This is a genomic window from Flavobacterium omnivorum (genome assembly GCF_900099915.1).
GTDB lineage: Bacteria > Bacteroidota > Bacteroidia > Flavobacteriales > Flavobacteriaceae > Flavobacterium > Flavobacterium omnivorum.
This window is the reverse complement of sequence record NZ_FNDB01000001.1, coordinates 173,014-230,684: the sequence shown is the minus strand read 5'-3', so window position 1 is coordinate 230,684 and position 57,671 is coordinate 173,014. Positions and strand designations below refer to the sequence as shown.

Genomic DNA, 57,671 nt, shown 5'->3' with positions numbered 1-57,671 from the left:
GTAATGCAAAGCAAAATTCGTACTCCAGTTTTCAGATATTTTTTCATTCCAAAGCAATTGCGAGTGATCTTGCTGGTAATTATCGGTTTCATTGTCATAGAATCGAACATTTCCTTGTTCGTCTGTGAAAGCACCCGCTGAATTAAAGGTTCGGTCATTTTGTAACGTTTCGCCGTCTATTCCGTTCCAAGACTGGTACGTTTTCTCAGTACCGCCAAAAACCAATGCTTTTATCAAAGTCGTTTTGCCCACATACGTTCCCTGCAGAAAATACGATTTCAAATCAGAGGCTCCACGATCCACAAAGCCGTCCGACTTGATCGTTGATAAACGTCCCGCAATTTCAAAATGATTGTTCATCAAACCCGTACTGAATTTCACGGTGTGTTTTCTGGTATTGAAACTTCCAAAAGAGTTGGAGATTTCACCCGAGCTCTCTTTGGCAAAATTATCGGTAAGCATATTTAAACTGGCGCCAAAAGCCCCTGCTCCATTAGTAGAAGTTCCTACACCGCGTTGTAATTGCAAACTCTCCACTGAAGACGCAAAATCTGGCATATTCACCCAAAAAGTTCCATGACTTTCAGAATCATTATACGGAATTCCGTTGATGGTAACATTTACTCGCGTTGCATCGCTACCACGAACCCGAATACCGGTATAACCTACACCATTTCCCGCATCCGATGTAGTTACAACTGACGGCAAATAATTCATTAAAATAGGGATATCTTGTCCTAAGTTTCGGAATTTGATTTCCTTTTTACTCAAATTGCTAAAACTAACCGGTGTTTTTGTGGTTACACGAACGGCTGAAACCAAAACTTCATCAAGTGGATTAACTTGTGTAGTATCTTTGACTTGTGAAAAGGAGACTAAAGAAAATAGAGAAAAGAAAATAGAAGTACAAGGAGTTAGAACCTTGTATTTTGCAACTTTGCAACTTTGCGACTTTGCGACTTTGCGACTAATAATAATAGTATTCATCCGTAAAAAGATTACGAATAAAAGGGGGAATTATTCTTTTTGTTAAATTAAAAAATGATTGTTTCCTATAACAAAAGAAAGTAGCGTGCACACTATTTATTTGTCATTTTTTCCCTTAACAGCATTACCTGTTCAGGTTCGTTGGGTATAATCTCAGCTCGTTATTTAGAGCACCCCTTTGAGACAGCGCAAAACTAATTATAAATTATGAATTATAAATTATGAATTGGAATAAATTTTAAAAATCAGGTTTTCTACGTGTTTTTTTAATTTCAGAAATAGTTTTTTTATCCTTTATTCGCTTTCTAATAGCGGATTTAGGAATTCTTGTGGGCTTTCTTTCCTTTGGAACAAACAATGCATTTTTTATCAATTCCAAAAATCGTTTAATTACAATTTCTTTATTTCTAAATTGACTTCGGTCTTCATCACAATTCAAGATTAAAACGAAATCAGAAGTTAATCTGGAAGACAATTTGGTTTCAACCAAAAGTTTCTCTTCATGCGTTAGAGCCTGAGAATGTGACAAGTCAAAACTCAATACCACTTTCGAGGAGACTTTGTTCACGTTTTGACCACCGGCTCCACTGCTGCGGACGGCTTTAAAACTTAATTCGGATATGATTTTTTCTATCTCCATTTATGCGGTCCCAACACTTTGGGATTGTATCAGTAAATCTATTTCTGTTGATGTGGCGGTTTCAATAAATCATTCACTGTTTTTACCGGATTAAAAGTAATCAACGGCACCTGAACAAACACAGTCAACCAGTTCGCCATTGCGCCATTCCATAAACCTGGCAACTCATATCCTTTGATACTTTTGCCTGCTACATTTTTCTCTACAATAAAACCACTATTATTATCAACAAATTGAGTCAGATCAAATTTCTCTTTTTTATAATTTTTAATGCCACAAACTAAATCAACCGGATTAAAATGGGTAGCAGCATTCAGAATTGCCTTTTGATTGTCATTGTCCAAATCAATTTGAGAACTCTCTACGATTTGTAACGAAACCGCACCTTGATCATTGCGCACCCAAAACGGCCCTCCGCCAGGCTCCCCTTCATTTTTTACCATTCCGCAAACGCGAATAGGGCTGTTTATAAGAGTTTGCAGTTCAATGACTTTGCTTTCCAAGTTTTGGGAATGAAAATCATCATTCATTGTTATATTCAATTTTTCCTTTGAAAAAAGAATGATTTCATCTATCAACTCTGGTTCAACTTTGACAGAATCTAAATCGTTTAAATATCTAAAAACCTGTTGCTGAGTTGCCAATAAAATCCCAGCTAATCCTTTTTTGTACAAAGAAATTTTCTCAACATTATTTTGAATTACATTGTCAATATTTTTGATAAAAACAAGATCAGCCTCTAAATTATTCAAATTCTCAATCAAAGCGCCGTGACCTCCGGGCCTAAAAACTAATTGTCCCTTTTCATCTCGGAACGGCTTGTTTTTCATACTAACCGCAATCGTATCAGTTCGTTTGTTTTGATAAGAGTAACTAACATTTATTACCACATCTGATTCCTTTTCAATTTTGGATCTAACAGAATCAATAATGTTTTCAAAATGTTTTTGGTGCGATTCTGAAACTGTAAAATGTAAATTAGAAGCATTTTTTGCACTCGAGTAATGAGCACATTCCCACAAATGCTCTTCTACCGGAGTTGCAATATAAGTTTTGTATTTGTGAAAAGGAAGAATCCCTTTTGGTTTATTAGCAAAATCAAAATGGTCCGATGACAGCAATAATTTTATGAAATAATAATTTTTCAAACTTCGATCCAAAGTATCAAAATCTGAGAATTCAGCTCTAAGCTTACTATCAATGGCGTCAAAAAAAGGAAATTTTTCCATTCCTACGATAAAAACAGCAAGTTTATTTGCTTTTTTTTGATTGATATAGGCATTAATTGATTCATTTTCGAGGTCAAACTCATTGAGAAATTCATTCAAAAACTTAAACATTCTGCTTGCAGCGCCTGATGCTGGAACAAATTTATTTAATTTTAGACCTGATTTATTAGCGTCAAAAAAACTGGCTTTCTCCAGAAAATCCTTCTCGGATAATTTTAAAATACCATTTGACAACGTTGCTGGACTCACTAAATCTGCTTTTGGTATTCCTTCTTTAAAGAAATTAAGTTGCTTTTGAATAGTTACAATTGGAATTCCATACTCCTGAATATAAATAAAATCACTTGACGAAAGCCCTAATTCTCTGGCCAAACTTAAATCTTCAATAATTGAGACTGCTTTTTTTAGTCTCAAATCCTTATCTCCGGAAAGGGTTATAAATGGCTTATTGTTATCGATTAAAGATTGCTTAAAAACCGCAAAAACAGATTCTCTTCCCTCCGCTTTATCTCTTAGGTCGTCTCTTTCCCAAGGCACATCAATATCCGTAAGGAAGAATAAATCGTATTCATGTTCGCAAGCCGCTTCATCCAACAAAGGATCACAATAGTTATAATATACCTCTGAAAAAACCTTAGTCACCATTAAATTCGTATCACAAAAAAGATATTTATTGGCAATGAGCGTTCGCTCATTTTCTAATTTAGTTTGACCATAAGCAATAGGAAGCATGTCGTCAACTGTGCATATTTGCTGACTTGAATCCCACTTTTCCTGCAGATAATCGCGTGCAAATTCAGGAACCCATTCGGTTTTATAGTAGTCCGCAAGCTGTCTTGCCAATGTAGTCTTGCCAGTACTTTCGGGACCAAATAAGGCTATTTTAATTATTTTTGTGGCTCCATTACTGAGCTGTTTGATATTTTCTTCCATTCTAAATAGCCAAAAATGGCGACTACGGTAAATACTATATATTGAAAACTGGTAAAAGTATAGCCTTTTGCAAAATACAACGGAATGGAAATTACATCTCCAATAATCCAAAATATCCAATTCTCTACTTTTCTTTTGGCCATGAGCCACATTCCTACAAAGAAAATTCCTGTAATAAATGTATCTACATACGCGTACCAAGTGGTGAATTTATCAAAATAGTGATATACAGAAACCACAAAGGCGACGGTAAATATAAAAAGAATTATCGCAATTCGTTTTTCAGAACTCGATATTTTTGAAATTGGGAATTCTTCTGAATCTCCTTTTTTCCGAGTCCAATGGTACCAACCGTAAATACTCATCACAAAATAATAGCCGTTGATCATCATATCGCCCCATAAAGTCCATTTCCAAAGCAAATACACAAACATTGAGGTACTTACTAAACCGGTTGGAAAAACCAAAATATTATCTTTTTTAGCATACCACACGCTCAATAATCCGAAAATGACCGCAACAATTTCCAAAATAATATCTAATGTTGGGTATTCGCTGTACTGAGAAAAAAAATAATCAATCATTCACTATTCTTTAAAAAAGTTATTATTGTATTCATAAGCAGTTCCTATTACCACTAAATCGGCTCCTGCATTATAAGCGTTTTCAATTCCCTGCAAATCTACAATTCCGCCACCAACAAGTAACGGAATCTCAATATTATAAGAAATTTTTTTAATCATTTCTAAAGGAACTGCTTGTTTTGCTCCACTTCCCGCTTCCAGATAAATCAACTTATTACCTAACATCTCGCCAGCTTGTGCCGTTGCCATTGCTAAATCAAGATTATTTCTATCTAAAGGTTTGGTTTTACTAACGCGTTCCACGGCAGTTTCATTGCCACTTTCAATTAAAATATAACCGGTAGAAATAATTTCGAGTTGCGTTTTCTTTAAAATGGGCGCTGCTTTTACTTGGTGTTCGATTAGAAAATCCGGATTGCGACCAGAGATAAGAGACAAAAACAAAATCGCATCGGCTTTATCTGAAATCTGGGAAGGATTTCCGGGGAATAAAATTATTGGTAAAGTACAATTTTGTTTGATTTGTATAATCAGTTCGTCTAAAATATTTGTTGTAACCTGACTTCCTCCGATGAAAATGTGGGTAGCTGGCGATTGATGTATTTTTGAAACTAGTACTGCAATAGTGTGCAAATCAATTTTATCAGGATCCAGTAAAACGGCGAGTAATTTTGTATTCTCGCTTTTTGCTTTTAAAATATCTTTATAGATGTTCGTCATACGTTTTACAGCATATTTGCGAATTTGAGGTTGGTTTTAATTTTCGAAAGCGTAAACTAATGTAAAATCTTCTATTTCTTCAAAATGAATGTTGAAATCCTTAACCCAATCATTAAAATAAAGTTTGGCTAGAGTCTGTTCAGTATCAATTTGAAACGCTTCAACGCAAATGTGCTCTTTGAAACTGATTCCTTTTTCATTTCTAATTTTAAATATGGATTCTTTGGCGCCCCATATTGCGGTTAGTTTTCGAATATACTCATCACTTTGCGGATCCAAAAACTGAAATTCCGATTCGCAGAATTTATCAGCAATTCGGATGATTTTATCTCTCTGCATTTCGATGTCTATTCCTACGGTTTCATCACTGATGATTATAGCCGAAAAATTGTGGGAATGGGTAATCGAAATGTGTTTCTCCCCATGAAGATGTGGTTTCCCGAATTCATCATAATACAAATCTAAATCGGTGTATCCTGTTTCCTGCAATAACTTGCGCACACTAAGGAAAGCACGTTGATGTATTTCGGATTTCATACCATTTAGGCGAATGCGGTTGCTGTCGTTTAAAACCACTTGCTTTATTAATTCCGCATAGGTTTCTGTAACTTTCCAAACGAGGATTTGGGTAGTGGCCTCAAGGCTTCGGGATATAACTTTGGTTTTATAAAGTGGCATCGTTTTATGATCTTGATTTTTATCCCCGATTATTTCACTTGATTTTCATTTTCATCGGAGTTCACTGAACCTCGTTTGAAGTGGAAATCCTTTTTATTTCTCCTTTAAAAATAAAAAGATGGCAACAAAAAGCGGGAAATAGCTCCAAAAATTAAAAAATATTGGGCTTAAAAAAAATTATTTTACTGATTTTTAAAACATTACAAAATTAAACAATTCATAAATATTTGTGATTCCTTTTAAAATCACAACTTATTATGTAATTTTGCAAAAAATTTACACTTACAAATATACTATAAATGAGTACTACAACTATGCCTTTTGTGGCTTTCAAAGTTAAAGACATTTCTCTAGCGGCTTGGGGAAGAAAAGAAATTGAATTAGCTGAAGCTGAAATGCCAGGTTTAATGGCGCTTCGTGCTGAATATAAAAACGAACAACCACTTGCTGGTTCTCGTATTGCAGGATGTTTGCACATGACAATTCAGACTGCGGTTTTGATTGAAACTTTAATCGCGCTTGGAGCTGAGGTGACTTGGTCTTCATGCAACATTTTCTCTACGCAAGATCAAGCTGCTGCTGCAATTGCTGCTGCTGGTATTCAAGTGTATGCTTGGAAAGGGTTAAATGAAGAAGATTTTGACTGGTGTATTGAGCAAACCTTATTCTTTGGTGAAGATAGAAAACCATTGAATATGATTCTTGATGACGGTGGAGATTTGACCAACATGGTGATTGACCGTTACCCGGAATTAGTTGCAGGAATCAAAGGATTGTCTGAAGAAACTACTACTGGAGTTCACAGATTGTACGAAAGAGTAAAAGCAGGAACATTGCCTATGCCAGCAATCAACGTGAATGACTCGGTTACTAAATCAAAATTTGATAACAAATACGGTTGTAAAGAATCTGCAGTTGATGCGGTTCGTCGTGCAACTGATATTATGCTTGCTGCAAAAAGAGTAATTGTTTGTGGTTACGGTGATGTAGGAAAAGGAACAGCGGCTTCGTTTAGAGGTGCTGGTTCTATTGTTACCGTTACTGAAATTGATCCAATTTGTGCACTTCAAGCGGCCATGGACGGTTTTGAAGTTAAAAAATTAGATACTGTTATTGCAACTGCTGATATTATCATTACTACAACTGGAAATAAAGATATCGTTTTAGGATCTCATTTCGAAAAAATGAAAGACAAAACTATCGTTTGTAACATTGGACATTTTGATAACGAAATTGATATGGCTTGGTTGAACGCCAACCACGGCGCATCAAAAGTAGAAATTAAACCACAAGTAGATAAATACACTATCGCCGGAAATGATATCATCCTTTTGGCCGAAGGTCGTTTAGTAAACCTTGGTTGTGCTACAGGTCACCCAAGTTTTGTAATGAGTAACTCATTTACTAACCAAACGCTAGCTCAAATCGAATTGTGGAAAAACAGCGCAGCATATAACAATGATGTGTACATGTTACCAAAACATTTAGATGAGAAAGTAGCCATGTTACACTTAGCTAAATTAGGTGTTGAATTAGAGACTTTACGTAGTGATCAAGCGGATTATATTGGTGTTCCTGTTGAAGGCCCATTCAAACCAGAATATTACAGATACTAGTCCTATTTGTCATTCTGACCTTAGGAAGAATCTAAACCCTTACAGCAATGTGAGGGTTTTTTGTTTTTGGGCGTGACCCTGCGTAAAAACTTCGGGTCGGGCTTTTCATTTCAATCTTTATTCCACTGCGTTCCATAAAGGATTTCCACTGCAATCCCTCACGCTTCTGGACGTGTGTCGACATCGAAACACCTAGCTACTATTTTTAAAATCAAAAAACCAACTTAAAAAAACGCTATTTTTATCATTTTATACCCTCTTCCTGCTATTAAATAAAAATTTACTTCACCTAAACCACAAATAGAAAATCTATTTAGCACCACAAATCAACGCATAAAAGTCTCAAATTAACAACGGTCAAACCACTTTTTCAAAACAACAAAAAGGTTGTAATAGCAAAATTGTCAAGAGAAGTACAGAAAGCAATAAAAATAGCTTCAAAAGAATAGGGAAAATAAGGTATTATAGAAACAAAACAAGAAAAATTAAAAAGTCTTCTAAAAAACAATCAGAATTCTAAATCTCTAAAGAACTCGACAACACTAAATCCTTCAGCCTTAAGCGAAACGGGTTTTTAAGACACTGTTTTTACATTAGGCTTCAAAAAAACCAGCATAGACAACGAATTATTACTCGGAACATTAAGGAAAGCTGTTAGTTCACTTTCGTTTTTCTATAAAAAAACGCTTCATTAAATCAGCCGCTTCATCAGCTAAAACGCCACTAACTACTTTAGTTTTAGGATGCAATTGCGTTCCCATTTTTATAAAACCACGATTTTCATCTGTGGCACCATATACGATTCTCGAAATCTGACTCCAATACAAAGCGCCTGCACACATCTGACAAGGTTCCAATGTGACATAAAGCGTGCAACCAATCAAATATTTCCCGCCAAGATAATTGGCAGCAGCAGTAATAGATTGCATCTCCGCATGAGCTGTAACGTCATGAAGTAATTCGGTTAAATTATGACTGCTGGCAATCACTTTATTATCAATGACAATAACGGCGCCTACAGGAATTTCCTCTTTCTCAAAAGCCACGACAGCTTCCTGCAACGCTTTTTTCATGAAATATTCGTCAGTGAAGGGATTTATCATGGTATTGAAGGCAAATTTTGCAAATTTAAATTCTTTGTAGAACAAGTTTTTTTATCGAATGTAAAAATACAATTCCAAATCGTATATTTGCTTTATGTCAGCTAATTTACTTTCAAACTTAAACAACCCCGCCGATTTACGCAAGCTAGAGGAAACGCAACTACCTCAAGTAGCTCAAGAGTTGCGCAACTTCATTATCGATATTGTCGCCGTCAAAGAGGGGCATTTAGGAGCCAGTTTAGGTGTTGTAGAACTTACAATCGCCTTGCATTATGTATTTGACACTCCAAATGATTTATTGGTTTGGGATGTTGGTCATCAGGCTTACGGACACAAAATACTAACAGAAAGAAGAGATAATTTTCACACCAACAGGCAGTTGGGTGGCATTTCCGGCTTCCCAAAAAGAAGTGAAAGTATTTATGATGCCTTTGGCGTAGGCCACTCCTCTACTTCTATTTCGGCAGCATTGGGAATGGCAATAGCTTCTAATTTAAAAGGAGATTACAACAAACACCATATTGCAATCATTGGCGATGCATCGATAGCCTCTGGAATGGCTTTTGAAGGCTTAAATCACGCCGGAGTTACTGATGCTAATTTATTAGTCATTCTAAATGATAATGCTATTGGTATTGATCCCAGCGTAGGCGCGTTGAAACAATATTTGACTGCAGTAAAAGCGGGAAAAAATCCGAGACAGAATAACATGATTAAATCATTGAATTTTGATTATTCGGGACCTATTGACGGTCATGATATTTTTGCCGTAATTAAAGAATTGAAACGTTTACAAAAAATAAAAGGACCCAAGTTCCTTCACATCATCACAACGAAGGGTAAAGGATTACAACAAGCCGAAGAAAACCAGGTAATTTATCATGCTCCTGGAAAATTTGATGCTACAACTGGAGCGCTTCAGCCCAAATCCGAAGAAAATTTACCTCCTAAATATCAAGATGTTTTTGGCTTGACTATTTTAGATTTAGCTAGAAAAAACGAAAAAATTATAGGGATTACACCTGCGATGCCTTCTGGCTCCTCCTTAAAATTTATGATGGATGAATTCCCTAAACGGGCGTTTGATGTTGGAATTGCAGAACAACATGCGGTAACTTTAGCCGCAGGAATGGCAACCCAAGGAATGATCGTTTATTGCAATATTTATTCTACCTTTTTACAAAGAGCATACGACCAAGTGATTCATGATGTGGCTTTACAAAATCTTCCAGTAATTTTTTGTTTGGATAGAGCGGGTTTAGTGGGAGAAGACGGAGCAACACATCACGGTGTTTTTGATATAGCCTACTTGCGTTGTATTCCCAATATAATTGTGTATGCCCCTAGCAACGAAATTGCGTTACAAAATATTTTATATACAGCCCAATTAGGATTAAATAATCCAATCGCGATTCGGTATCCACGAGGACGTGGTGTAGTTACTAATTGGCAAGCTACAAATTTAGGAAAGTATCAAGAAATAGAAATCGGTAGAAGCATTTGCAAGAAGAAAGGCTCAAGAATTGCTGTCTTATCAAATGGGAGCATCGGTAACAATGTTACTTTGGCTATAGCCAAAATGCAACATCCAGAAACTATTGCACATTATGATTTTCCCTTTGTGAAGCCACTAGATGAAAAGGAATTACATACCCTATTCAATAGCTTCAATACAATAGTAACGATTGAAGACGGGACTGTAAAAGGAGGTTTTGGGAGTGCGATTCTTGAATTTGCATCTGAAAATAATTATACCTCAAAAATAACCGTTCTTGGTATTCCAGATGAATTTATAGAACAGGGAACTGTAGCTGAATTACAACAATACTGCAAAATTGACGTTAAAAGTCTTGAAATCCTTTTTTCAAACTATTAAAATAATTATTTTGCCCTCTTAAACAAAATCGGTGATGAATTCAATATATCCCAGTATATAGTGACCTGTTTTCATTGCACATCGGTATTGTAGAAGCAAATTATTGACTGAAAAACAACTATAATCCGTATAACTACCCAGAAATGAAATTGTTAACCTACACACTACTATTCCTTACCTGCTCCATCTCTTTTAATTGTTTGTCTCAAGAAGTAACAAAAATATTTTTATACGATACGATTAGACCTGCCATTACAGTATTTGGCGCAAAAAAATCGCTAAATGTACCACTCAAAATACAAACTAAAACGCATTACCTTCCCTTAACCTATTGGAGTAAAAAAAACAGCTTAGGGTTTGATATTTCTGAAGTCGCATTTATCAATTGGAGTGCCGGAGGAACTAGTTCGATTTCAGGATTATTTAAAGGTAAATTCCACAGAGTTTATAACCGAAGTAATTACAATTGGTCAAACGAACTAATTTTTAAATATGGTTTGAATAAACAAGACGGAATAGACTTACGAAAAACAGAAGATGCGATTCAGTTTAACTCTACTTTTGGCTATCGAAAAGACACGCTATCTAATTGGTTCCATTCGGCTAAATTTAATTTCAATACGCAATTCACTAATGGTTATGCCTATCCAAATACGGAAAAAGCCATCTCAAAACCTTTTGCACCCGCATACATTTTTATGGGAATAGGTGCTGAAAACATAGATAAAGAAAAGAGAAGAACATTTTATATCTCGCCATTTACCTTTAAAACTACCCTAGTTTTAGATCAAAGACTTGCTGACCAAGGAGCCTTTGGCGTTCCTAAAGCCACTTATGATTTAGATGGAAATCTACTTACAGAAGGAGAAAAATCAAAAATTGAACTTGGTTTTTTAATTACTAATAAATACAAAAAAGAGATTTTCAAAAATATCATTTTAGAAAATCGGTTGAGTTTATATTCTGATTATGTAAATCGCTTTGGAAATGTAGATATCGATTGTGATTTACAAGTAGAACTCGTGGTAAATCAATATGTTAAAGCTAATATTGGAGCACACGTAATTTACGATGACGACATCAAATCAAAAAGAGAAATCGCAGGAGTACAAGTAACTGAGGGACCAAAAATGCAAATAAGACAAGCTATTGGGGTTGGAATAGAATATATATTTTAAATAAAAAAGTCCTGAAAGTTATTGAACACGCCCCAAAAAGTTAGACACTTATTAGGGCATTTTCATTTCAGGACTTTTTTATTAAAATTACTTTATGATGATTTTCTCTGTGTAGTTCAATCCTTCTCCTTTAATGTCCATTATATAAATACCTGGAGTGAGTTGGTTTAAATTAAACATTTTTTCGTTGTTAAAATCTTCTTTAGTGATAGAATAAACTTCTCTTCCTAAAATATCAACTACTTTAATATCGACCGTACCACTGTAGTTGTTAATTCGCACTGTAATATTTCCGTTAGATGGATTTGGAAAAACACTCATGACATTAGTATTATCAACATCAACAACAGCTAACGAACAGTTTGGTCCGGCAGATGGTCTCGTAAAATCTTCAATTTGATCATTACCTACATTTGTACTACCTGCTGATGCATTCACCCCTAAACCTCGAGCTGCGAAAACTTCCCAAATCATACAATAATCTTTTCCTCCTGTTATGGCTTGATCAGCTGCTAAAATTGCATTTCTGGCATCTACAAAGGTTGGACTACAAGGCTGTAATTTAAGACCATCTAAAACAATTCGCATTAGTTTGTTATTTCCACCGACACCACTATATTTATTATTATCATACCCATATTTATTGATATAGGCCCACGTTAAATCCCAAAGCATAGTGGCCCAAACAGATCCTACTCCGTGAACAGAAGTTTCTTCAACACCATTAGTGTCGAATGATTGAAAATTATTGGTAAATGCGTAAGTCATCGGATTATTAGCTCTATCCGTTGAGTACACGTAATTTCTAATTCCCAATCCATCCGGAGCTTGAGAAGAAACAAACGTACCGATTCCTCTTTTTGCACCACCAAAATCTCCCGGTTTCAACTGCATCATTAATGCAAACCAATCAGACCAACCTTCGCCCATTTGGTCCTTATTATTTAAACAACTAGAATTATTACTTCCACCAGCTAAACGGATCGAGATTCCATGTCCGTACTCATGCGCAATTATACCATTATCAAAATCCCCATCCGCATTAACAAATGGTGTAGATTGTGTTTGTATTTTTACATTTACAGGGGCTGTCGTCATTTGGTTAATTATATCTTCCCCAATAATGTTATCAACGCTAATTGCGGGTATCGTAATTGCTGCATCGGCACCTGACATCGAAAAATTTCCCTCCACATTATTCACTACAATAACAGCAATCGCTCCAGCATTTTGGGCTGATTTTACTTTGATCACAAAATTACAGCTCCCTCTTCTAAGTATGACAATTTTACCATTTAAAGCCGCTCTATTGGAAGGAGTTACACATGCTTCCGATGTGCCACCAGAACTGTCTAAATATAAAACCAAATCAGATTGTAAAAATTGAGGTGCGATAGGCAAATCAATGCGTCCTGGACTGAAAGCGTTTTGAGTTGCCACATAATTTCCTGCCAAACTTGATGGTGAATTAATGATTAAAGGCTTTATTTCAGGACCTCTATTCCACAAAAACATTTGCATTCTACCTCTACTACCATCTACAGGAGAAGAAAAATTTGCATTGTTCAAACTAGGAGGTGTCGCTGCCGAACCATCTTGAGCTTCCGCATTTACATAATCTCCCGCCTTTCCACCACGCTCATAATTGTTTTCTTGAAAATTACCACTAGCTTCATCAAAACCATACTGATACCAGACATCATGCATTACGTTATTCATGTAAAAAAGATTGGTATTAGCTGCATCAATATACGTGGATGCGGCTATACTTGTTCCTCCATAAGGAAAATCAAACACTAAGTCTACACCGCCATCCGGGCTCGCTCCATCATCAATATTAGCTGCTTTAAAATCATCTTTGGCCCACACATTATTACCTCGGGTTATCGTATAATCTGGACCAACTTGACCGTTAATGTCATGCCAGCCATAAGGAGATGCCTTAGCATCTGAAGGATTCGAAATTAATTGGAAAGGACCATGGCTTGGACTTTCAAAATTAAATGGAATTACACGATAAGCACCTCCAGGTACAAAAGAAGATGGCCCTGTATAAATTTGTTTAGGAGTTGCACCTAAATTTTCAATTTGCGATTTTTTTGTCACCGAAAAGGCTTGACCTTGATGGAAACTGCACGAAACAACTAAATCGTTTTTCTCCAACATTTTACCATTTAACGCATCAATTCTAACGCTCCACAGATGATCATGCTTTGGCGTGTGAATGGTGAAATCCCATGCCAAGACCAATTTATTGTCTTTAGCCTGATGATAAACTAAAGTAGCAATTACCGGTTCATTAGTAGTCGTACCATCACTTATCTTAAACTTATTCGACTCTACTTTATTTAAAACGGCAAAAGTAGTATTGGTGCTTATCCCCAAATGAAAATAGGCTTTCAATAGAGCATCCGTTGCTAGTAAAGTTGGATTTGTTGCATTTACTTTCTGCGAGACATTATCAACTATTCGTTTTTGAACATCAATTACTTTTGTATTTTTTAAAGAAAAGTTAGAAACTGCCCTAAAAATTTCAATTCCTTGGTAACGCTGAATAACATAACAATTTTGGATTCCAGAAGTCGTAGTTCCGCCTTCACTCTGAATTACCCAATCGTTAAAATCACGATTTGAAATAATACTTTTCGCACTCGGAGTAGTTAGATATTGCTGAATAATTTCTCTATTCGATTGCGATAAAGCAAATAATGGTATTAAAAAAAGTAAAAAAAGTATATTTTTTTTCATAAAAAATTATTAATTAGTCAATAAATTAATCTAAAAACAAAACTAATTTTTTATATCTACATTAACAAATTAATATGGAACGCACAATTGTTAATTTTTTACAGCCGTAATGGTTTTATAAAACAACAACGCATTACCATCCGTAAGCAAGGAAATAAAGTGGCAGATATGAAGTAATCGACCATATAAATTTTCTTTCTCAAGGTGATGTTTCTCTGGTAATAGTTTTAAAATTAATGCATCATAATTAGACGCATTTCCATTAAATTTATTGTTGTAAGCGGTAATAAATTTATCCAATAAGGTTTGAATAATCTGATATCCCACAATTTCTTTTTCGATTACTTCGCGGCTTTGATAGATATTATCGACACTAATCTTAATTATATCGTCCATCTGCGCCTTGTATTTACTTTTATCCATTACTGCAAAAGGAAATTTTCCATCTAAAATCAACGTTTCATTTTCAACAAATACTTTTACAGCGTCATTTATTAAGCTTCCTATTGCTAAAGCACGCAGATAGCTAATTCTATCCTCTTTGGTTTCTAATGTTTTATATTTAGAGGTATCGATACTGTCTTTTACCAATTTTATCAGATATTCCAACGCAAAATCTTCGGAAACTAATCCAAGATTAATACCATCTTCAAAATCAATAATTGTGTAGCAAATATCATCCGCCGCTTCTACTAAATATGCCAAAGGATGCCTTTCAAAACCAATATCATCTCCGGATTTATTTGGAATTAAACCCATATCAGCAGCTACTTCCTGAAAAAAAGATTTGTCGGTTTGAAAGAAACCGTATTTTTTATCAGCAATATTTTTCGTTGGTTTCTTGGGTAAACTTTCTTTCGGATATTTCATAAAAGCACCTAAGGTCGCGTACGAGATTCGAAGTCCGCCTTCAATTCCTGGACGACTGGCTGTAAGCACTGAAAAACCATTGGCATTCCCTTCAAAATCTATTAAATCCTGCCATTCTTTATTAGAAAGCTGATCTTTGTATTGTTGTCCTTTCCCTATGGAGAAGTATTCACCAATCGCTTTTTCACCGGAATGACCAAAAGGAGGATTCCCAATATCATGCGCCAGAGATGCCGCAGCAACAATAGCACCAAAATCATTCATATGATAGCCATGAACTTCTTTCAGATAGGGATATTTTTCGATGATTTTTTTACCCACCAATCGTCCCAAAGAACGACCTACAACCGAAACCTCTAAACTATGCGTCAATCGGGTATGTACAAAATCTGTTTTTGACAAGGGAATAACCTGCGTTTTATCCTGTAAACTCCTAAAAGCGGCTGAGAAAATGATACGGTCATAATCAACCTCAAAACCCAAACGGGTATCGTCTTGTTCCACACGTAATCTTTTGCCTTTGTCGCCTTGTCGTCTTAATGATAAAAGTTGTTCCCAGTTCATCTTTGATAGTTGTAATTTCTGAATTTTTAATGAGCGAATATAAAGAAAAAGTAACGAGTTGACATAAAAAAAGCAGCCAAAAATGACCGCTTTCTAAATCGAAATGCTGAAATGAAAAGGATTACAACTTCATTTTTGCAATAAATTCATGCTTATTTACAACATAAGTAACTGATAAGGTATCATGCCACCCCCTTGAATTTCCGGACAAAAATGAAAAAGCTTCAATGGGAATCAGGCGAACTAATGTTCGTATAACAATACTTTTTACTTTTGGCTTGCTGCCATTGTGCTTTATCACTACTGTTTTAGTAAAATATTTACCAAAAGTTCTTGAAAAATAGAGCTCCATAATCGTGTAATAAAAAAATAGCACTACTAGTCCAAAAATTACATTTTCAACAATAGTTAATGAGGTGATCCATTCTGATAATTTAAAATTGCCTGTCAGTTCACCGATAATATTTATGGCTGCTCCAATACCAACTGTGAACATATAAACAATAAATAAGTCAATTATAAGGTTGAGGAATCTTTGTCCTTTAGAAGCTAATAAATCATCTGTAATAGTAAATTCTTTAGTTTCCATGTCATTTAGTATAAAAGGATTCTTTATAATGTGAATTAGTTCAAATATAGTGAATTATTTACAAATTCAAACTATTAACTCTTGATGTTTTAGCCCCGATAGAAGTGGAAATCCTTTTTATTCGCCTTTTTTCGGCGGATAAAAAGATTGCAACGGAAAGCGGGAGACAGCTCCAAAAAAAAAGGCAATTATCATTACAATAACTGCCTTTTTTGTTTTAAAAACCATTTTGTTGATGTCAACAAAATGGTTTTAAAACGAGTTTGCTTCGTTCCTCACAATGACCTACGACCCACACATTTCACATTCGTCTGGACCAGCATTTTTAGACAATTCAAGCATCGCTCTGTATTCATCGGCAGTCATTTCTACTGCTTCTGCAACTGCAGGAACAGCGATTGATTGCTCTTTAATTTCAATTGGCAATGCTTTTTTATCATTGTTCAATGTAAATTTGATTGCATCCACCGCAGCTTTTGTTCTCAAATAATACATTCCCGTTTTCAATCCAGATTGCCAAGCGTAGAAATGCATGGATGTCAATTTAGAATAATTGGCATTTTGCATGAATAAGTTCAACGATTGTGATTGATCCACAAAATAACCACGCTGACGTGACATATCGATAATGTCTTTCATGGACATTTCCCAAACGGTTTTGTACAGTTCTTTCAAGTCTTGCGGAATGTTAAGGTCTTGCACCGAACCGTTATTACGCATTAATTCTTGTTTCAAGTTTTCGTTCCACAAACCACGTTCTACTAAATCATGCAAAAGATGTTTGTTTACAACAATAAATTCCCCTGAAAGTACTCTTCTCGTATAGATATTAGAAGTATACGGTTCAAATGCTTCATTGTTACCCAAAATTTGAGATGTTGAAGCGGTTGGCATTGGCGCCACTAATAATGAGTTTCTCACGCCATGTTCCTTTACTTCTTTTCGCAAAGAAGCCCAATCCCAACGACCTGATAATTCCTCATCTTTCAATCCCCATAAATTGTATTGAAATTCTCCTTGAGATATAGGCGAACCTTTAAAACTAGAATAAGGACCTTCTTCTTTGGCCATTTCCATAGATGCGGTTACCGCTGCAAAATATAAGGTTTCAAAAATTTCTTGGTTCAGTTTTTTTGCTTCGTCGCTCGTAAAAGGCAAACGCAACATAATAAAAGCATCGGCTAAACCTTGTACACCTAGCCCAATAGGTCTGTGGCGTTTATTAGAATTTTCTCCTTCAATTACCGGATAATAATTTCTGTCAATTACCTTATTCAAATTTCTCGTTACGCGCTTGGTAACGGTATAAAACAAATCGTGATTGAATTTTTTATCTTCCACAAACATCGGCAAGGATAGTGAAGCCAGATTACAAACCGCGATTTCATCCTTAGAAGTAAATTCCATAATCTCTGTACACAAATTCGAAGAACGAATGGTACCTAGATTTTTTTGATTTGATTTTCTGTTGGCTGCATCTTTGTACAACATGTAAGGCGTTCCGGTTTCGATTTGCGATTCCAGAATTTTCTCCCACAATTCATGCGCTTTGATGGTTTTTCTACCTTTTCCACGTTTCTCATAATCAATGTACATCGCTTCAAATTCATCGCCATAAACGTCATACAATCCAGGACATTCATTTGGACACATCAAAGTCCAGTAACTATCTTCCTGCACACGTTTCATAAATAAATCCGAAGTCCACATGGCAAAGAATAAATCTCTAGCGCGCATTTCTTCTTTTCCGGTATTCTTTTTTAAGTCTAGGAATTCAAAAATATCAGCATGCCATGTCTCGATGTAAATCGCAAAACTTCCTTTGCGTTTTCCACCACCTTGATCCACATATCGTGCCGTATCATTGAATACTCGCAACATAGGAACAATTCCGTTTGAAGTTCCATTAGTACCACGAATGTAACTTCCTGTTGCACGAACATTGTGAATAGAAAGTCCAATTCCACCGGCTGATTGAGAAATTTTAGCCGTTTGTTTCAACGTATCATAAATACCGTCAATACTATCGTCTTGCATCGCCAAAAGGAAACAAGAAGACATTTGAGGTTTTGGTGTACCCGCGTTGAATAACGTTGGAGTGGCGTGGGTGAAGAATTTTTTCGACATTAAGTCGTACGTTTCAATCACAGACTTCAAATCGTCTAGGTGAATTCCAACTGAAACACGCATCAACATGTGCTGCGGACGCTCCACAATTTTACCGTTGATTTTTAGCAAATAGGAACGCTCTAATGTTTTAAAACCAAAATAATCATAGTTGAAATCTCTATTGTATATTACATGCGAATCTAAAAATTCCGCATTTTCCATGATCACTTTATGTACCTCTTCTGAAAGCAATGGAGCGTATTGTCCGTTTCTCGGATTTACATAATTGAACATATCATTCATCGTTTCTGAGAATGATTTTTTAGTATTGGAATGCAAATTCGAAATCGCAATTCTCGCTGCCAATTGTGCATAATCAGGATGCGCAATCGTCATGGATGCTGCTGTTTCGGCTGCTAAATTATCTAATTCTGACGTAGAAACTCCATCATAAAGCCCTTCAATTACTCGCATTGCTACTTTCACAGCATCTACTAAATCATTTAAACCATAGCATAGTTTTTTAATTCTATCCGTGATTTTGTCAAACATTACAGGCTCTTTGTGACCGTCTCTTTTTACTACGTACATACTTTTTTTGTTTTTAAAAACAGAAAATCCCTTCGCTGTTTTTCGTTATTTGTAATTTATACTGAATTTGTTTCAGCATCTTTTTTGGAGCTATTTCCAGCTATCCATTGCAATCTTTCTAGTCCTGAAATTGTTTCAGGATCCTGAAACAAGTTCAGGACTAGAAAGGATTTCCACTACTATCTGGGCTAGTGCAACAGTAGTAGGAAGAAATTCAGTAAAGTATTAAGACTTCAAAATGTTTTTTTTAAAACATTAAGATATTTAGAAAAATTAAGCCAAAACTTAACAAACCTTAATTCCTTACTAATTTAAAAAAAAATTAAAAATCTGCGTCAAAAGATATTTTTTGAGCCTGAGTATCCGTATTCATTACTCCTGACTTTTGATATTCAGCCACCTTCTTTTCAAAGAAGTTTGTTTTCCCTTGAAGCGAAATCATATCCATAAAATCAAATGGATTCGTCGTGTTGTATTCTCTGTCACAACCTAATTCAACTAATAATCTATCAGCAACAAATTCTAAATACTGTGTCATCAACACCGCATTCATTCCAATCAAACTAACCGGAAGTGATTCTGTGATAAATTCTCTTTCAATATGCAAAGCATCCACAATAATACTTCTTATTCTTTCTTTTGGCACTTTATTCACTAAGTGATGATTGTGTAAATGCACGGCAAAATCGCAGTGAACGCCTTCATCACGAGAAATCAATTCGTTAGAAAACGTCAATCCTGGCATTAATCCGCGTTTTTTCAACCAGTAAATAGAACAAAATGCTCCTGAAAAGAAAATTCCTTCTACCGCAGCAAATGCAATCAATCTTTCGGCAAACGAATCCGATTCAATCCATTTCAAAGCCCAGTCCGCTTTTTTCTTAATTGCAGGAAAAACTTCTAAGGCATTGAACAATTCATCTTTCTCTGCTTCATCTTTTACATAAGTGTCAATTAATAGCGAATAGGTTTCGCTATGAATATTTTCCATCATGATTTGAAAACCATAGAAGAATTTTGCTTCGGCGTATTGTACTTCGTTTACGAAATTCTCCGCTAAATTTTCATTTACAATTCCATCTGAAGCAGCAAAAAATGCCAAAATGTGCTTCACAAAATAACGCTCTTCATCAGAAAGTTTGTTATTCCAATCATTTAAATCTTGAGACAAATCTATTTCTTCTGCAGTCCAGAAACTGGCTTCCATTTTCTTATACCATTCCCAGATATCATGATGTTTAATTGGAAAAATCACAAAACGATTTTTATTTTCTTGTAAAATTGGTTCAACTTGCGTCATAATATAATAGTTTATTTTTTGAAATTTTAACGAAATTTTAAGTTTTTCGTGAGTTACAAAGATTGTGAAATATTGCCGAAATTAAAAGCCAAACTTATTCACAATCCTGTTTAGTTTTTAACAAATAGAAAAAGCAGGATAGTTTTCATACAAATTTTAAAGCACTCAAAATGAGTGATTTAAAAAATTAAAACACCTAGGAAGTACCGTAAAATATAGGATTTTTAAAATGCAATACTAAGGAAAAGAGTTTTTTTGAAAATTATTTTTTCAGGTCTGCAGCTACCTTTTCAAGCTCAGCATACCAGTCTTCACCAAACCTTCTAACCAAGGCTTCTTTGACAAATTTATACACTGGTACTTCGAGTTCTTGACCTAAAGAACACGCTGGATCACAAATATCCCATTTGTCATAGTTAACAGCAGCAAACTCGGTAAAATCTTTTACACGAATGGGATACAAATGACAAGAAACTGGTTTTTTCCAATCAATAATACCTTGATTGTGCGCTTGCTCAATACCACACAATGCGGTTTTACCATCAAAAATCACATAGGCGCAATCTTTGTTATCAATTAAGGGCGTCTCAAGCTCTCCGTCGGTGCCTTTTACCCAAGTGCCCTGCGCTTCAATAGCAGCAATTCCTTGTTTTCGTAAAAACGGTTTGATCTTTGGATATATGGATTCGAGGATTTGAGTTTCCTCCAGACTTAAAGGCGCTCCGGCGTCGCCGTCTACACAGCAAGCACCTTTACAAGCGGTTAAATTACAAACAAAATCTTTTTCGAGTAAGTCTTCTGAGACGATGGTTTTTCCTAGTTGAAACATTTGACAAAGGTATTCAAAGAAATCCAAACAAGCACTTCAGCAAATCATAAATTCGCAAACAAAACCAGATAAATTACAAACCAAATTACAGGAATGTATAATCCGATTTAACAAATGAACTGGCTTTTTTATCTAAACTAATGCAGGTCATCGTGGTAATTTGACCTTGATTTTTTAAATCTTTCATGCTCGCAGTCATCATTAAAGGTTTATCTCCTGGTTTAAAATAACTTTACAAAATAGCTGGATTTTTTTGCTTTTGCTGGGCGCTAAACAAATCCGAAAGACTCACTTCGGCTTCATTGGTATAATAAAAAACCATGGCGAAATCTTTACTCATAGCTTGAATTCCCTTACAATTATAACCCCTAATTATTTTATTGGGAAGTTTTTTATATGAAAATGCTTCGTTTTCCTTTTCATTCTCTTTCTCTGTCTTATCAGAATAATCGGGTATTTTACTTGCGATAGCAACCTTTTTACTTTCTTGCTTAAAAGTGGTAATGATCAACTTGTTTTTATTATCAATAAGCATAAACATTTCTTGAGAATCTCTCATTTTAAAACCAAAATATTCCGCACTAGGTTCCAAAAAATAATCTACAATCATCGCTTTTTCACTTACACTTTGAATTTCTAAGGAATACTGCCAACTGAACGCATAGGAATTTGGAACTAATGCGGCATCCACTTTATTTTTACCATAAGCCATCGCCATGGCGTCAGCATTCAAAATGGTGTCTAAGGATTTTTCCGTTTCTTCTTGTGCTTTATCCGCTGCTTTCTGTGCAAGTTTGTCTTCTACTTTTCTTTGCAATTTTTTTAAAATTTGGGCTTCTACTCCATCGCAAAAAAGCACTAAAAATACGACACTACAAACTCCAACTATCTTTTTCATAATACTACTTTTTTTAAAAAAAACAAATTTAAAATTTGATTTTCAGATAGTTACGTTTTGTATTAAAAAATAGTACAAGAAAAAGAAGGCTTTTTTTACAGCAAAAAAACTACTTCCATAAATTAAAATTTTACCTAGCCTCTAACCAAACAAAATTCAATACTTTTGCATTTAAGAGAAATAGAAATTATGGAATTTGATATTAGAGAAATAATCACAGTTGGAATGGTGCTTTTTGCAGTAATTGACATCGTGGGATCGATCCCGATTATTGTTGATTTAAGGGCAAAACACGGACATATTGAATCTGAAAAAGCCGCTATTGTCGCTGCAGTCATCATGATTGTTTTTCTTTTTGCTGGAGAGGAGCTTTTAAAATTAATTGGAATTGATGTAAACTCTTTTGCAGTGGCAGGTTCGTTTGTTTTGTTTTTTCTGGCGTTAGAAATGATTTTAGGAATACGGATTTACCGTGATGAAGAAGCAAGCTCAGCCTCCATTGTGCCTTTGGCATTTCCACTGATTGCAGGAGCTGGAACCATGACTACTTTACTTTCCTTGCGCTCTCAATTTTACACAATTAATATTGTGATTGCCATAATCTTGAATATTATTTTGGTTTACATTGTTTTAAAATCATCCTCAAAAATTGAAAAAATGCTAGGAGAGAATGGCCTTGGAGTCATAAGAAAGACTTTTGGTGTAGTACTTCTGGCTATTGCTGTTAAATTATTCGCTGCGAATGTTAAAGGTTTGTTTGTCTAAAATATATTTTCCTAAATTTACCCCATAATGTTACACTTTAAAAACAATTAGATTTTAGGGAGTTTTACTTCAGTGTAAAAACCCAACAATCTGTTTCTTGAAAAACAAAAACGATAACGTATTATGAAAATTTTCACTAACATCTTGGTGTTTTTAGCAGTCGCTCTAATCCTATTTAATATTACTTTGCTGGATTTTAGAAATCCATTCCAAGGAGAGAGTGCTGTTGCTTTCATTGGAATAGCGGCGTCTTTTTGCGCTGTAATGATTTTGTTGATCTTTAGAATATCCAAAAGAATCGAAGAAAAAACCAATGAAAAGTAATCATTGTGTTTGATGTTTTAATTATTGGAGGCGGGGTTTCAGGTATGTCATGCGCCCTGGTTTTGGGTTCCGCAAAAAACAAATCTTTTGTAGCTACTAAAAAAATTGGTGTTTTTACCCATCAAAAAACAGCTTCTCTTCAAGAAGCTTTATTCAATAACGCATACGGAATTCCTGCTGGAACGCTAGGATCTGACTTGCTGAAAACAAGCACTAAACAGCTCTCTGATTCCTATCCACATGTGATACAAATTCCTGCTGAAAAAGTCCTTGCAATTGATGGCGAATTTCCGGAATTTACCATTACCACAAATAGAACTACCTATAAAACTAGAACCATCGTAATTGGAGTTGGTGCCGCAAATACTTTTTCCATACAAGGTTTGTTGCAGTTTGTTGAACCTCACCAAAAATCTCTTCCAGAAAAACAAAGGATACAGTTAAAAAATAAAGATCACAAAGTGGCTGAAGGGATTTATGTAACTGGAACTTTAGCAGGCTGGAGAAGCCAACTGTCAATCGCAGCAGGCAGTGGCGCAGCGGTTGCAACAGACATTCTTACGTTGTGGAATAACGGTGTACAAACGCATGTTCACGATAGTATTCGATAGAAAAATTAATCGTTCAATTTTAAACTATTTATTATCTCAACAATAGTATCTGGATCCGTCTCAACTTTCTTTAGAATAGCTTTAATTCCTTCAATATCTTTCTTTTTTGTACAAGTGTCAAAATCAATAGAAAGTCCTCCGATGTACAAGCGTTCCTTACCAGTCATTCCAAAATAGATATTTTTAATCAGGGAGATTTACTGTGTTTTATTTCTGCTTTAAAATTCTTTTTACCATGGCATCTTCAGTCAATACAATTTCATAATAATAGCTTTCACCATATAATTGTCGTGCAAACTCAGCCGTTAAATAGCGTTTAACCAACGATTTGCTTTTTCCAAAATTCAAATCTAATCCATTGCCAAAAATAAATTTCTGAAAAGCGTTGAAATATACATCAGTACCCTTCATTTGAGTCTGAAACTGATCAAAAGATAAGCCTTTAAAAGCACCTCTATTTTTATCCAATTGTTCGAAAACAAAATTACCCACGATTCCAGATTGCAGCAAATAGGCCGTACTCTCATTTCCATGTTCTACTTCAAGAGGAACAAAAATATCGGGTACAATACCGCCTCCGCCATATACTAATTTACCTTTTTTTGTCTTAAATTTTATTGTATCTGAGACTTTTATGCTGTCTTTTTCAAATAATTCTCCATTTTCAAAACGCGCTTCTGATTCTTTAAAATAAGCTTCATTTCCCTTAGAATATGGTTTTTGAATCGAGCGACCTGTGGGCGTGTAATATCTTGCAATGGTCAAGCGGACTGCGGAACCATCTGCAAAATCCATTTCTCGCTGTACCAATCCTTTTCCAAATGAACGGCGTCCTACAATAGTTCCCCTATCATTGTCTTGAATCGCACCCGCCAGAATTTCACTAGCTGACGCACTATTTTCGTTGATTAAAATAAAGACATTCCCTTTCTCAAAATTCCCCGTCGCAGTTGCGAATGTTTTGTCAATAGTCCCATTTTTGCTTTTGGTAAAAACAATGAGTTGTTGGTTTGGTAATAGTTCATCCGCAATTGCTATAGCTTCTTCCATATAGCCTCCACCATTATCCCGAACATCAATAACTAATGTTTTCGCCCCCTGTGCTTTGAGTTTTCCTAAACCTATCATAAACTCGCGATACGTGGTTTCGGCAAATCTATTGATCTTTATATATCCCGTAGTTCTATTTAAAAGTAAAGCAACATCAACACTTTTTATAGGAATAACATCCCTTTTAATTCTTACTTTTAATTTTTTACGCTCTGATTTTCTATAAACAGTAAGCTCAATATCAGAACCTACTGATCCTTTCAATTTAGCATACAAGCTGTCAGTAGGCAATTTTCGACCAAATAATTTAGTTTTATCAGCATACAAGATTCGATCTCCGGATTGTATTCCTGCTTTTGCCGAAGGTCCGTCGGCTACTGGTTTTATTACTGCAACAGAATCTTTATACATGTAAAAATTCACGCCAATACCCACAAAATTACCCTTCATACTCTCTGCCACCTCCAGCTGTTCACTAGGTGGTATGTAAACAGAATGCGGATCAAGTTTTGCCAAAATATTATCGACCGTAAGATTTACAATAGAATCTGTATTGACATCATCAACATATTCGTTATCAATGAAATCAATGAGTTTATTGAGCTTGCTTTTTGAATTGTTTTTGACTAAGTAATCCGCTGTATTAGGAAAATTCAATAATCCACCCAACACAATGCCCATGGCGAATGTGGAGAAAATAAGAATGGGTAAATATTTAGCGCTAAATTTCATTTGAAGATCCAATTAATTTGTAATTAAAGACAGCGAGGTCTTTCTTCTAGAACTTACTCCCTACTTATTCTTCTAATACTGGAATGTGCTCTACCTCAACTCCCGCTTTTATCAAAAACTGAATTCCAGAATCATCCCGATATCCGTTATGATAGACTACTCTTTTAATTCCGGACTGGTGAATCAATTTACTACATTCCTTGCAAGGTGAAAGTGTAATATATAAGGTAGCTCCTTCACAGGATTGTGTAGAACGGGCTACTTTTAAAATTGCATTTGCCTCGGCATGTAAAACATCCCAGCGCGTTAATCCTTCGTTATCCTCACAACAATTTTCAAAACCAGTAGGCGTTCCGTTATAACCATCAGAAATAATCATACGATCACGCACAATAATTGCGCCAACTTGTTTGCGTTTGCAATAAGAAAGAAGACTCCATTCCTTAGCTATTCTAAGGTAGGCTTTATCGTATTTATTTAATTTTTTTTCGTTCATTTCTATCTCTTCCAGATTTCACTTTCTACAATCATTGGTATCACTATTCCTATTATAAACGCTGACATGACAAGAGTCCAATCGCGTTTCGAGAATCGAAAAAAGGTTTGAAGGATATACGACAATATTAAAACGACAAAAACGACTACAATCTGAGCCGCCTCAATCCCTAAAGCAAATTCACCTAAAGGCAACACTTTAGATGTCGCGCTTCCTCCTAGAATTGATTTGAAGTAATTTGAAAACCCCAAACCATGAATTATCCCAAAGAAGAGTGTGATAAAAAACACTAGATTGATACTTTCTTTTTTATTGTTTTTTCCTGCCGTAAAAAGATTAAATAGCGCTGTTATTAAAATTGTTATTGGAATTAACAACTCGACGACGTTTACTTTTATAGCAATTATGCCAAAAACGGAGAGTAACAAAGCCATTGTATGACCAACAGTGAAAAGGGTTACTAAAAGAACCACGCGTTTCCAATCCTTGAAAGAGAATGGAACTGCAAGCGCTATTAAAAATAAAACATGATCATAAGCATGAATATCTAAAACGTGTTTTAATCCTATTTGAAAGTAAATCCAAAATTCTGACATCAGTAAAATATTAGGTTGATAAAGGGGTTGTAAACTTACGATTAATTTTGAAAATGTATCCTTTGAATATTTAAATAAATAGAATTCTGAGGAGAACTTAGCAAAAGAAAAAAATTAAAAAAATTAAAATCAATAATTTAAAAATAGATTTATCTTTGTAAGATATAAAACCAATAATTATGTCATTTTCAGATTTATTTGATAGCGAATTTAAGCAAAGAAATAGAGGCCATTTTTCATCAATTGTCCGTGTAGCACTTACTGACGAGAAGTTTTCTCCAGAGGAAAAAGCATTTTTAGACAAACTGGCAGTTCGATTAGAAATTTCTCCAGCAGAATATGAGGAAATCCTTGAAAATCCTTTAAAATATCCAATCAACCCTCCCTATTTGTACGAGCAAAGAATAGAGCGTTTGTATGATTTAGCACGAATTGTTCATGTTGATCATCATTTAGGAGACAAACAGGAATTACTCCTTAGAAAAATTGGTGTAGGTATCGGATTTAATGTTGACAACATACAGTACATTGTAGATAAAGCTCTTAAATTAGTAGATAAAGAAGTAGATTTAGATACTTTTATTTTTGAAATGCAAAGCATGAATAAATAGTAAAAGTGATAAAAAAAGCTTCCGCCATAGCGGAAGCTTTTTGCTTTCTAGTATTTGCTTAATTTTGCTTTATGCATAAATTCTTCCGCTTTTTCTACCATATTTAAGCTTCCACAGAAAAAAGGTACCCGTTGATGCAGTTCTGTTGGTTCAATTTCCATTATTCTATCAAATCCATCTGATGCTTTTCCGCCTGCTTGCTCCACGATAAAGGCTAACGGATTACACTCATACAAAAGTCTTAATTTCCCATTTGGTGCTTTAGAACTTGTTGGATATAAATAAATCCCTCCTTTGATCATATTTCGATGAAAATCAGAAACTAAACTGCCAATGTATCGAGAAGTATAAGGTCTGTCCCCTTCTTCAAGTTGACAATATTTGATATAATCTTTAACTCCTTGTGGAAAATGAACATAATTCCCCTCGTTAATTGAATAAATATGTCCGTCTGTTGGGAAATGCATTTTTGGATGCGACAAATAAAAGGTTCCGATAGCTGGATTCAGCGTAAATCCATTGACTCCATGTCCTGTAGTGTAAACTAACATCGTTGAAGTTCCGTAAATCACATATCCTGCAGCTACTTGATTGATTCCCGGTTGTAAAAAATCTTCCATTGTAACTGGAGTACCTATTGGAGTGATTCTCCTATACACTGAAAATATTGTTCCAACAGAAACATTTACATCAATGTTAGATGACCCGTCAAGTGGATCCATTAACACGACGTATTTGTTATTATGACTGTTATCACTTCCTTCAACAGTGATAAAATCATCATTTTCTTCAGAAGCAATGCCACATACTATTTCCCGGTTGATTAACGTTTGGATAAAAACTTCGTTAGCGTAAACATCGAGTTTTTGCTGATCTTCGCCTTGAATATTTTGTTCCCCTGCTGCTCCAACAATATCTACCAGACCCGCTTTATTTACTTTGTAGTTGACCACTTTGGCAGCCAAACGGATGGAGTTAATAATTCGGGATAATTCGCCTGACGAATACTGAAAGGCATTTTGATTTTCAATTATAAATTCTCCTAGTGTTTTGTTGCGTTCTTCCATTACGAAATCGATGTAGTTAATTTGAAGTCACAAATATCGTTTTTTTTGTGAAAATGATTTGAATAATATGAACTTAGTTTATCACTATTGTATATTTGCTGAATAAAACATAAATTTAATAGGTATAGATCTAGTTTTATTGCGTTTTTGAATCAATAAAATAAAATATTATGAAATGAACCTTTTTTGGAGTTGGACACGAACCATGCAAAAAACGGTGAATTTCTTAGCCTTACAATTACAAATACATCCCTCACATGAATATTAGAAAAGGTACTCCCAATGATATGGCGGCGGTTTTGGGTCTAATTCAAGAATTAGCTGCATTTGAAAAAGAACCGGATGCTGTTCTTGTAACTGTGAACGATTTAATTCGCGATGGTTTTGGCCCAGTTCCTCTCTTTCATGTTTTTGTAGCAGAAATCGAAAATGACTCGAGCGCTAATCCAGAAGTAAAGCAAATAGTAGGTATTGCATTGTATTACTACCGCTTTTCAACTTGGAAAGGAAAAACAATCCACTTAGAAGATTTAGTAGTTAAAGAGACAATGCGTGGCACCGGGTTAGGCTATGCTTTGTATTCTGAAATCATAAAACAAGGCAAGAAGGATCAGGTTCGGCGAGTAGAATGGAACGTATTAGACTGGAATACTCCTGCAATTGAATTTTATGAAAAATCTGGAGCTAAGGTTCTTCGTGATTGGTACGTGGTACAAATGGATGAAGCAGAAATCAACGATTTTGTTGAAAATAAAATAAGAAAATAAATTTCTAGGCCCACTTGAAAGTTAGGTTTTAGAGTTCAAAATAATGGAATTTATAGTATGAGAGTATTCAAATTTGGTGGCGCTTCCGTAAAAGATGCCGAAGGAATTAAAAACGTATATGACGTTCTTCAAAAAGTGGGTTATGAAGATGTCCTGCTTGTGGTTTCTGCTATGGGAAAAACGACGAATGCACTGGAACTGGTAATTAAAAATTATTTCGATAAATCGGCTGAATTAAATTCATCGGTACAGGAAGTAAAAAAATACCACAATCAAATTTTGTTGGATTTATTTGAAGACGAGAAAAATCAAGTTTTAGCATCGGTAAACACACAATTTGCTGATTTGGAATATTTCTTGGCCCACAATAAATCTCCAAATTATAATTTTGTTTACGATCAAATTGTTAGTTATGGCGAGTTAATTTCGACGACTATTCTAAGCCACTTTATGAGTTTCATGGGCATTAAAACGCAATGGCTGGATGTTCGTAATTTTATAAAAACGGATGCCAATTACAGAGATGCCGAAGTAGATTGGGAATTGACACAAAAGAATATTGCCAAAAACGTAAAACGTAAAATACTGAATATCACACAAGGTTTCTTGGGTTCAGACGAGAATAATTTTACAACCACTTTAGGTCGGGAAGGTTCTGATTATACTGCGGCAATTTTTGCCTATTGCTTGAATGCAGAAAGCGTAACCATCTGGAAAGATGTTCCTGGAGTAATGAATGCCGATCCAAGATATTTTGAAAATACAAGTCTATTAAATCAAATTTCGTATCGTGAAGCCATTGAATTAGCATTCTATGGCGCAACTGTTATTCACCCAAAAACGTTACAGCCGCTACAAAAAAAGGAAATTCCTTTATTTGTAAAGTCCTTTATAAATCCTTTATTAAAAGGAACTAGTGTATCTAAAGGCGTTGATTTAGAACCTTATTTACCTTGTTTTATTGTCAAAAGGAACCAACTTTTGATTTCGCTATCTTCTATAGATTTCTCTTTTATCATGGAAGAAAACATCAGCGAAATTTTTGCTTTGTTTCACCAATTTAAACTAAAGGTAAACTTAATCCAGAATTCAGCTATTAGTTTCTCTGTCTGTGTTGAAGATAAATTCGACAATTTCAAAACACTAAATACCATTTTATCTAAAAAATTCAAAGTAGAATACAATGAAAATGTGACGTTATACACGATTAGGCATTTCAATGATTCAGCAGCACAAACAGTGGAGAAAGGCAAAGTAGTTTTGCTGAAGCAAGTCAGTCGGGAAACCATGCAAGTCGTGACCAAAGAAGTTTAAACATGCGGTACAACTTTTAATAACGGGCATCAAAATAAATTTTTGATGCCCGTTATTTTTTAAGTCCATAAAAAGACCCAAAAAAGGGATTTTATGACTTCATTGAAATCCAAATTTTCTGAGAAATACATTTTCTGATTATCAAATTATAAATACTACTTTTGATACTTTTGAGTTAAAGTATTTATGTTTAAAAAATTACTTTTTTGGATTCTAATCAGTTGTTTTTCTGGGCTTCACGCACAGCAAACCAATTCGTTGTACAAAACCAAAAAAATCTTTCCTAGACGCGACACCATTCACATTGAAAATGAAAGTATTAATTCTAGTTTTTTCAAATTGCTTGACGCCAATGGCAAACGCATTGACAGTACTTTATTTATAGTAAATTTTGCTAAAGGAACTTTACTTTTAAAAGAAAATAGCATTTTCAGCTCGGATTCCCTCACATTACAGTATTTAAAATTTCCAGAGTTATTGATTAAAGAATACCGAATCTACAAACCCAGCAAAGTGGTGAGTAATGAAGCTGGATTAGGTGATTTATATGTTATAGACAACAAAAACACAAAAAAGAATATTCCTTTTGACGGATTGAATACTTCGGGGAGTATTACGCGAGGTGTGACTATAGGGAACAACCAAAATGCTGTTTTGAACTCTAATCTTGATTTACAAATCACAGGAAAAATTTCAGAAAAAGTGAGTTTGAGAGCTTCGATCCAAGACAGTAATATTCCGCTGCAAGACGGTGGCTACTCTCAAAAATTAGATCAGTTTGACAATATTTTTATGGAATTATTCAGCGACGAATGGAACATACGTGCTGGTGATATTTTTCTAGAAAATAATAAAACGCAATTCCTAAATTTCAATAAAAAAGTCCAAGGCCTAGCCACAAACTTCAACTTTGGAACCGCAGCAAATAAAACGAATGTGTTTGCATCAGCAGCATTAGTGCGCGGCCAATATGCCAAAAGTAATATTGTAGGACAGGAAGGTAATCAAGGTCCGTACAAATTAAAAGGACAAAATGGCGAATTGTACGTTTTAGTCGTTTCCGGTTCAGAGCGGGTTTATGTCAACGGAATTTTATTAAAAAGAGGTGAAAACAATGACTACACCATAGATTACAATGCGGGCGAAATAGTATTTACACCGCTTTTTACTATCACTTCCGAAATGCGGATTGCTATAGAATACCAATATTCTGACAGGAATTACACGCGTTTTGTAACCTACGCCGGAGCAACCCATGAAAACAAAACATGGAGTTTTGGAGGCTATTTGTATTCAGAAAATGATTTAAAAAACCAACCTTTACAACAAAACCTTTCTCCTGAACAAGCCCAAATATTAGTCAGTGCCGGAGACGATCCCAATTTAATGACAGCACCATCTGCCTACGGTGACACCTACTCTGAGAACAAAGTGCTCTATCGAAAAACAATAAGCAATACTGTAGAATTGTTCGAATATTCAAATGACCCTCAACAGGAATTATTCAATGTGCGTTTTACTCTTGTAGGCGCAAATAATGGAAATTACGTTCTGTCTAATGCAGCTACAATAACCCGAGTTTATGAATTCATTGCTCCTATAAACGGGATTCCTCAAGGAAATTACGAACCTATTATCCAACTAATTGCACCCACGAAAGTACAAGTGGCAACGTTTTTAGGAAAATATAAACCTACTGAAAGAACAGCTGTTGACTTTGAAATTGGGATTAGCAACAATGATAAAAATTTATTTTCGTCCATTGACGATGCAAATAATAAAGGCTTAGCCGGAAAAATAAATGCCAAGCAACGCATTTTTTCTAAGAGATGGCAAATGGATGCTTTCGCTAATTATCAATTTATCCAGAGCGAATTTAGATCCGTGGAACGAATTTATAAAATCGAATTTGATCGGGATTGGAACTTAGGGACAGCTGCCATTGGAAATCAAAGTTTACTCGTTACCGGATTGCAATTGGATTTAAATCCAAAACCAAAATCTAATGACAAAGGACTGCTTGTCTATCAGTTTGAAAAACTAGATTTTTCTGAAAATTTCTCGGGTAGCAGGCACGTTTTTAATGGATTATTTCAAGTGAAAAATTGGACCTTTCAAAATCAAGGAAGCTATCTTAAAAGTGACGCTAGCCTTTTAGTATCCCAATTTTTAAGAAACCAGTCTCAAGTGCGATTTCACTTTGATAAAACCTGGGTTGGATCCACTTTGCGATTAGAGAACAATCAGGAAAAAGATAAAATAACAAATCAATTTTCGGCCTTGAGCCAAAAATTCACAGAGTATGGTCTGTACGCTGGACGTGGCGATAGCACCAAGGTTTTTTTTGAATTAGGCTATTTAAGAAGAGTGAATGATAGTTTGCAATCGACAAGTTTAGGGAGTTTGATTCAACGCGTTAATTCCTCACATACGCTATTGCTAAAATCCAAATTGATTCAAACTAATAAAAGTGATTTATCCATTTATGCCAATTATAGAGTTTTGGCTTTTGTAGATGCAACAAGAAAAAAAGAACCTACACTAAACTCCAGAATAGTGTACACGGATCGTTTTTTCAATCAATTAGTACAAAGCACAACGGTTTATGAAACGAATTCAGGAAGCATTCCGCAACAAGAATTTACGTATCTGGAAGTATCCGCGGGCCAAGGCGTTTATACTTGGAATGATTATAACGGCAATGGGATTCAGGAGTTACAGGAGTTTGAAATTGCGCCGTTTATCGATCAGGCAAAATTCATTCGCGTTTTTTTACCCAATAGGATTTATATAAAAACACATCAAAATAAGTTCTCACAATCCCTAACCTTAAATCCAAATCAATGGCAAAACGAAAAAGGATTGAAAAAGTTACTCTCCTATTTTTATAATCAGACAGCCTTTATAATCGACAGAAAAAATAGAAATGAAGGTGCTAATTTTGAATTAAACCCCTTTAGTGGATCTGAGGAGAACGTGTTGGGATTAAACTCGAGTTTACGAAACAGTTTGTTTTACAACCGAGGGAAGCAAAAACACTCGACAACTTATTCATACTTCGCAAACAAAACTAAAAACTTATTATCCATCGGTTCACAGGAAGCCGAAAACAATTCGCATCAATTGCAGTACAATCATTTACATCAAAAAAGCTGGCTTTTTGGTTTTTTTGCCAAAACCATTCACACCACCATTCAATCGGAGAATTTCCCCGAGAAAAACTTTGATATCAACGGCTATCAATTGGCTCCAAAAATTAGTTATTTGTTTTCCAAAAGTACCAGTTGGGATCTTTTTTATGAACTACAAAGGAAAGAAAATCAGATAGGCGTGTCAGAAACACTGTTGCAAAACCGTTTTGGAACTGCTTTTTCGTATGCAGGAACTAAAAAATTCACAATGAACGGGGAGGTTTCTTTTTACCAAAATAAATTTGAAGGAAATGAATTCTCTGCTGTTGGATTTCAAATGCTAGAGGGATTACAAACGGGACAAAACTTGACGTGGAGATTGCTTTTGCAAAAAAACATTACACAATATTTAGATATAAATTTTAATTACCAAGGTCGAAAAAGTGAAACAAGCCAAGCCATTCATACCGGAAACGTTCAACTTAGAGCTTACTTTTAGTAGCGTAACTTAATGGTTTGATAATACCTTAGCAATATATAAAACGGGTTCATTGTCTAACTTTAAAATAAAAAACAGTAACTCTATCTATCGTAAATGGATTTAAGAACAAACCAAAAAACCATACTAATTGCACCATTAAATTGGGGATTAGGTCACGCTACCCGATGTATTCCTATCATTAAGGCGTTGTTAGAAAATAATTATACGCCCATAATTGCATCCGACGGAATTGCACTGGCATTACTAAAAAAAGAATTTCCTAACGTACTAGCCTTAGAACTTCCCTCCTACCAGATAGAATATGCTAAAAATGGTAAAAATTTTAAATGGAAATTATTTATAAACTGTTCGAAAACCATTAAAGCCATTCGAAAAGAAAAAATAATAGTTGAAAATTGGATTAATAAATACGGCATTAACGGCATTATTTCAGACAATAGATTAGGCGTTTTCAGCAAGAAAGTGCCATCCGTTTACATCACGCACCAATTGAATGTAATGACAGGAAACACGACGTGGTTAACGAGTAAAATACATCAATATGTTATAAAAAAATACACGGAATGCTGGGTTCCAGACCTTGCAGGTTCGCAAAATTTAAGTGGAGAATTAGGCCATGTTGACCATTTAAACCTCCCTATAAGATACATAGGTCCATTAAGCCGATTACAAAAGAAACTCACCCCAAAAAAATACGACTTATTGATTATTCTTTCAGGACCGGAACCTCAACGGGGTATATTGGAAAAATATTTAAAAAAAGAAATCCTCCAATTCAAAGGAACAGTAATTTTCATTGAAGGAAATATAGAATCGGAGCAGAAAATTGTTGTAAAAGAACATGTATCTTATTACAACTTCATGAATTCAACAGAACTGGAACAAGCTTTTAACGAAAGTGAAATGGTCTTATGCCGCTCTGGTTACACTACTATAATGGATCTTGTACAGCTGAGAAAAAAAGCTTTTTTCATCCCTACTCCAGGGCAATACGAACAAGAGTATCTAGCCAAAAAACTAAAGAAAGAAGGCTTGATTCCTTATGCTAATCAAGATGATTTTAAAATGAAGGACATTCAAGAAATCCAAGAATATAAAGGATTACCTCGATTGCAGACAACTATTGAATGGCCTGTTTTATTTCAAGTTTTTGAAAAATAACTGACTGTTTTAAAACAAAAAAACCGATTCCTATGAAACGGTTTTCCAAAATACAAAACGGGTAACGCTAGTTTAATTTTTTGATGGCTTTTGCTTTTTCAAGCGTAAAAGAAAATTCAGATCCAACGCCAATGGTGCTGTCAATATAAATTTTCTCATCGTGCGCCTCAATAATGTGCTTTACGATGGATAACCCCAATCCAGAGCCCCCTTCTGTTCTTGCGCCACTTTTATCAACGCGGTAAAAACGTTCAAAAAGTCTTGGAATATTTTTTTTCTCTATTCCTTCACCGTTATCGGTTACTCTAATGATCACTTTTTTATCCGTTAAATCTTCGATGCTCACCTCGGTTGATCCTTTTTCTTTTCCGTATTTAATCGAATTTACAATCAGATTCATGACTGCTTGCTGAATTTTTTCTTGATCGCCAACCACCATCACTGGCTTATTGTATTTCATATCAAACATCAATAGGATATCTTTTTTGGAAGCTTTCATTTCCAACAAATCAAAAACATTTTGAATTAGTTTAACAATATCAAACTCGGCGATTTCTAAATTCAGTTCTCCAATTTCAAGTTTAGATATCATATCTAAATCCTGTACAATGTAGATGAGTCTTTCCACCCCTTTTTCAGCGCGTTCTAAGTATTTTTTGCGAATTGTTTTATCGTTCATCGCCCCATCAAGTAAGGTTGACAAATAACCTTGAACCATAAAAAGAGGTGTTTTTAGTTCATGAGAAACGTTACCAAGAAACTCTCGTCTATATTCTTCCCTAACTTTTAAGGTTTCTATTTCCAGTTTTTTATCGGTAGCAAATTTTTTGACTTCACGTGTAAGTGTCGCCATATCGGTTGTTATCGGTTGATTTCTAAAAGTGCTTGACTCTAGTAAAGAAACATCATCGTATATTTTTTTAACCTTTTTATAAATGAACCGTTCCACCCGATATTGAATAACGATAAAAGAGAATGTTGCTATAGCGAATGCAAAAATCAAGCTAAAGCGATACGAAAAGGTAAAAAATGAATAGGTCAGAAAACTAACCAATCCTGTAGAAAAAAGAGTAATGTATAGCGCCGACTTCACGGCAAAGCGGTATGTTTTTTTAAAATTTATTGTCATTTATACTTCAAACTTGTATCCAACTCCTTTTATTGTCTTGAATAATTCTTCACCAATTTTTTCTCTCAATTTTCTGATGTGTACATCTATCGTTCTTCCACCAACAACGACTTCGTTACCCCAAACTTTATCTAAAATTTCATCTCGTTTGAATACTTTTCCTGGTTTTGAAGCCAATAGATAAAACAGTTCAAATTCTTTTCTAGGCAATGCAATTTCGATATTGTCCTTTACAATTTTGTATTCTTCGCGATTAATTTCGATACCGCCAACATTCAGTGTTTCGCTATTTTGTTCTTTCTCTTTCAAACGACGCAACAAGGCTTTTACTTTGCTGACTAATAATTTAGGCTTGATTGGTTTTGTAATATAATCATCCGCACCGGCATCAAAACCAGCTACTTGAGAATAATCTTCACTTCTAGCCGTTAAGAAAGTGATAAGTACATTACTGAGCTCTGGAATTTTACGAATGTTCTCACACGCCTCCATGCCATCCATTTCTGGCATCATGACATCCATTATAATAAGGTCTGGAATTTCCTTTTTGGCTTTGGCTATAGCTTCTTTACCATTTGCCGCTGTAATGATCTGATATCCTTCCTGAGAAAGGTTGTACCCTACAATTTCTAAAATATCCGGCTCATCGTCAACTAATAGAATCTTGGTGTTTTTTTTCTTCATAAAGCGTCAAAAATTTATTTTGCAATGTAAATGTAAACATAAATGAGGTATTGAAAAGCTGTTAACAGTAATTTAATATTGGAGTGACTTGGAGGTCCAAAACAAAACATAACCATAACAAACCAATAACTTACGTTTCACATTTCAGGCGTTACTTTGCAAAAAAATTAAAACCAAATGAAATTCAAGTTACTATTTTTCACGTTATTACTAACAGCTGTTTCTTTTTCACAGAATAAAGGAACTATTACTGGAACGTTAACAGACAAAGATGATAATAATCAGTCCTTACCTTTTGCTAACGTTCTTCTTAAAGGAACTAGCATAGGAACTAATACTGATATTGATGGTAAATACACTTTAAAAGTGTTACCTGGAAGCTATACATTACAATTTAGCTTTGTAGGTTATGAATCAGTAGAGATTCCTGTAACAGTGATTGCCAACGAAACTATAACAGTAAGCAAAGCGCTGGGTTCTGCTGGATATAAATTAGAAGACGTTGTAGTGCGATCTACAGTAAGTAGAGAAAAGGAAACGGCTCTTTTATTAGATCAAAAACAAGCGGTCGTGATAAAACAAAGTATCGGTTCACAAGAAATGGCTCGTAAAGGGGTAAGCGATGTTGAGGAAGGATTAACGAAAATTACCGGAATTACCAAAGTGGACGGAAGAGGTTTATTTATTAGAGGTTTAGAAGACCGCTATAATAACTTGTTGATAAACGATCTACAATCCCCTTCAAATAGTCCTTTCAAAAAAATTATTCCTTTGGATTTATTTCCTACTGACGTTGTAGGAGTTTTAAATGTATACAAAACTTTCAATCCTAATATTTCAGGAGATTTTGCTGGAGCGACTGTCAATATTGAAACACCTCAGCCGAAAAATATTACAAAATTGAATATCGGTTTTGGTTATACCACAAACAACAACCTTGAAGCATTTTTGCTAGCCGATGACGCAAATTCTACTAAAGGAACTTTAGGAATGCTTGGGAATGACAGAGCACTTCCTAGTGCTTTTGGCGCTGTTCCGAATGGTGTAGAACTTTCTCCTTCAGAATATGAAAACGGTTTTGGTAAAAAATCATGGGATGTAAATAATACAAAAAGTCCTTTGAATTCAAGTATCGGATTTTTACATGCTCAAAAATTCAATCTTAAAAACGAAAGTAATATAAGTTACATTATGTCTTTCAATTTTGATAACAAATACTCCTACAGAGAAGGTGTAGACAGAACCTTCAACCTTGGACAGAGCAATTACGATAATAACTTATACAACAAACAATATAGTTATCAGACTACTTTTTCTGGATTAGCTGGATTGAAATACAAAACAAACCGATTCAACTTAAACTTTAATACTTTTTTAATTAAAGCAACTGACAGTAAAATTCAAGATCAAATAGGATATGTTAATAGTGGCGCCAATATTACCGATAATCTTATCCGAATGAACCAATATGAGGAATCTAAGTATTGGAATACTCAATTATTTGGAGACTATAAGCTAACCGAAGATGGTAAACATTCCCTTAAAGCGGGAGGTTCTTATGTGAAAACTTCATTCCAACAGCCCGACCGAAAATTCATTACAGGTCGAGTAAATAACGATCAAATTGAAATGATATACGGTGGTAATAATTTAAACCGTCAATATCTTGACGTAAAAGGAAACTTTTATTACTCGTCTCTTTTGGAATATAATCTAAAATTTGGAGATCAAGAAGAATCCAATTTATTGTCAATAGGATACAATAGCTCCCTAAATGACATGCAGTCTACTTATCGATTCTTTTCAGGAAAAAGTAGAACTAATACACAACCTTACAATGCAAATGTCAACACTATTAGCGAGAATATCAATCAAGACATAAACAATGGGATTGTATATGTTAAAGAGGAATCAAATGGTGATTATAAAGTCAAATTGAATCAGTTCGTTAATGCTGGCTACTTCAATTTGTTTATGAATTTTGGAGAGAAATGGGATTTAAATGCTGGGATTAGAGCAGAGAGTTCTACACGTGAAATAAAATATAGAGAACAAGGAGATCCTTTTGGAAGTGCTTACCGCAAAAAAACGGATGACAAACTTGACATCTTACCTTCTGTAAATGCAAAACGTATTTTGAATGATAACAGTAATCTTAGACTTTCATTAGCAAAAACAATAACTAGACCTGTTGCTGTAGAGTTGTTGCCAATCAATTACATTAATGCTGACGGAACTTCAGAAAGTGGGAATAAAGATTTGAAGGATAGTGAAAACTACAATGTTGATTTCAAATACGAATTGTTCCCTAATAACAAAGAAATGTTCGCAGTAGGAGTATTTGGAAAAATGATTAACAATCCAATTGAAAGAGTTTTCAAACCAACTGCAAATAGTGGTGGCCAGATTACTACTTTTAAAAACTCCGAACAAGCCGTAATTTATGGTGCTGAAATAGAAATGTTGCTCCAATTGAGTAGAATAAATGAATCACTTTCTAATTTCTCTCTAGGTTTCAACACATCATTAATGAGTACTGATGTTAAAATTGATCTTAAAAAACAAGGAAATGAATTAGAAAATAGTACCAACCGTAAATTACAAGGTGCATCAAGTTGGTTAATTAATTCCGATTTAAAGTATGATTTCATTCTTAACAAAGATTGGAAAAACTCTATGACCTTAGTGTATAACGTTTATGGAGATAGAATCTTTGCTGTAGGTTCTTCAGGAATTGATCATATCTACGAGAAATCTTTTAGTAAATTAGATTTTGTCTGGACAAATTCTATTTCCAAAAGTATTGAACTTAAATTTGGAATAGACAATATACTAAATCCAAGTTATAAGAAAGAGTTAGGGAGTAAAAGTACTTTGAACATTACAGAAGATTCTCTAATTTTAAGAGAATTCAAAAAGGGTGTAGGGTTCTCCTTTAACATTGGATATACATTTTAAGACTAAAAAAAAGAGCTGTAATGGCTCTTTTTTTTGTTTACATAGTAACATAAAATTTACATCAATTTGACTGTTATATAATACTTTAGTAACAATTGCATAACCAAATTACAGGAGCTCTACAGTAATTTTGATAAAAATAATAAACAAAAAAACTTATAATTTTAAAAGTATTAAAAATGAAAAAATTAGTATTTAGTCTTGCATTATTGAGCTTGGTTTTTACAAGCTGTACATCAAGCGATGATGACACAGTAACAACTACACCAACTGCAACAGGCGATATCACAGGTGACATTACAACATCAAAAACGTTTGTTAAAGGTACTTACTCATTGATTGGTGCCGTTAGAGTTAAAAGTGGCGCAACACTAACTTTTGAGGCGGGTTCAATAATTACTGCTGACGTTACGGATGGTTCTGATGTTCTATTAGTAGAAAATGGAGGAAAATTAAATATTTCAGGTACAGCTGCCGAGCCTGTTGTCTTTACTGAAAAATCAAAAACTGCAGGTTCTTGGGGTGGTATTATCATATTTGGTGATGCTCCAATTGTATCAGGAAAAACAAGTGATGGAACTCCTATTACAACCGCAACTTCTGAAGATGGTACAAATATTGTTTACGGAGGTACAAATGCATCACATAATGGTGGCTCATTAAAATATGTCCGAGTAGAATACGCTGGTAAAAAGATTCTTGATGGAAATTCTGAGATGAATGGATTTTCATTTTATGCAGTAGGTTCCGGAACAGTTTTAGAAAATCTTGTAGCTTATAAAGGAGCAGATGATGGTTTTGAATTTTATGGAGGAACAGTAAGTGCTAAAAATCTTATTTCATACGGTAATACAGATGATTCTTTTGACTGGCAAGATGGATGGCAAGGTCAAGCAAACACTAACTGGTATGCTTATCAAACTGGAGCTGGAAATTACGGAATGGAAATCGAAGCAAAAAGTGTAAATAATTCATTTGGTCCTAAAGTATCAAACATCACTTTAAGAAGAGCCGCTGGAACTGTAACAGAGTCTGGTAATCCAACAGAAATTGATGCAATCCAATTTAAAAAAGAAGGAAATGGAGAATATTCTAATATCGTAATTTCAGGATATACAAATACTGTAACTTCTGGATCTACAACAACAAATGCTGTTGCTGTTAGAATTCAAGATGCCAATACTAACACAAATCAAGTTCTTACTGGTAAAATAAAAATGTTGAATGTTAAAATTTCTGATAACACTCCATTATCTGGAGCTGGCGCAAGTACATTTAGTGTCGCTTTCCCATCTGCAAACTTCACAACAAGTACTACAGCAACTGGAGCAGCGTTGACTCCCGGAACATGGGCAATTGTTGATGGCGTTAATTTATTAGGAAACTTATAGTCAAACCTCACAATTTTACATCAAACATCCTGAGAAATCAGGATGTTTTTTTTTGGTATGCTTTTTGAAATATATTTTGTATATTTACTATTCAAACTAATCTGATGGCAAAAAACTACTTTTATACAATTACTTTATTGGTTTTTTTATTTTCCCTTAGCGTTAGTGCTCAGGAAAATAAGCAACAACCAAGAACGCAAGAAACCGCTTCTATTGAAGGTTTAAGCTTGTACCCGAACCCCGTGAGTAATGGCAAAGTTTACATTTCTACGAAAAACGACTTGGATAAAGAAATAATTATCTTTGACGTATTAGGCAAAAAAGTACTTCAAACCACCATAAGCTCAAGAGAATTAAACGTTTCTAATCTATCTTCTGGTGTTTACATCATCAAGATTAATGAAAGAGAAGCCTCAGCAACTAGGAAATTAATTATACGGTAATTTAAAAAATAAATGCAAAAAGCTCCATTCCTATTGGGGCTTTTTGCATTTTTACTCTTACAGAATCAATCTCGTGATTCAAGTTTATACAATTCGGTTTTTGTTTTCCCTGATTTTTTTTGATTACTTTTGCAAAAAAAAATAGTTGATTACATCCTCCGATATATTTACCAGCTCCAGTCAAAAACAGTTTGAAAAAATTGTCTTAAAAGTATTTCGCTACCAATACGAAAACAACAAGGTATATCAGGAATTTTGTGATTTTTTAAAAACAGATCCTCATAAAGTGAAGTCTTTACAACAAATACCCTTTTTACCGATTCAGTTTTTTAAGAGTCATGAAGTGGTGTCAAATTCTAATCCTATACAAGAAACTTTTACCAGTAGCGGAACTACCGGAATGATTACCAGTAAACATTTGGTTACTGATGTTACTTTATATGAAGAAAGCTACCGCAAAGGATTTTCTGAATTTTATGGAAACATTGAAGATTATGTTGTTTTAGCTTTGCTTCCATCCTATTTGGAAAGGGAAGGTTCCTCATTAATTTATATGGTCAAGGATTTAATTGAACTCTCCAATCGTCCTGAAAGCGGTTTTTACTTGCACAATCATGACGAACTAATTTCCAAGCTTATCGCTTTAGATCGAGCCGGTCAAAATATCATTCTGATTGGTGTTACTTTTGCGCTATTAGATCTGATTGAAAAACACCAATTCCAATTACAGCATACTATTATTATGGAAACGGGCGGCATGAAAGGCAGACGCAAAGAAATGATTCGCGAAGAGTTGCATGAGCAGTTGTGTAAAGGATTTGGCGTTTCAGCCATTCATTCAGAATACGGGATGACCGAATTACTTTCGCAAGCGTATTCTTTAGGAAACGGCGTATTTGAATGCCCTTCTTGGATACAAATCCTCATTCGTGATACCGAAGATGCTTTGACCTATATTCCAGACGGAAAAACGGGCGGAATCAACGTGATTGATTTGGCCAACGTTAATTCCTGTTCTTTTATTGCTACGCAGGATTTGGGCAAAAAAAATCCCAACAACTCTTTCGAGGTATTGGGACGTTTTGATAATTCTGATATTCGAGGTTGTAATTTGATGGTTCTTTAAAGTTTTTTTGGTGATTTATCTATTCGGTTAACCAAATCAACGAGTAAACTTATTCATAAATATCTTTTCTGTGGCCTAAGTCGATAACATCAATTAGCAAAATATCATCGAAAATTTCATAAATAATTCTGTAATCTCCAACACGAATTCTATATCCTTTTCTTCCTGTCAATTTTCTATAACCTTGCGGTCGTGGATTTTCAGCTAAATCATATATTTGCTTTTTGATTGCAGAATAGTGAGGCTCATTAATTTTGATTAAAGCTTTCAAAACTTTATTTCTAAATTCGATAGTATAAGTCATTACTTCTCTAATTTGCGCTTTTCTTCAATAATTTTAAAAGCTTCATCTATAGAAATTCGATAACCCTCATCCTCTCTTTTGGCTTCATCATAAAGACGTATGTCTTCTAAATCTTCCAGTTTTTCAATCAATTTATTGTATTTTTTTATAGGTAACACAACAGCCGTTCTATTTCCCTTTTCGTCGGTCAAAAATTGAGTTTCCATAGTTTTTGTTATTTTACGTAAAGTTATAAAATTATTTAACCCGTATCACAAAATAGTTTTTCTTACCGCTTTGTAACAATACAAATTGATTGTTGATTAAATCTTTGTTCGAAAGCACAAAATCTTCGGTAACTTTTTCACGGTTTACAGAAATAGAATTAGCCGTCAAAGCGCGTCTAGCTTCACCATTTGATTTTAGAAATCCTGTTTTTTCGTTTAATACGTCAACTATATTAATTCCCGCTTCGATTTCTGCTCTGCTGATTTCCGCTTGAGGAACACCATCAAAAACATCTAAAAATGTTGCTTCGTCCAATTGCTTCAAATCATCTGCAGTAGAATTTCCGAACAAAATATTCGATGCTTTTATTGCATTTTCTAAATCTTCAGCTGAATGTACCATCACCGTAATTTCCTCGGCCAAACGTTTTTGTAACAAACGTAAATGTGGTGCTTCTCTATGTTTTTCAGTTAAAATTTCGATTTCTTCTTTGGATAAAAAAGTAAAAATTTTAATGTATTTTTCTGCATCAACATCTGAAGTATTCAGCCAATATTGGTAAAATTTATAAGGAGAAGTTCTAGCCGAATCCAACCAGATATTTCCACCTTCAGATTTTCCAAACTTGGTTCCATCCGCTTTTGTAATCAACGGACAAGTCAACGCATACGCTTTTCCACTGGCGATTCTGCGCACTAATTCGGTTCCCGTGGTGATATTTCCCCATTGGTCGCTTCCTCCCATTTGCAGCGTACAATTTTTTTCTCTGTACAAATGCAAAAAGTCATATCCTTGAACCAATTGGTACGTGAACTCTGTAAATGACATTCCTTCGGCAGCTTCAGAAGACAAACGTTTCTTCACAGAATCCTTTGCCATCATATAATTTACGGTAATATGTTTACCTACATCACGAATGAAATCCAGAAAAGAAAAGTTCTTCATCCAGTCGTAATTATTCACTAATTCTGCTGCATTAGCCGAATTAGAAGTAAAATCCAAGAAACGAGCCAATTGACCTTTTATAGCTTCTTGATTGTGACGTAAAGTCGCTTCGTCCAATAAATTTCTTTCATTCGATTTTCCTGACGGATCACCAATCATTCCTGTTGCACCACCTACTAACGCTAATGGCTTGTGTCCTGATAGTTGAAAATGTTTCAACAACATCACACCTACTAAATGTCCTATATGCAATGAATCGGCAGTTGGGTCAATTCCCACATACGCCACACGCATTTGTTCCATCAAATGTTCTTCTGTGCCAGGCATAACATCGTGGAGCATTCCTCTCCAAGTTACTTCTTCAATAAAATTCTTCATCTTTTTAATCAATTTACTTTCGTCAATTCAGCCTTTTAGGCTTCGTGTGCACAAAGATAAAATTTATTGTGGATTCGGTTATTTGTTTAATAGGTTATTCGAAAAAAATTATTCGTATTTTCGTAGCATGATTTTAGTCACAGGAGGAACTGGTTTAGTAGGCGCACATTTATTGCTTCATTTAATTGATCATGGCGAAAAAGTACGCGCTATTTATCGAAGTAATGCTTCTATAGAGAAAACCAAATCATTATTCTCCATCTATAAAAAGGAATTTCTATTTGACCAAATCGAATGGATTCAAGCAGACATTACCGAAGTTCCTTCCTTAGAAATCGCCTTTCAAAATATTGATATCGTGTACCATTGCGCCGCTTTAATTTCTTTTGATCCAAAAGACGAAGATATATTGCGAAAAACAAACATTGAGGGCACGGCAAATATTGTGAATTTTTGTATCGACTATCAAATCCAAAAACTTTGTTTTGTGAGTTCTATTGCCACATTAGGCGATTTATTACCGCATGAAAAACTCATCACTGAGGAAACCGAATGGAATCCAGAGAAGTACCACAGTGATTATGCTATTTCTAAATATGGTGCCGAAATGGAAATCTGGCGTGGACAACAAGAAGGTTTAGAAGTGATCATAGTAAATCCTGGAGTAATTCTTGGCCCTGGCTTCAGAGAGCAAGGTAGTGGACAACTTTTTACGAAAGTAAAAAAAGGATTTAAATTTTACACGAGGGGTTCAACTGGTTTTGTTGCTGTTTTTGACGTGGTATGCATGGCTTATCAATTGATGCAAAGCGAAACTAAAAACGAACGCTTTACTCTTATCTCGGAGAACATGGTCTTTCAAGACTTATTCAATAGCATTGCTGATTCTTTTAAGGTCAAAAAACCTTCACTTCACGCAACCCCTTTCTTAATGAAAGTTCTGTGGAGATTGGATTGGTTTTTTTCGAATATTTTGCAACAAAAAAGAAAATTATCTCGAGCTACTGCAACAGCATCCTATTCGAAAAATACCTATTCTAACCACAAGATAAAAGATCATTTAAAAACGGAATTTATAGACATTCATCAGTATATAAAAGAGATTTCAACGCTATAACAACACGATTCCTTAGTCTACTTTAGTAGTATCTTTAGCAAGTAAGGCTGGATTTTTCTTCTTTGATAGTAAAGGATTCTTTTTCTTTTTTTCCAAATTTACTAACGAATCAGCGCTTTTTTTCTTGGCATCCAACCGTTGTACAATCTGTTCAAACATCAACTTATAATCCTCGTAATCCGATGCGTAATACACATTACTTTTTGCAAATTGAAGGCTATCAATTTTATATTTTTTATAAATAAAATCTCTTGGATTTATTTTAAAGGTATCTAAGGAAGCTGGATTTTGATATTTTATGGCTTCTAAAATAGATAAATCAACCATAACATTGACCATAACGTCCTTCTCCACAAGCTGATCCGGCTTTTGAATCACTTCCTCCTTACAACTTACCAGAAGAATCAGCAGTACTATTACTGTTATTATTTTTCTCATCAAATAAAATTTTTATCTCTCGAATAATAATCGTTTCCCTGCGCGAACATCTTTTACTTTAAAAGCATTGTAAACCAATTGTCCGTTTACAAAAGTATGGGTAATTCTGGATTTAAACGTGAATCCTTCAAAAGGAGACCAACCACATTTAGCCAAAATATTTTCTTTTTTTACACTCCAAGGCAAACCTGAATTGACGATAACCAAATCCGCATAGTAGCCTTCTTTGATAAAGCCACGTTTTTCTATTTTGAAAATTTTAGCTGGATTATGACACATTTTCTCCACAATTTTCTCAACACTTATTTTCCCTTGATGATGAGCTTCAAACATAGCTACAACAGCGTGTTGAACTAGTGGCCCACCGGAAGGCGCATTCAAATAGGATTGTTTCTTTTCTTCTAAAGTGTGTGGTGCATGATCTGTAGCTATCACATCGATTCGATCATCCAGCAAGGCTTCCCAAAGTACTTTTCGATCATTTGCCGTTTTTACTGCTGGATTCCACTTGATAAGATTTCCTTTGGTAGCATAATCATCATTGGTAAACCACAAATGGTGAATACAAACTTCAGCTGTAATTTTTTTGTCTTCCAATGGAATTTTGTTCGAGAATAAATCCATTTCTTTGGCCGTCGAAAGATGAAATACATGCAAACGAGCACCTGTTTTCTTGGCAAGTGCAACTGCTTTGGATGATGAAATATAACAGGCCTCTTCACTTCGAATGAGATGATGAGCTGTAATGGGTACATCCTCTCCAAACTCAGCTTTGTATTTCTCTAAATTATTTTTTATGGTAGTTTCATCTTCACAGTGTACCGCAATTAGCATGGGTGTACTGGAAAATATTTTCTCTAAAGTAGCTTCATTATCCACCAACATATTGCCTGTTGAAGATCCTAAGAATATTTTGATTCCGGCAACATTCTTTGGATTTGTCTTTAAAACTTCCTCTAAATTATCATTGGTTGCACCCATCATAAACGAATAATTTGCATATGATTTTTGGGCAGCCAACTCGTATTTTTGTTCTAATATTTCTTGGGTAACCGCATTCGGAATCGTATTAGGCTGTTCGATATAAGAGGTAATTCCACCTGCAACTGCCGCCTTAGATTCGGACTCAATATCGCCTTTATACGTTAGTCCTGGTTCTCTAAAATGCACTTGGTCATCAATCGCACCAGGAATTAGATAATTACCTTCGGCGTCAATAATTTTACATTCGGATGACTTGGCACTAATACTTTCTGAAATTTCAACAATTAAGTCATTTTCAATTAACACATCGCCCTCAAAAATCACTCCTTCATTTACTATTTTGGCATTCTTAATTAAAACCCTGTTCATTGTATTCTTTTTCTTATAATGAGTTGACTAATCTTTTTAATCTAAGTGCAATAACTCCAAAAACAGCTTCAACGATTATTGAATTACTCATTTTGGATTGTCCTTTCGTCCGATCGGTAAAAATTATGGGAACCTCAACAATCTGAAACTTTTTACAATACGTTCTGTATTTCATTTCAATTTGAAAAGCGTACCCCACAAATTTAATCTTATCTAAATTTATATCTTCTAGAACTTTTCTTTTGTAACAAACAAACCCAGCAGTAGCATCATGAATTTTCATACCCGTAATCATTCGGACATATACAGAGGCAAAATAGGACATTAAGACCCTACTCAATGGCCAGTTTACAACATTTACACCGGTCACATAACGAGAACCAATGGCTAAGTCGGCATCGCCAAAATGAGATGCACTGTACAATTTTTCTAAATCATTGGGATTATGGGAAAAATCAGCATCCATTTCAAAAACATAATCATACTTATGATTCAAGGCCCATCTGAATCCATGAACATAAGCGGTACCTAAACCTGACTTTTTGTTTCTTTTTTCCAAAAACAATCTACCCTCAAATTCTGATTGAAGTAAAACAACCTTATCAGCAGTGTGATCCGGCGAATTATCATCAATTATTAGAACGTGAAAAGATTTTTTTTGCGAAAGCACCGATCGAATAATGCTTTCAATATTTTCAATTTCGTTATAGGTTGGAATTATAACAATACAATCATTCATATTTCGACTAATTTCACGGCAAAAGTAAACTTTTTATGCCATTTGAACCTTAATAAAATTATAATAAAAAGAATGATAGAAAAATTAGTAATTTTGCCGTGTTATGATCGAAACTATACTTCATCCCAGAATAACGGACAGCAAAGACTGGGCAACAGTTCTATTTGTACTGTCATTTGCTATTGTTGCCATTACTAAATCTGTATTCGAAAATCGATTTGGTGATTTTGCCAACCTGCTTTTTTCTAATAAATATACCAAAGTATATAGAGACAGCGCTCATTTAAGAAGTGGCTTTACCCTTGGTTTGTTTTTCGTTCAGGTCATTTCCCTTGCTTTTTTTATTCAAATATCGTTGAGTTATTTTGGTTACGTCTCAAAAACAGATTGGCTGCTTTACATTCAGATATTCACGTTCTTAGTTTTCTTTATCCTATCTAAATATTTGATTGAAAAAATAATAGCTACATCCTTTAATATTGAGGAATTTATGGAGCAGTTTAACCTGCAAAAGGTGACTTACAGAACCTATATTGGATTATTCATACTGCCTTTTAATATTATTTTGTTTTATTACGACTCCTTTTCAAGAAATATTCCTCTAGTTATTATTGCCATAATACTAGTAATCAATGTTTTGACTTATTTGATTTCAATAAAAAATTATCAAAATTTAATATTCGGTAAGTTGTTTTATTTTATTTTATATCTTTGCGCTCTCGAAATAGCTCCCTATTATTTTATGTATTATTGGTTTACAAAAGGGAGTGCTTAGAAAACGTCATATATGAAAGTGAAAACAATTTTGGTGTCACAACCTGAGCCTAAGGTGGAAAATTCACCTTACTTTGAACTTCAACAAAAGCATAAAGTAAAAATTGATTTCAGACCTTTTATTCATGTAGAAGGAGTTAATGCCAAGGAGATTAGACTTCAAAAAATTGATCTTAACCATTACACAGCGATTATTTTAACAAGTAAAAATGCTGTTGATCACTTTTTTAGAGTAGCGGATGAAATGCGCTTTAAAGTTCCTGAAGGATTAAAATATTTCTGTCAATCAGAAGCTATCGCTTTTTATCTTCAAAAATACGTAGTGTATCGAAAACGTAAAATCTATGTTGGACCAAAAGATTTTGCCGATTTATCTCCACTAATAAAAAAATATAAAGACGAAAAATTCTTATTACCTGCTTCAGATCAATTAAATGCTGATGCGCCTATGACGTTAAATGCTTTAAAAGTAGACTGGACGCCAGCTGTATTTTACAGAACGGTGATGAGTGATTTATCTGATTTAGCCGATGTATATTATGACGTTTTGGCTTTCTTTAGTCCAACCGGAATAAAATCATTGTTTATGAACTTTCCAGATTTCGAACAAAATAATACTCGAATTGCAGTTTTTGGAAGTACGACACAAAAAGAAGCGTTGGATCACGGTTTAAGAGTAGACATTCTTGCCCCAACTCCAGCAACACCTTCGATGACTATGGCTTTGGAAAAGTACATTGCCGAAGTTAATAAGGGAAAATAAAAAACTACTTTCTACCTATACAAAAGCCATTCGCAATCCGAATGGCTTTTTTTGCTTAAATTATAAATCAGATGGCTTATTATCTACACTAATCGTTTTTTACTTAAATTTGATTTCCAATTCAAACTAAGCTCCATATTTTAGTTTAAAATAACAACTTATGAAAATCAATTCCCTAATCGTAGAAATTGACGGCATCGATAAAGAAATTTTGAGAGATCTAATGGAAGATGCCCGAAAACCAATTCTTCAAATTGCCAATAAAATAGGCATTTCAGGAGCCGCAATTCATCAACGTTTGAGAAAACTGGAACAATCTGGTGTGATTTCGGGATCTAAGTTTACGGTAAACAACAAAATTTTAGGATACAATACGATGGCTTTTGTTGGGATTTATTTAGACAAAGCTGCCAGAAATCCAGAGGCCGTAAGAGATTTAAAGAAAATTCCTGAAGTATTGGAATGCCATTACACCACGGGAAACTGGTCGATTCTAATAAAAATTATTTGTCGCGATAACGAGCATTTAATGCAGTTACTCAATACTAAAATCCAAGCGATAGAGGGCGTTTCCAGAACAGAAACCTTCATTTCATTAGACCAACAAATCGACCGACAGATTCAATTATAGTTTTTTTAGTTTTTTGACAGAAAAAATCCGCCTTGTTTTCACAAGACGGATTATATATTTCCTTCAAAAAGTGTTAATCTCTTCTACTTCCGCCCATATAAATAGAAACGTAATACAGTAGCGTGGCAATAGAACCTAAAGCAGCCACTACATAGGTTCTGGCAGCCCATTTTAGGGAATCTTTAGCTCCTGCTTGTTCTTGTTGCGTCAGCATTCTTTTGTTCTCTAACCAAGCTAATGCACGATGACTCGCATCATACTCGACCGGTAACGTAACTATCGAAAACAAAGTGGTTGCTGCAAAAATGATGATTCCAATCAACAATAATGATGGGAAAGTTTTCATCATCAAGATTCCTCCAAGCAAAATCCATTGCATGTATGTGGAAGCCACATTCACTACTGGCACTAATTTAGAGCGCATCGTAAGCCATTGGTAGCCTACCGCATGTTGTACGGCGTGACCACATTCATGTGCTGCAACAGCAGCAGCAGCGGCATTTCGTTGGTTATAAACCGCTTCACTCAAGTTCACCGTTTTATCTACCGGATTGTAATGATCCGTCAAACGTCCCGGAGTAGAGATCACTCTTACGTCCCGAATTCCGTTATCAGCAAGCATTTTTTCGGCAATTTCAGCGCCTGACATTCCGTTTTGTAATTGTAATTTAGAATAATGTTCAAATTTACTTTTTAGTCTTGAACTAACTAACCAGCTGAAAAGCATAATGGCTCCGGCAAGAATCAAATAACCCATTCCCATATTTTTGTTTTTTAAGTGTAATGTTTAAAGTTATGAAAGAAATAGCAAAATCTGAACCAATTTTTTAAAATGTCAATTTGGCATTAGGGAAATGGAACACGGATAACGCAGATAAAACGGATTTGCGCAGATTATTTGATTGTTAAGATTGTGATTGTAGAGACGCACTGCAGTGCGTCTCTACGGTGCGTCTCTACAAAATCATTAAAAAATTTATCCCACCAAATTGATGATTTTTCCCGGAACGATAATCACCTTATTAGGTATTCTGCCTTCTAATTGTTTGATGGTTCTTTCGTCTTTCATTACGATTTCCTCGATTTGTTCCTTGGTTAAATCCAAAGGTAAAACCATCGTGAAACGCATTTTTCCGTTGAAAGAAACTGGATATTCCTTTTCGCTCTCCACTAAATATTTAGCTTCAAAAGCAGGAAAAACAACTGTCGCAATCGAACCTGCATTTCCTAGTAACGACCATAATTCTTCGGCGATGTGTGGTGCGTAAGGTGAAATCACAATGGCTAATGGCTCCAAGATTGCACGAGAATGACAGTTTTGAGTTGACAATTCATTCACACAAATCATAAATTGAGAAACCGACGTATTAAAAGAGAAACCTTCAATATCTTCTGCTACTTTTTTGATAGTTTTGTGCAATGATTTCAAGTTGTCTTTGGTTGGTGCGTCATTAGAAACAATCAAACCATTATCATCAAAATACAAACGACACAGTTTTTTCAAGAATCCAAAAACTCCAGAAATTCCTGCCGTGTTCCATGGTTTCGCTTGTTCCAAAGGTCCTAAAAACATTTCATACAAACGCAAGGTGTCTGCACCGTATTCATTACAAATATCATCAGGCGTTACCACATTGTATTTCGATTTCGACATTTTTTCGATTTCGCGACCGACTATGTGTTTTCCGTTTTCTTCGGTAATAAAAATTGCATCTTTATAATCTTCTCTCCAAGCTTTAAATCTTTCAATATCTAATTCATCTGAAGCATTAACAAAATTAACATCTGAATGTATCTTATTAATAGAATCGTTATACAATGTAATTTCAGTAGTTGAAGGACTTTTTTCAAGTACTTTTTTACTTAAATTATCTAAAACTTTATTGTTAAGCTTCTCATTATTATAATAAGCACCATCAAGTTTGAGTTCTACAAATAATCCGTTGTCTGCATTAATTTCCTTAAAAAAATTATTTAATTCTTTTACGTAATCATAAGATATAAATATCTTTCCTAAATTAGAACCTACATTATCGACTCCATTTAAATTCCTATCTCCAGTTACCGTTGTAATATCAAGTCTATGTACAAACGCGCTCATCCCCAAAATCATTCCCTGATTAATCAGCTTTTTGAATGGCTCTTCGGTTGGTGCAAAACCTTTATCTTTTAGGAATTTATTCCAAAAACGGGAATACAATAAATGTCCGGTGGCGTGTTCGCTTCCGCCAATGTATAAATCAACACTTTCCCAATACGCAAGTGCGTCTTTGCTGGCAAACTCATTCTCATTGTGCGCATCCATATAACGCATCCAATACCATGAACTTCCCGCCCAACCGGGCATCGTGTTCAATTCTAAAGGAAATATGGTTTGACCCTCGACTGCGCTCGGGTTGACAAGATCAGTAGAAACAACTTTATTATTAACACTATCCCAAGCCCAAACCGTAGCGTTTCCTAAAGGCGGTAAACCGTCTTCAGTTGGTAAATATTTCTCCACTTCCGGCAAGATGATTGGCAAATGTTGCGCATCAATCATTTGCGGCAAACCATTCACATAATATACAGGAAACGGTTCTCCCCAATAACGCTGGCGAGAGAAAACGGCATCACGCAAACGGTAATTGATTTTTCCCTTTCCGTGATTGATTTCTTCCAATGCTGCAATTACTTTTTGAGTTCCTTTTTTGTAATCTAATCCATTTAGAAAATCAGAATCTACTAATTGAAAACCTTCTTTGGCTCCATAAGCAGCTTCAGATATATCTTTGTCGAAAATATTTTTAATGCCTGACATACCTTGTTGCCCTTTGAAGAAATTCGCAAAAGCGTAATCTCTTTCGTCTCCACAAGGAACCGCCATAACTGCGCCTGTTCCGTAACCCGCAAGGACATAATCGCCAATCCAAACCGGAATTGGTTCTTTGGTAAACGGATGTTCTGCATACGCTCCTGTAAATACTCCAGAAATAGTTTTTACATCGGCCATACGCTCTCTTTCGGAACGTTTTGACGTTTTTTCTATATAAGCATCCACTTCCGATTTTTGTTCTGCAGTTGTAATTTGTGAAACTAATTCGTGTTCCGGAGCCAATGTCATGAACGTAACTCCAAAAATTGTATCGGGACGTGTTGTAAACACATCGATAAATTGTTGCACGCTTTCGACTTTCGACTTTTGACTTTCGACTTTGAAAGAAACAGTCGCTCCAACTGATTTTCCAATCCAGTTTCTTTGACTTTCCTTGATACTTTCGCTCCAATCAATATCATTCAAACCTTGCAACAAACGTTCTGCATAAGCCGAAATTCGCATGCTCCATTGCGTCATTTTTTTTCGTACCACTGTAAAACCGCCACGTTCAGAAACACCATTTACAATTTCGTCATTTGCCAAAACGGTTCCTAATCCCGGGCACCAGTTTACTTCAGTCTCTGCTAAATACGTCAATCTGTATTGCAGCAAAATTTTCTCCTGCGTCTCTTTTGCGAAAGCACTCCATTCACTTGCTGAAAACCCTTCAATACTTTCATCACATACGGCGTTGACATTTGCGTTACCTTCTCTTTCGAAAATGGAAATCAAAGTCGAAACATCTTCCGCTTTATCGCTGTTTTTATTGTACCAAGAATTAAATAATTGGATAAAAATCCATTGTGTATGCTTGTAATAATCCGGATTTGAAGTTCGTACTTCTCTACTCCAATCAAATGAGAAACCTATTTTATCTAATTGTTTTCTGTAACCAGCAATTACATTTCCTTCTTTATCAACTCCACCATCAATATTTACTGAAGTAGTATCTTCGGGACGTTGACCCGTTTGTATCGCATACTGTTCCGCAGGCAATCCAAAACTGTCGTAACCCATGGGATGCAACACATTAAAACCTTGGTGTCTTTTGTATCTGGAATACACATCAGAGGCGATATATCCCAGCGGATGCCCTACGTGCAATCCCGCTCCAGATGGATAAGGAAACATGTCAAGTACATAATACTTAGGTTTTTCTGAGTTGTTTTCGGCTTTAAATGTTTGGTTTTCTAACCAATATTTTTGCCACTTGGCTTCAATTTCGTTTGGATTGTATTTCATAGTATAAGCTTCAGAGAAACTGGCTAAGTCAGTTCCTTTCATTTTTTCTGGCAATGATTATTTTCAAGTGCCAAATTTACGTTTATTGTACGAAAGTTGAAACTTTGAGCGTTATTAACTTTAAATAAAGAAATTCTTTATTATTTTTACCCAATAATTTTAGTAAACTATGAGTTCTTCCTTTGATAATTTTCAAAAACGCCGTTTAATTTCCTCTTATTTTTCAGTAGTACTAAGTGTATTCTTAGTTTTATTTCTACTGGGAATATTAGGCCTTTTCATTATAAATTCTAAAAAATTAGCCAACGATTTCAAAGAAAATATTGCCATGACGGTTTTTTTTAAAAATGAAGCCAAGGATAGTATTGTGAAAGCTTTTGGTACTCAATTAAAAGCAAGTCCTTTTGTAAAATCATACAAGTACGTTACCAAAGAAGATGCTGCTAAAGAACATACTGATATTATTGGTGAAGATTTCATGACCTTTCTAGGTGAAAACCCATTGCAGAATTCTTATGATATCCATTTAAAAGGAGATTATGTTATTAAAGATAGCATTACAAAAATAGAAGCTGGCCTGCACCAAAACACTATGATTTCAGATATTGTTTATGATAAACAATTGGTCAATTTAGTGAACGACAACATCAAAAAAGTGAGTATGTGGATTTTAATTATCAGCGGATTTCTAGCTGTTATAGCGGTCTTACTAATTAATAGTTCCTTACGCTTGTCCATCCATTCTAACCGATTTATTATTAAAACCATGCAAATGGTGGGAGCTACAAAATCATTTATTAGAAAACCTTTTGTGATGCGCAGCATCAAATTAGGAATGATTGGAGCTGCGCTAGCTGTTGTAGCACTTGTAGGAGTTTTAATTTACGTGGAAACTAGTTTTCCAAATCTTGGTATACTGGAAGACAAAGCAATGATTGGACTAGTATTACTAACGGTTTTAGGTATTGGGATACTAATCACGTGGTTAAGTACTTACTTTGCAACGCAACGTTTCTTGAATTTAAGAACAGATGACCTTTATTAATTTTAGAGTGTAGACAAACTATTTAGACTACAGATTTTAAAAAAAAGTATTAAAATTCAGCATAAATGAAAAATAACGAACAGCAACCCGAATTTCTTTTTGACAAAATAAACTACAAAATTCTACTGATTGGAATTGGAGTAATTGCCTTAGGATTTATTCTAATGTCGGGAGGCGGAAGTGACGATCCTAATGTGTTTAGTGAGGAAATCTTTAACTTCCGTAGAATTCGATTGGCGCCAACTACCGTTTTAATTGGTTTTGGAATTACCATTTATGCGATTCTTAAAAATCCAAAAAAAGCATAAATGAATATAATACAGGCTTTTTTAATTGCCATTATCGAAGGATTAACGGAATATCTTCCTGTCTCTTCAACTGCTCACATGGTTTTTATGAGTTCTTATTTTGGAATTCAAGAGGATGATTTTGTAAAACTATTTCAAGTTTCTATTCAGTTTGGAGCCATTTTGGCTGTTGTAGCTTTGTATTGGAAAAAATTTTTCGATTTCTCCAAATTCAACTTTTATATTAAACTTGTATTTGCTGTAATTCCAGCGTTGGTTTTAGGAAAGTTATTTGATGACAAGATTGAAGCCATCCTTGGTGATCCAATTCCTATTGCGATTGTATTGATACTGGGTGGGATTATTTTGCTTTTTATCGACAGTCGGTTTCAAAACCCAACAGTTATCAAAGAAGAAGACATCACTGTAAAGAAAGCAGTAATTATTGGTTTTTGGCAATGCTTGGCAATGATGCCAGGAACAAGTCGTTCTGCGGCTTCAATTATTGGAGGAATGCAACAAGGATTAACGCGTCATGTAGCAGCAGAATTCTCTTTCTTTTTAGCAGTTCCTACCATGATGGCCGTGACCTGTTATTCTGTATTCTTGAAAACATACGAAACCTCACAGATGAAAGGGTACGAATTGATTTTAAAATCAAATGAAAACATACAAATGTTCTTATTAGGAAATGTTATTGCTTTTATAGTTGCTGTACTAGCGATTAAATTTTTTATCGAAATCATTAAAAAATACGGTTTTAAACCTTGGGGTTGGTACCGCATAATAGTAGGAATATTTTTGTTGATTTACTTTTCATATTTTAAATAATTCCCTTTGAAAACAGCCGAAGACTACCAAAACGGACAAATTTTACTCATTGATAAACCTTTACATTGGAGTTCCTTTCAGGCGGTAAATAAATTGAAATATGCCCTAATTAATAAACTGGGACTTCCAAAGAAATTTAAGATTGGCCATGCCGGAACTTTAGATCCCTTGGCTACTGGATTATTATTAGTTTGCACCGGAAAATTTACCAAGAGAATTACCGAACTTCAGGGACAAGCGAAAGAATATACCGGAACATTCTTTATTGGTGCAACTACACCTTCCTATGATTTAGAAACCGAAATTGACCAAACCTTTCCAACGGAACATATTGACGAAAATCTAATTCATGAAACTTTAAAGCAATTTCTGGGCGAAATCGATCAAAAACCGCCGATTTATTCTGCTATAAAAAAAGATGGCGTTCGCTTGTATGAGCATGCTCGGGCAGGAGAAATCATTGAGATTGCCAGTAGAAAAACTACAATACATGAATTTGAAATTACCAAGATAGCACTTCCAATAATTGATTTTAGAGTGGTGTGCAGTAAGGGAACTTATATTCGTTCTTTGGCTTATGATTTTGGCAAAGCAATGCATTCCGGCTCTCACTTAACTGTTTTACGCCGAACTAAAATTGGTGACTATGATGTAAACAACGGTATAGATGTTGTTCAATTTGAAGCTAGCCTAATTGAAAGCACCTAATAATTTAAGAATTTCTATTCTTTTCGTTTTCCTGATCACCTGCTGTACTTTTTCGCAAAATGATAATCGCACTTACATACAATTTGACGTAGCCATACCTCTAAAAGGAAACCCAGATCGCGGAGAAATAGATCCCAATGGAAAGACGAATA

53 protein-coding genes (2 of these 53 only partly in view) are annotated in these 57,671 nt (G+C 34.9%); 24 read left to right on the top strand and 29 right to left on the bottom strand.

Annotated elements, in window-relative coordinates:
* The 6 genes from BLS90_RS01070 to BLS90_RS01045 form a co-directional block, all read right to left on the bottom strand.
* Positions 1-987 carry the start of a TonB-dependent receptor gene (locus tag BLS90_RS01070; RefSeq protein ID WP_091254029.1) on the bottom strand. 1,185 nt of this gene lie to the left of the window's left edge, so only the first 987 of its 2,172 coding nucleotides appear in the window; the start codon lies at positions 985-987; its stop codon lies off the left edge, out of view.
* 238 nt (positions 988-1,225) lie between these two features.
* Positions 1,226-1,627, bottom strand: a complete 402-nt coding sequence (arfB, locus tag BLS90_RS01065) for an alternative ribosome rescue aminoacyl-tRNA hydrolase ArfB (protein ID WP_091254026.1) — start codon at positions 1,625-1,627, stop codon at positions 1,226-1,228.
* 38 nt (positions 1,628-1,665) lie between these two features.
* Positions 1,666-3,789, bottom strand: a complete 2,124-nt coding sequence (locus BLS90_RS01060) for a DUF4301 family protein (protein WP_091254023.1) — start codon at positions 3,787-3,789, stop codon at positions 1,666-1,668.
* Positions 3,744-4,373, bottom strand: a complete 630-nt coding sequence (gene pnuC / locus BLS90_RS01055) for a nicotinamide riboside transporter PnuC (RefSeq protein ID WP_091254020.1) — start codon at positions 4,371-4,373, stop codon at positions 3,744-3,746. Before pnuC ends, BLS90_RS01060 begins: the two co-directional genes overlap by 46 nt.
* Before the next feature lie 3 nt (positions 4,374-4,376).
* Positions 4,377-5,093: a geranylgeranylglyceryl/heptaprenylglyceryl phosphate synthase gene (locus BLS90_RS01050; protein ID WP_091254017.1), complete on the bottom strand. Its 717-nt coding sequence runs from the start codon at positions 5,091-5,093 to the stop codon at positions 4,377-4,379.
* A gap of 36 nt (positions 5,094-5,129) precedes the next feature.
* Positions 5,130-5,771 (bottom strand): 4'-phosphopantetheinyl transferase family protein, encoded by a 642-nt coding sequence (locus BLS90_RS01045; protein WP_091254014.1) that lies wholly within the window; start codon positions 5,769-5,771, stop codon positions 5,130-5,132.
* 299 nt (positions 5,772-6,070) lie between these two features.
* On the opposite strand from BLS90_RS01045, the gene ahcY reads away from it, so the two are divergent.
* Complete coding sequence (ahcY, locus tag BLS90_RS01040; RefSeq protein WP_091254011.1) at positions 6,071-7,387, top strand: adenosylhomocysteinase; 1,317 nt, start codon at positions 6,071-6,073, stop codon at positions 7,385-7,387.
* 659 nt (positions 7,388-8,046) lie between these two features.
* Here ahcY and BLS90_RS01035 read toward each other — a convergent pair.
* Complete coding sequence (locus BLS90_RS01035; protein ID WP_091254625.1) at positions 8,047-8,490, bottom strand: nucleoside deaminase; 444 nt, start codon at positions 8,488-8,490, stop codon at positions 8,047-8,049.
* Between the two features lie 94 nt (positions 8,491-8,584).
* Between BLS90_RS01035 and BLS90_RS01030 the strand changes: the two genes are divergently transcribed.
* Positions 8,585-10,366, top strand: coding sequence for a 1-deoxy-D-xylulose-5-phosphate synthase (locus BLS90_RS01030; protein ID WP_091254009.1), 1,782 nt, complete (start codon positions 8,585-8,587; stop codon positions 10,364-10,366).
* Positions 10,367-10,509: 143 nt separating this feature from the next.
* Positions 10,510-11,544, top strand: coding sequence for a DUF3078 domain-containing protein (locus BLS90_RS01025; protein WP_091254004.1), 1,035 nt, complete (start codon positions 10,510-10,512; stop codon positions 11,542-11,544).
* 87 nt (positions 11,545-11,631) lie between these two features.
* On the opposite strand, the gene BLS90_RS01020 is transcribed toward BLS90_RS01025, so the two are convergent.
* From BLS90_RS01020 to BLS90_RS00990, 7 genes are all read right to left on the bottom strand, one after another.
* Complete coding sequence (locus BLS90_RS01020; protein ID WP_091254001.1) at positions 11,632-14,292, bottom strand: T9SS-dependent M36 family metallopeptidase; 2,661 nt, start codon at positions 14,290-14,292, stop codon at positions 11,632-11,634.
* Between the two features lie 90 nt (positions 14,293-14,382).
* Positions 14,383-15,726: a dGTP triphosphohydrolase gene (gene dgt / locus BLS90_RS01015; protein ID WP_091254000.1), complete on the bottom strand. Its 1,344-nt coding sequence runs from the start codon at positions 15,724-15,726 to the stop codon at positions 14,383-14,385.
* Positions 15,727-15,847: 121 nt separating this feature from the next.
* Positions 15,848-16,315 carry an RDD family protein gene (locus BLS90_RS01010; RefSeq protein WP_091253998.1) on the bottom strand — a complete coding sequence of 156 codons (468 nt, stop codon included), beginning with the start codon at positions 16,313-16,315 and terminating at the stop codon, positions 15,848-15,850.
* A gap of 285 nt (positions 16,316-16,600) precedes the next feature.
* Positions 16,601-19,015 (bottom strand): ribonucleoside-diphosphate reductase subunit alpha, encoded by a 2,415-nt coding sequence (locus BLS90_RS01005; RefSeq protein WP_091253996.1) that lies wholly within the window; start codon positions 19,013-19,015, stop codon positions 16,601-16,603.
* Positions 19,016-19,337: 322 nt separating this feature from the next.
* On the bottom strand, positions 19,338-20,315 hold the full coding sequence (locus BLS90_RS01000) for a ribonucleotide-diphosphate reductase subunit beta (RefSeq protein ID WP_091253992.1): 978 nt from the start codon (positions 20,313-20,315) through the stop codon (positions 19,338-19,340).
* A gap of 262 nt (positions 20,316-20,577) precedes the next feature.
* A complete protein-coding gene (locus BLS90_RS00995; protein WP_091253989.1) occupies positions 20,578-21,144 on the bottom strand; it encodes a DUF3109 family protein in 567 nt (188 codons plus the stop codon).
* A 232-nt stretch (positions 21,145-21,376) separates the two neighbouring features.
* Positions 21,377-22,042 carry a hypothetical protein gene (locus BLS90_RS00990; protein ID WP_091253985.1) on the bottom strand — a complete coding sequence of 222 codons (666 nt, stop codon included), beginning with the start codon at positions 22,040-22,042 and terminating at the stop codon, positions 21,377-21,379.
* A gap of 189 nt (positions 22,043-22,231) precedes the next feature.
* Between BLS90_RS00990 and BLS90_RS00985 the strand changes: the two genes are divergently transcribed.
* The 3 genes from BLS90_RS00985 (at position 22,232) to BLS90_RS00975 (ending at position 23,742) form a co-directional block, all read left to right on the top strand.
* Positions 22,232-22,807, top strand: coding sequence for a MarC family protein (locus BLS90_RS00985; RefSeq protein ID WP_394331016.1), 576 nt, complete (start codon positions 22,232-22,234; stop codon positions 22,805-22,807).
* Between the two features lie 123 nt (positions 22,808-22,930).
* Positions 22,931-23,131, top strand: a complete 201-nt coding sequence (locus tag BLS90_RS00980) for a hypothetical protein (RefSeq protein WP_091253982.1) — start codon at positions 22,931-22,933, stop codon at positions 23,129-23,131.
* 5 nt (positions 23,132-23,136) lie between these two features.
* A complete protein-coding gene (locus tag BLS90_RS00975; RefSeq protein WP_091253979.1) occupies positions 23,137-23,742 on the top strand; it encodes an FAD-dependent oxidoreductase in 606 nt (201 codons plus the stop codon).
* A 5-nt stretch (positions 23,743-23,747) separates the two neighbouring features.
* Here the strand turns inward: BLS90_RS00975 and BLS90_RS16735 are convergent, their stop codons facing one another.
* The 4 genes from BLS90_RS16735 to BLS90_RS00960 form a co-directional block, all read right to left on the bottom strand.
* Positions 23,748-23,909, bottom strand: coding sequence for a hypothetical protein (locus BLS90_RS16735; protein WP_175455408.1), 162 nt, complete (start codon positions 23,907-23,909; stop codon positions 23,748-23,750).
* Between the two features lie 40 nt (positions 23,910-23,949).
* Positions 23,950-25,524: a S41 family peptidase gene (locus BLS90_RS00970; protein WP_091253975.1), complete on the bottom strand. Its 1,575-nt coding sequence runs from the start codon at positions 25,522-25,524 to the stop codon at positions 23,950-23,952.
* 64 nt (positions 25,525-25,588) lie between these two features.
* Entirely contained in the window at positions 25,589-26,020 is a 432-nt protein-coding gene (locus BLS90_RS00965) for a deoxycytidylate deaminase (protein WP_091253972.1), read from the bottom strand.
* Between the two features lie 2 nt (positions 26,021-26,022).
* Positions 26,023-26,616 (bottom strand): HupE/UreJ family protein, encoded by a 594-nt coding sequence (locus tag BLS90_RS00960; protein WP_091253969.1) that lies wholly within the window; start codon positions 26,614-26,616, stop codon positions 26,023-26,025.
* Positions 26,617-26,795: 179 nt separating this feature from the next.
* On the opposite strand from BLS90_RS00960, the gene BLS90_RS00955 reads away from it, so the two are divergent.
* Positions 26,796-27,227 carry a TerB family tellurite resistance protein gene (locus tag BLS90_RS00955; RefSeq protein ID WP_091253966.1) on the top strand — a complete coding sequence of 144 codons (432 nt, stop codon included), beginning with the start codon at positions 26,796-26,798 and terminating at the stop codon, positions 27,225-27,227.
* 47 nt (positions 27,228-27,274) lie between these two features.
* Here BLS90_RS00955 and fbp read toward each other — a convergent pair whose 3' ends face one another.
* Positions 27,275-28,294 (bottom strand): class 1 fructose-bisphosphatase, encoded by a 1,020-nt coding sequence (gene fbp / locus BLS90_RS00950; protein ID WP_091253963.1) that lies wholly within the window; start codon positions 28,292-28,294, stop codon positions 27,275-27,277.
* 257 nt (positions 28,295-28,551) lie between these two features.
* On the opposite strand from fbp, the gene BLS90_RS00945 reads away from it, so the two are divergent.
* From BLS90_RS00945 to BLS90_RS00930, 4 genes are all read left to right on the top strand, one after another.
* Complete coding sequence (locus BLS90_RS00945) at positions 28,552-29,061, top strand: GNAT family N-acetyltransferase (protein ID WP_091253959.1); 510 nt, start codon at positions 28,552-28,554, stop codon at positions 29,059-29,061.
* A gap of 57 nt (positions 29,062-29,118) precedes the next feature.
* On the top strand, positions 29,119-30,375 hold the full coding sequence (locus BLS90_RS00940) for an aspartate kinase (RefSeq protein ID WP_091253956.1): 1,257 nt from the start codon (positions 29,119-29,121) through the stop codon (positions 30,373-30,375).
* Positions 30,376-30,561: 186 nt separating this feature from the next.
* The gene (locus tag BLS90_RS00935; protein WP_091253950.1) at positions 30,562-34,005 is read left to right on the top strand and encodes a hypothetical protein; all 3,444 of its coding nucleotides are present in this window, start codon (positions 30,562-30,564) and stop codon (positions 34,003-34,005) included.
* A 96-nt stretch (positions 34,006-34,101) separates the two neighbouring features.
* Positions 34,102-35,169 (top strand): glycosyltransferase, encoded by a 1,068-nt coding sequence (locus BLS90_RS00930; RefSeq protein WP_091253946.1) that lies wholly within the window; start codon positions 34,102-34,104, stop codon positions 35,167-35,169.
* A gap of 67 nt (positions 35,170-35,236) precedes the next feature.
* Here the strand turns inward: BLS90_RS00930 and BLS90_RS00925 are convergent, their stop codons facing one another.
* Both BLS90_RS00925 and BLS90_RS00920 read right to left on the bottom strand, forming a co-directional pair.
* Entirely contained in the window at positions 35,237-36,298 is a 1,062-nt protein-coding gene (locus BLS90_RS00925; RefSeq protein WP_091253943.1) for a sensor histidine kinase, read from the bottom strand.
* Positions 36,299-36,982, bottom strand: a complete 684-nt coding sequence (locus BLS90_RS00920) for a response regulator transcription factor (RefSeq protein WP_073352552.1) — start codon at positions 36,980-36,982, stop codon at positions 36,299-36,301.
* Positions 36,983-37,159: 177 nt separating this feature from the next.
* Between BLS90_RS00920 and BLS90_RS00915 the strand changes: the two genes are divergently transcribed.
* The 4 genes from BLS90_RS00915 to BLS90_RS00895 all read left to right on the top strand — a co-directional run bounded on the left by BLS90_RS00915 (position 37,160) and on the right by BLS90_RS00895 (position 42,900).
* Positions 37,160-39,940 carry a TonB-dependent receptor gene (locus BLS90_RS00915; protein WP_091253939.1) on the top strand — a complete coding sequence of 927 codons (2,781 nt, stop codon included), beginning with the start codon at positions 37,160-37,162 and terminating at the stop codon, positions 39,938-39,940.
* A gap of 179 nt (positions 39,941-40,119) precedes the next feature.
* Entirely contained in the window at positions 40,120-41,331 is a 1,212-nt protein-coding gene (locus BLS90_RS00910) for a hypothetical protein (protein WP_091253935.1), read from the top strand.
* 104 nt (positions 41,332-41,435) lie between these two features.
* The gene (locus tag BLS90_RS00905; RefSeq protein ID WP_091253930.1) at positions 41,436-41,774 is read left to right on the top strand and encodes a T9SS type A sorting domain-containing protein; all 339 of its coding nucleotides are present in this window, start codon (positions 41,436-41,438) and stop codon (positions 41,772-41,774) included.
* 145 nt (positions 41,775-41,919) lie between these two features.
* The gene (locus tag BLS90_RS00895) at positions 41,920-42,900 is read left to right on the top strand and encodes a LuxE/PaaK family acyltransferase (RefSeq protein ID WP_091253923.1); all 981 of its coding nucleotides are present in this window, start codon (positions 41,920-41,922) and stop codon (positions 42,898-42,900) included.
* 49 nt (positions 42,901-42,949) lie between these two features.
* On the opposite strand, the gene BLS90_RS00890 is transcribed toward BLS90_RS00895, so the two are convergent.
* Genes BLS90_RS00890 through tyrS form a run of 3 tightly spaced genes read right to left on the bottom strand, consistent with a single transcriptional unit; the run spans position 42,950 to position 44,734 of the window.
* Positions 42,950-43,204: a type II toxin-antitoxin system RelE family toxin gene (locus BLS90_RS00890; protein ID WP_091253920.1), complete on the bottom strand. Its 255-nt coding sequence runs from the start codon at positions 43,202-43,204 to the stop codon at positions 42,950-42,952.
* Complete coding sequence (locus tag BLS90_RS00885; protein WP_091253917.1) at positions 43,204-43,410, bottom strand: hypothetical protein; 207 nt, start codon at positions 43,408-43,410, stop codon at positions 43,204-43,206. Before BLS90_RS00885 ends, BLS90_RS00890 begins: the two co-directional genes overlap by 1 nt.
* Before the next feature lie 31 nt (positions 43,411-43,441).
* Positions 43,442-44,734, bottom strand: a complete 1,293-nt coding sequence (gene tyrS, locus BLS90_RS00880; protein WP_091253914.1) for a tyrosine--tRNA ligase — start codon at positions 44,732-44,734, stop codon at positions 43,442-43,444.
* A 127-nt stretch (positions 44,735-44,861) separates the two neighbouring features.
* On the opposite strand from tyrS, the gene BLS90_RS00875 reads away from it, so the two are divergent.
* Complete coding sequence (locus BLS90_RS00875) at positions 44,862-45,851, top strand: NAD-dependent epimerase/dehydratase family protein (RefSeq protein ID WP_091253911.1); 990 nt, start codon at positions 44,862-44,864, stop codon at positions 45,849-45,851.
* Positions 45,852-45,863: 12 nt separating this feature from the next.
* On the opposite strand, the gene BLS90_RS00870 is transcribed toward BLS90_RS00875, so the two are convergent.
* The 3 genes from BLS90_RS00870 to BLS90_RS00860 are packed head-to-tail and all read right to left on the bottom strand — an operon-like array spanning position 45,864 to position 48,381.
* Entirely contained in the window at positions 45,864-46,289 is a 426-nt protein-coding gene (locus tag BLS90_RS00870) for a DUF4296 domain-containing protein (protein WP_091253908.1), read from the bottom strand.
* A gap of 12 nt (positions 46,290-46,301) precedes the next feature.
* Positions 46,302-47,642 (bottom strand): dihydroorotase, encoded by a 1,341-nt coding sequence (locus tag BLS90_RS00865; RefSeq protein ID WP_091253905.1) that lies wholly within the window; start codon positions 47,640-47,642, stop codon positions 46,302-46,304.
* Between the two features lie 13 nt (positions 47,643-47,655).
* Complete coding sequence (locus tag BLS90_RS00860) at positions 47,656-48,381, bottom strand: polyprenol monophosphomannose synthase (RefSeq protein WP_091253902.1); 726 nt, start codon at positions 48,379-48,381, stop codon at positions 47,656-47,658.
* A 103-nt stretch (positions 48,382-48,484) separates the two neighbouring features.
* Between BLS90_RS00860 and BLS90_RS00855 the strand changes: the two genes are divergently transcribed.
* The 3 genes from BLS90_RS00855 to BLS90_RS00845 all read left to right on the top strand — a co-directional run bounded on the left by BLS90_RS00855 (position 48,485) and on the right by BLS90_RS00845 (position 50,549).
* A complete protein-coding gene (locus tag BLS90_RS00855) occupies positions 48,485-49,156 on the top strand; it encodes a DUF4271 domain-containing protein (RefSeq protein ID WP_091253899.1) in 672 nt (223 codons plus the stop codon).
* 12 nt (positions 49,157-49,168) lie between these two features.
* The gene (locus BLS90_RS00850) at positions 49,169-49,918 is read left to right on the top strand and encodes a uroporphyrinogen-III synthase (protein ID WP_091253896.1); all 750 of its coding nucleotides are present in this window, start codon (positions 49,169-49,171) and stop codon (positions 49,916-49,918) included.
* Positions 49,919-50,078: 160 nt separating this feature from the next.
* Positions 50,079-50,549: an Lrp/AsnC ligand binding domain-containing protein gene (locus BLS90_RS00845; protein WP_073352582.1), complete on the top strand. Its 471-nt coding sequence runs from the start codon at positions 50,079-50,081 to the stop codon at positions 50,547-50,549.
* Positions 50,550-50,622: 73 nt separating this feature from the next.
* On the opposite strand, the gene BLS90_RS00840 is transcribed toward BLS90_RS00845, so the two are convergent.
* Together BLS90_RS00840 and BLS90_RS00835 are read right to left on the bottom strand one after the other, a co-directional pair.
* Positions 50,623-51,312, bottom strand: a complete 690-nt coding sequence (locus tag BLS90_RS00840) for a zinc metallopeptidase (protein WP_175455407.1) — start codon at positions 51,310-51,312, stop codon at positions 50,623-50,625.
* Positions 51,313-51,525: 213 nt separating this feature from the next.
* Positions 51,526-54,648, bottom strand: a complete 3,123-nt coding sequence (locus tag BLS90_RS00835; protein ID WP_091254614.1) for a leucine--tRNA ligase — start codon at positions 54,646-54,648, stop codon at positions 51,526-51,528.
* A 169-nt stretch (positions 54,649-54,817) separates the two neighbouring features.
* Between BLS90_RS00835 and BLS90_RS00830 the strand changes: the two genes are divergently transcribed.
* The 5 genes from BLS90_RS00830 to BLS90_RS00810 all read left to right on the top strand — a co-directional run.
* Positions 54,818-55,693, top strand: coding sequence for a cell division protein FtsX (locus tag BLS90_RS00830; protein ID WP_091253893.1), 876 nt, complete (start codon positions 54,818-54,820; stop codon positions 55,691-55,693).
* Between the two features lie 65 nt (positions 55,694-55,758).
* Positions 55,759-56,001, top strand: coding sequence for a DUF3098 domain-containing protein (locus BLS90_RS00825; RefSeq protein ID WP_091253891.1), 243 nt, complete (start codon positions 55,759-55,761; stop codon positions 55,999-56,001).
* Entirely contained in the window at positions 56,002-56,811 is an 810-nt protein-coding gene (locus tag BLS90_RS00820; RefSeq protein ID WP_091253889.1) for an undecaprenyl-diphosphate phosphatase, read from the top strand. It abuts the gene before it with no gap.
* Between the two features lie 6 nt (positions 56,812-56,817).
* Positions 56,818-57,519: a tRNA pseudouridine(55) synthase TruB gene (truB, locus tag BLS90_RS00815; RefSeq protein ID WP_091253886.1), complete on the top strand. Its 702-nt coding sequence runs from the start codon at positions 56,818-56,820 to the stop codon at positions 57,517-57,519.
* A protein-coding gene (locus BLS90_RS00810; protein WP_245705017.1) for a hypothetical protein crosses the window boundary here: on the top strand, positions 57,506-57,671 show its start. 377 nt of this gene lie beyond the right edge of the window; only the first 166 of its 543 coding nucleotides appear in the window; it begins with the start codon at positions 57,506-57,508; its stop codon lies off the right edge, out of view. The genes truB and BLS90_RS00810 overlap by 14 nt, the downstream gene beginning before the upstream one ends.

Excerpts from the sequence above, each read along its gene's own strand:
- arfB (WP_091254026.1), bottom strand. The coding sequence starts at position 1,627 with ATGGAGATAGAAAAAATCATATCCGAATTAAGTTTTAAAGCCGTCCGC.
- BLS90_RS01060 (WP_091254023.1), bottom strand. The coding sequence starts at position 3,789 with ATGGAAGAAAATATCAAACAGCTCAGTAATGGAGCCACAAAAATAATT.
- pnuC (WP_091254020.1), bottom strand. The coding sequence starts at position 4,373 with ATGATTGATTATTTTTTTTCTCAGTACAGCGAATACCCAACATTAGAT.
- BLS90_RS01050 (WP_091254017.1), bottom strand. The coding sequence starts at position 5,093 with ATGACGAACATCTATAAAGATATTTTAAAAGCAAAAAGCGAGAATACA.
- BLS90_RS01045 (WP_091254014.1), bottom strand. The coding sequence starts at position 5,771 with ATGCCACTTTATAAAACCAAAGTTATATCCCGAAGCCTTGAGGCCACT.
- ahcY (WP_091254011.1), top strand. The coding sequence starts at position 6,071 with ATGAGTACTACAACTATGCCTTTTGTGGCTTTCAAAGTTAAAGACATT.
- BLS90_RS01035 (WP_091254625.1), bottom strand. The coding sequence starts at position 8,490 with ATGATAAATCCCTTCACTGACGAATATTTCATGAAAAAAGCGTTGCAG.
- BLS90_RS01030 (WP_091254009.1), top strand. The coding sequence starts at position 8,585 with ATGTCAGCTAATTTACTTTCAAACTTAAACAACCCCGCCGATTTACGC.
- BLS90_RS01025 (WP_091254004.1), top strand. The coding sequence starts at position 10,510 with ATGAAATTGTTAACCTACACACTACTATTCCTTACCTGCTCCATCTCT.
- BLS90_RS01020 (WP_091254001.1), bottom strand. The coding sequence starts at position 14,292 with ATGAAAAAAAATATACTTTTTTTACTTTTTTTAATACCATTATTTGCT.
- dgt (WP_091254000.1), bottom strand. The coding sequence starts at position 15,726 with ATGAACTGGGAACAACTTTTATCATTAAGACGACAAGGCGACAAAGGC.
- BLS90_RS01010 (WP_091253998.1), bottom strand. The coding sequence starts at position 16,315 with ATGGAAACTAAAGAATTTACTATTACAGATGATTTATTAGCTTCTAAA.
- BLS90_RS01005 (WP_091253996.1), bottom strand. The coding sequence starts at position 19,015 with ATGTACGTAGTAAAAAGAGACGGTCACAAAGAGCCTGTAATGTTTGAC.
- BLS90_RS01000 (WP_091253992.1), bottom strand. The coding sequence starts at position 20,315 with ATGACGCAAGTTGAACCAATTTTACAAGAAAATAAAAATCGTTTTGTG.
- BLS90_RS00995 (WP_091253989.1), bottom strand. The coding sequence starts at position 21,144 with ATGTTTCAACTAGGAAAAACCATCGTCTCAGAAGACTTACTCGAAAAA.
- BLS90_RS00990 (WP_091253985.1), bottom strand. The coding sequence starts at position 22,042 with ATGAAAAAGATAGTTGGAGTTTGTAGTGTCGTATTTTTAGTGCTTTTT.
- BLS90_RS00985 (WP_394331016.1), top strand. The coding sequence starts at position 22,232 with ATGGAATTTGATATTAGAGAAATAATCACAGTTGGAATGGTGCTTTTT.
- BLS90_RS00980 (WP_091253982.1), top strand. The coding sequence starts at position 22,931 with ATGAAAATTTTCACTAACATCTTGGTGTTTTTAGCAGTCGCTCTAATC.
- BLS90_RS16735 (WP_175455408.1), bottom strand. The coding sequence starts at position 23,909 with ATGACTGGTAAGGAACGCTTGTACATCGGAGGACTTTCTATTGATTTT.
- BLS90_RS00970 (WP_091253975.1), bottom strand. The coding sequence starts at position 25,524 with ATGAAATTTAGCGCTAAATATTTACCCATTCTTATTTTCTCCACATTC.
- BLS90_RS00965 (WP_091253972.1), bottom strand. The coding sequence starts at position 26,020 with ATGAACGAAAAAAAATTAAATAAATACGATAAAGCCTACCTTAGAATA.
- BLS90_RS00960 (WP_091253969.1), bottom strand. The coding sequence starts at position 26,616 with ATGTCAGAATTTTGGATTTACTTTCAAATAGGATTAAAACACGTTTTA.
- BLS90_RS00955 (WP_091253966.1), top strand. The coding sequence starts at position 26,796 with ATGTCATTTTCAGATTTATTTGATAGCGAATTTAAGCAAAGAAATAGA.
- fbp (WP_091253963.1), bottom strand. The coding sequence starts at position 28,294 with ATGGAAGAACGCAACAAAACACTAGGAGAATTTATAATTGAAAATCAA.
- BLS90_RS00945 (WP_091253959.1), top strand. The coding sequence starts at position 28,552 with ATGAATATTAGAAAAGGTACTCCCAATGATATGGCGGCGGTTTTGGGT.
- BLS90_RS00940 (WP_091253956.1), top strand. The coding sequence starts at position 29,119 with ATGAGAGTATTCAAATTTGGTGGCGCTTCCGTAAAAGATGCCGAAGGA.
- BLS90_RS00935 (WP_091253950.1), top strand. The coding sequence starts at position 30,562 with ATGTTTAAAAAATTACTTTTTTGGATTCTAATCAGTTGTTTTTCTGGG.
- BLS90_RS00930 (WP_091253946.1), top strand. The coding sequence starts at position 34,102 with ATGGATTTAAGAACAAACCAAAAAACCATACTAATTGCACCATTAAAT.
- BLS90_RS00925 (WP_091253943.1), bottom strand. The coding sequence starts at position 36,298 with ATGACAATAAATTTTAAAAAAACATACCGCTTTGCCGTGAAGTCGGCG.
- BLS90_RS00920 (WP_073352552.1), bottom strand. The coding sequence starts at position 36,982 with ATGAAGAAAAAAAACACCAAGATTCTATTAGTTGACGATGAGCCGGAT.
- BLS90_RS00915 (WP_091253939.1), top strand. The coding sequence starts at position 37,160 with ATGAAATTCAAGTTACTATTTTTCACGTTATTACTAACAGCTGTTTCT.
- BLS90_RS00910 (WP_091253935.1), top strand. The coding sequence starts at position 40,120 with ATGAAAAAATTAGTATTTAGTCTTGCATTATTGAGCTTGGTTTTTACA.
- BLS90_RS00905 (WP_091253930.1), top strand. The coding sequence starts at position 41,436 with ATGGCAAAAAACTACTTTTATACAATTACTTTATTGGTTTTTTTATTT.
- BLS90_RS00890 (WP_091253920.1), bottom strand. The coding sequence starts at position 43,204 with ATGACTTATACTATCGAATTTAGAAATAAAGTTTTGAAAGCTTTAATC.
- BLS90_RS00885 (WP_091253917.1), bottom strand. The coding sequence starts at position 43,410 with ATGGAAACTCAATTTTTGACCGACGAAAAGGGAAATAGAACGGCTGTT.
- tyrS (WP_091253914.1), bottom strand. The coding sequence starts at position 44,734 with ATGAAGAATTTTATTGAAGAAGTAACTTGGAGAGGAATGCTCCACGAT.
- BLS90_RS00875 (WP_091253911.1), top strand. The coding sequence starts at position 44,862 with ATGATTTTAGTCACAGGAGGAACTGGTTTAGTAGGCGCACATTTATTG.
- BLS90_RS00870 (WP_091253908.1), bottom strand. The coding sequence starts at position 46,289 with ATGAGAAAAATAATAACAGTAATAGTACTGCTGATTCTTCTGGTAAGT.
- BLS90_RS00865 (WP_091253905.1), bottom strand. The coding sequence starts at position 47,642 with ATGAACAGGGTTTTAATTAAGAATGCCAAAATAGTAAATGAAGGAGTG.
- BLS90_RS00860 (WP_091253902.1), bottom strand. The coding sequence starts at position 48,381 with ATGAATGATTGTATTGTTATAATTCCAACCTATAACGAAATTGAAAAT.
- BLS90_RS00855 (WP_091253899.1), top strand. The coding sequence starts at position 48,485 with ATGATCGAAACTATACTTCATCCCAGAATAACGGACAGCAAAGACTGG.
- BLS90_RS00850 (WP_091253896.1), top strand. The coding sequence starts at position 49,169 with ATGAAAGTGAAAACAATTTTGGTGTCACAACCTGAGCCTAAGGTGGAA.
- BLS90_RS00845 (WP_073352582.1), top strand. The coding sequence starts at position 50,079 with ATGAAAATCAATTCCCTAATCGTAGAAATTGACGGCATCGATAAAGAA.
- BLS90_RS00840 (WP_175455407.1), bottom strand. The coding sequence starts at position 51,312 with ATGGGAATGGGTTATTTGATTCTTGCCGGAGCCATTATGCTTTTCAGC.
- BLS90_RS00835 (WP_091254614.1), bottom strand. The coding sequence starts at position 54,648 with ATGAAATACAATCCAAACGAAATTGAAGCCAAGTGGCAAAAATATTGG.
- BLS90_RS00830 (WP_091253893.1), top strand. The coding sequence starts at position 54,818 with ATGAGTTCTTCCTTTGATAATTTTCAAAAACGCCGTTTAATTTCCTCT.
- BLS90_RS00825 (WP_091253891.1), top strand. The coding sequence starts at position 55,759 with ATGAAAAATAACGAACAGCAACCCGAATTTCTTTTTGACAAAATAAAC.
- BLS90_RS00820 (WP_091253889.1), top strand. The coding sequence starts at position 56,002 with ATGAATATAATACAGGCTTTTTTAATTGCCATTATCGAAGGATTAACG.